The 55,008-nt window shown below is 61.1% G+C and carries 58 protein-coding genes, 2 tRNA genes and 1 pseudogene (2 of these 61 cut by a window edge); 35 read left to right on the top strand and 26 right to left on the bottom strand.

Features of this window, described 5'->3' with window-relative positions:
- Both ACRANW_RS00895 and ACRANW_RS00890 read left to right on the top strand, forming a co-directional pair.
- Positions 1–136 carry the 3' portion of a DUF418 domain-containing protein gene (locus ACRANW_RS00895; RefSeq protein ID WP_479432696.1) on the top strand. Its footprint begins 1,118 nt before the window's first position, so the window shows 136 of its 1,254 coding nt (coding positions 1,119–1,254); its start codon lies off the left edge, out of view; it ends in the stop codon at positions 134–136.
- A gap of 24 nt (positions 137–160) precedes the next feature.
- Complete coding sequence (locus tag ACRANW_RS00890) at positions 161–1,288, top strand: alpha/beta hydrolase (protein WP_479432695.1); 1,128 nt, start codon at positions 161–163, stop codon at positions 1,286–1,288.
- Between the two features lie 366 nt (positions 1,289–1,654).
- Here ACRANW_RS00890 and ACRANW_RS00885 read toward each other — a convergent pair whose 3' ends face one another.
- Positions 1,655–2,020, bottom strand: coding sequence for a DUF7668 domain-containing protein (locus ACRANW_RS00885; RefSeq protein ID WP_479432315.1), 366 nt, complete (start codon positions 2,018–2,020; stop codon positions 1,655–1,657).
- A gap of 278 nt (positions 2,021–2,298) precedes the next feature.
- On the opposite strand from ACRANW_RS00885, the gene ACRANW_RS00880 reads away from it, so the two are divergent.
- From ACRANW_RS00880 to ACRANW_RS00865, 4 genes are all read left to right on the top strand, one after another.
- Positions 2,299–3,297, top strand: coding sequence for a Vgb family protein (locus ACRANW_RS00880; RefSeq protein WP_479432694.1), 999 nt, complete (start codon positions 2,299–2,301; stop codon positions 3,295–3,297).
- Positions 3,294–3,695: a c-type cytochrome gene (locus tag ACRANW_RS00875; protein ID WP_479432693.1), complete on the top strand. Its 402-nt coding sequence runs from the start codon at positions 3,294–3,296 to the stop codon at positions 3,693–3,695. Before ACRANW_RS00880 ends, ACRANW_RS00875 begins: the two co-directional genes overlap by 4 nt.
- A gap of 429 nt (positions 3,696–4,124) precedes the next feature.
- Complete coding sequence (locus ACRANW_RS00870; protein ID WP_479432692.1) at positions 4,125–5,384, top strand: APC family permease; 1,260 nt, start codon at positions 4,125–4,127, stop codon at positions 5,382–5,384.
- Positions 5,385–5,882: a DoxX family protein gene (locus ACRANW_RS00865; RefSeq protein ID WP_479432691.1), complete on the top strand. Its 498-nt coding sequence runs from the start codon at positions 5,385–5,387 to the stop codon at positions 5,880–5,882.
- Positions 5,883–5,888: 6 nt separating this feature from the next.
- Here the strand turns inward: ACRANW_RS00865 and ACRANW_RS00860 are convergent, their stop codons facing one another.
- The 4 genes from ACRANW_RS00860 to ACRANW_RS00845 all read right to left on the bottom strand — a co-directional run bounded on the left by ACRANW_RS00860 (position 5,889) and on the right by ACRANW_RS00845 (position 9,792).
- Complete coding sequence (locus ACRANW_RS00860) at positions 5,889–6,194, bottom strand: PadR family transcriptional regulator (protein WP_479432690.1); 306 nt, start codon at positions 6,192–6,194, stop codon at positions 5,889–5,891.
- Between the two features lie 67 nt (positions 6,195–6,261).
- Positions 6,262–6,969, bottom strand: a complete 708-nt coding sequence (locus ACRANW_RS00855) for a DUF2490 domain-containing protein (RefSeq protein ID WP_479432689.1) — start codon at positions 6,967–6,969, stop codon at positions 6,262–6,264.
- 174 nt (positions 6,970–7,143) lie between these two features.
- A complete protein-coding gene (locus ACRANW_RS00850; protein ID WP_479432688.1) occupies positions 7,144–9,006 on the bottom strand; it encodes an HAD family acid phosphatase in 1,863 nt (620 codons plus the stop codon).
- A 345-nt stretch (positions 9,007–9,351) separates the two neighbouring features.
- Entirely contained in the window at positions 9,352–9,792 is a 441-nt protein-coding gene (locus ACRANW_RS00845) for an ImmA/IrrE family metallo-endopeptidase (RefSeq protein ID WP_479432687.1), read from the bottom strand.
- A 58-nt stretch (positions 9,793–9,850) separates the two neighbouring features.
- Between ACRANW_RS00845 and ACRANW_RS00840 the strand changes: the two genes are divergently transcribed.
- Complete coding sequence (locus ACRANW_RS00840; protein ID WP_479433977.1) at positions 9,851–11,269, top strand: recombinase family protein; 1,419 nt, start codon at positions 9,851–9,853, stop codon at positions 11,267–11,269.
- A gap of 305 nt (positions 11,270–11,574) precedes the next feature.
- Here ACRANW_RS00840 and ACRANW_RS00835 read toward each other — a convergent pair.
- Together ACRANW_RS00835 and ACRANW_RS00830 are read right to left on the bottom strand one after the other, a co-directional pair.
- Positions 11,575–11,661, bottom strand: a tRNA-Leu gene (locus ACRANW_RS00835).
- Between the two features lie 120 nt (positions 11,662–11,781).
- A complete protein-coding gene (locus tag ACRANW_RS00830) occupies positions 11,782–12,798 on the bottom strand; it encodes a zinc-ribbon domain-containing protein (protein ID WP_479432686.1) in 1,017 nt (338 codons plus the stop codon).
- A 164-nt stretch (positions 12,799–12,962) separates the two neighbouring features.
- Here ACRANW_RS00830 and ftsE point away from each other — a divergent pair, with 164 nt between their 5' ends.
- From ftsE to ACRANW_RS00800, 6 genes are all read left to right on the top strand, one after another.
- Complete coding sequence (gene ftsE / locus ACRANW_RS00825) at positions 12,963–13,703, top strand: cell division ATP-binding protein FtsE (RefSeq protein ID WP_479432685.1); 741 nt, start codon at positions 12,963–12,965, stop codon at positions 13,701–13,703.
- A complete protein-coding gene (locus ACRANW_RS00820; RefSeq protein WP_479432684.1) occupies positions 13,700–14,647 on the top strand; it encodes a cell division protein FtsX in 948 nt (315 codons plus the stop codon). The genes ftsE and ACRANW_RS00820 overlap by 4 nt, the downstream gene beginning before the upstream one ends.
- An 11-nt stretch (positions 14,648–14,658) precedes the next feature.
- Positions 14,659–15,192: a YdcF family protein gene (locus ACRANW_RS00815; RefSeq protein WP_479432683.1), complete on the top strand. Its 534-nt coding sequence runs from the start codon at positions 14,659–14,661 to the stop codon at positions 15,190–15,192.
- On the top strand, positions 15,189–15,881 hold the full coding sequence (locus tag ACRANW_RS00810) for a lysophospholipid acyltransferase family protein (RefSeq protein ID WP_479432682.1): 693 nt from the start codon (positions 15,189–15,191) through the stop codon (positions 15,879–15,881). Before ACRANW_RS00815 ends, ACRANW_RS00810 begins: the two co-directional genes overlap by 4 nt.
- Before the next feature lie 543 nt (positions 15,882–16,424).
- Positions 16,425–17,485, top strand: a protein-coding gene (locus ACRANW_RS00805; protein WP_479431320.1) for an IS630 family transposase whose coding sequence is annotated in 2 segments (ribosomal slippage) — positions 16,425–16,917 and positions 16,917–17,485 — 1,062 coding nt in all. Because the reading frame shifts where the segments join, the coding sequence is not laid out codon by codon here.
- Positions 17,486–17,488: 3 nt separating this feature from the next.
- Positions 17,489–18,280: an energy transducer TonB gene (locus ACRANW_RS00800; RefSeq protein WP_479432681.1), complete on the top strand. Its 792-nt coding sequence runs from the start codon at positions 17,489–17,491 to the stop codon at positions 18,278–18,280.
- Between the two features lie 422 nt (positions 18,281–18,702).
- Here ACRANW_RS00800 and ACRANW_RS00795 read toward each other — a convergent pair whose 3' ends face one another.
- Positions 18,703–19,611 carry a prephenate/arogenate dehydrogenase family protein gene (locus tag ACRANW_RS00795; protein ID WP_479432680.1) on the bottom strand — a complete coding sequence of 303 codons (909 nt, stop codon included), beginning with the start codon at positions 19,609–19,611 and terminating at the stop codon, positions 18,703–18,705.
- On the bottom strand, positions 19,608–20,717 hold the full coding sequence (locus tag ACRANW_RS00790; protein WP_479433976.1) for a pyridoxal phosphate-dependent aminotransferase: 1,110 nt from the start codon (positions 20,715–20,717) through the stop codon (positions 19,608–19,610). The genes ACRANW_RS00795 and ACRANW_RS00790 overlap by 4 nt, the downstream gene beginning before the upstream one ends.
- A gap of 107 nt (positions 20,718–20,824) precedes the next feature.
- Between ACRANW_RS00790 and metX the strand changes: the two genes are divergently transcribed.
- Entirely contained in the window at positions 20,825–21,922 is a 1,098-nt protein-coding gene (metX, locus tag ACRANW_RS00785; RefSeq protein ID WP_479432679.1) for a homoserine O-acetyltransferase MetX, read from the top strand.
- The gene (gene metW, locus ACRANW_RS00780; protein WP_479432678.1) at positions 21,919–22,506 is read left to right on the top strand and encodes a methionine biosynthesis protein MetW; all 588 of its coding nucleotides are present in this window, start codon (positions 21,919–21,921) and stop codon (positions 22,504–22,506) included. Before metX ends, metW begins: the two co-directional genes overlap by 4 nt.
- A 121-nt stretch (positions 22,507–22,627) precedes the next feature.
- Here metW and ACRANW_RS00775 read toward each other — a convergent pair whose 3' ends face one another.
- A complete protein-coding gene (locus ACRANW_RS00775; RefSeq protein ID WP_479432677.1) occupies positions 22,628–23,020 on the bottom strand; it encodes a VOC family protein in 393 nt (130 codons plus the stop codon).
- 110 nt (positions 23,021–23,130) lie between these two features.
- Here ACRANW_RS00775 and ACRANW_RS00770 point away from each other — a divergent pair, with 110 nt between their 5' ends.
- From ACRANW_RS00770 to ACRANW_RS00755, 4 genes are all read left to right on the top strand, one after another.
- Positions 23,131–23,490 (top strand): hypothetical protein, encoded by a 360-nt coding sequence (locus ACRANW_RS00770; RefSeq protein ID WP_479432676.1) that lies wholly within the window; start codon positions 23,131–23,133, stop codon positions 23,488–23,490.
- A gap of 67 nt (positions 23,491–23,557) precedes the next feature.
- Positions 23,558–24,226 (top strand): glutathione S-transferase family protein, encoded by a 669-nt coding sequence (locus ACRANW_RS00765; protein ID WP_479432675.1) that lies wholly within the window; start codon positions 23,558–23,560, stop codon positions 24,224–24,226.
- Between the two features lie 72 nt (positions 24,227–24,298).
- Entirely contained in the window at positions 24,299–24,709 is a 411-nt protein-coding gene (gene msrB / locus ACRANW_RS00760; RefSeq protein WP_479432674.1) for a peptide-methionine (R)-S-oxide reductase MsrB, read from the top strand.
- Positions 24,710–24,954: 245 nt separating this feature from the next.
- On the top strand, positions 24,955–27,033 hold the full coding sequence (locus ACRANW_RS00755) for a transglycosylase domain-containing protein (RefSeq protein ID WP_479432673.1): 2,079 nt from the start codon (positions 24,955–24,957) through the stop codon (positions 27,031–27,033).
- 77 nt (positions 27,034–27,110) lie between these two features.
- Here ACRANW_RS00755 and ACRANW_RS00750 read toward each other — a convergent pair whose 3' ends face one another.
- From ACRANW_RS00750 to hflK, 3 genes are all read right to left on the bottom strand, one after another.
- Complete coding sequence (locus tag ACRANW_RS00750; protein ID WP_479432672.1) at positions 27,111–28,649, bottom strand: Do family serine endopeptidase; 1,539 nt, start codon at positions 28,647–28,649, stop codon at positions 27,111–27,113.
- A 176-nt stretch (positions 28,650–28,825) separates the two neighbouring features.
- Positions 28,826–29,671, bottom strand: a complete 846-nt coding sequence (gene hflC / locus ACRANW_RS00745) for a protease modulator HflC (RefSeq protein WP_479432671.1) — start codon at positions 29,669–29,671, stop codon at positions 28,826–28,828.
- Between the two features lie 4 nt (positions 29,672–29,675).
- Positions 29,676–30,779, bottom strand: coding sequence for a protease modulator HflK (hflK, locus tag ACRANW_RS00740; protein ID WP_479432670.1), 1,104 nt, complete (start codon positions 30,777–30,779; stop codon positions 29,676–29,678).
- Between the two features lie 132 nt (positions 30,780–30,911).
- Between hflK and ACRANW_RS00735 the strand changes: the two genes are divergently transcribed.
- The 4 genes from ACRANW_RS00735 to ACRANW_RS00720 all read left to right on the top strand — a co-directional run bounded on the left by ACRANW_RS00735 (position 30,912) and on the right by ACRANW_RS00720 (position 36,803).
- Positions 30,912–31,931 carry an Mrp/NBP35 family ATP-binding protein gene (locus ACRANW_RS00735; RefSeq protein WP_479432669.1) on the top strand — a complete coding sequence of 340 codons (1,020 nt, stop codon included), beginning with the start codon at positions 30,912–30,914 and terminating at the stop codon, positions 31,929–31,931.
- A 4-nt stretch (positions 31,932–31,935) separates the two neighbouring features.
- Positions 31,936–34,221 carry a xanthine dehydrogenase family protein molybdopterin-binding subunit gene (locus tag ACRANW_RS00730; protein ID WP_479432668.1) on the top strand — a complete coding sequence of 762 codons (2,286 nt, stop codon included), beginning with the start codon at positions 31,936–31,938 and terminating at the stop codon, positions 34,219–34,221.
- Positions 34,222–34,300: 79 nt separating this feature from the next.
- A complete protein-coding gene (gene hemH / locus ACRANW_RS00725; RefSeq protein WP_479432667.1) occupies positions 34,301–35,335 on the top strand; it encodes a ferrochelatase in 1,035 nt (344 codons plus the stop codon).
- 64 nt (positions 35,336–35,399) lie between these two features.
- Positions 35,400–36,803 (top strand): cytochrome P450, encoded by a 1,404-nt coding sequence (locus ACRANW_RS00720; protein ID WP_479432666.1) that lies wholly within the window; start codon positions 35,400–35,402, stop codon positions 36,801–36,803.
- Between the two features lie 131 nt (positions 36,804–36,934).
- Here the strand turns inward: ACRANW_RS00720 and ACRANW_RS00715 are convergent, their stop codons facing one another.
- Positions 36,935–37,105, bottom strand: a complete 171-nt coding sequence (locus tag ACRANW_RS00715; protein WP_479432665.1) for a DUF1674 domain-containing protein — start codon at positions 37,103–37,105, stop codon at positions 36,935–36,937.
- A 113-nt stretch (positions 37,106–37,218) separates the two neighbouring features.
- Between ACRANW_RS00715 and ACRANW_RS00710 the strand changes: the two genes are divergently transcribed.
- Positions 37,219–38,475 (top strand): RsmB/NOP family class I SAM-dependent RNA methyltransferase, encoded by a 1,257-nt coding sequence (locus tag ACRANW_RS00710; protein ID WP_479432664.1) that lies wholly within the window; start codon positions 37,219–37,221, stop codon positions 38,473–38,475.
- A gap of 21 nt (positions 38,476–38,496) precedes the next feature.
- Positions 38,497–39,012, top strand: coding sequence for a hypothetical protein (locus ACRANW_RS00705; protein ID WP_479432663.1), 516 nt, complete (start codon positions 38,497–38,499; stop codon positions 39,010–39,012).
- Here ACRANW_RS00705 and msrA read toward each other — a convergent pair.
- On the bottom strand, positions 39,009–39,563 hold the full coding sequence (msrA, locus tag ACRANW_RS00700; protein WP_479432662.1) for a peptide-methionine (S)-S-oxide reductase MsrA: 555 nt from the start codon (positions 39,561–39,563) through the stop codon (positions 39,009–39,011). The two genes, ACRANW_RS00705 and msrA, sit on opposite strands and share 4 nt — an antisense overlap.
- 93 nt (positions 39,564–39,656) lie before the next feature.
- Here msrA and ACRANW_RS00695 point away from each other — a divergent pair, with 93 nt between their 5' ends.
- The 5 genes from ACRANW_RS00695 to ACRANW_RS00675 all read left to right on the top strand — a co-directional run bounded on the left by ACRANW_RS00695 (position 39,657) and on the right by ACRANW_RS00675 (position 42,741).
- On the top strand, positions 39,657–40,535 hold the full coding sequence (locus tag ACRANW_RS00695) for a class I SAM-dependent methyltransferase (RefSeq protein WP_479432661.1): 879 nt from the start codon (positions 39,657–39,659) through the stop codon (positions 40,533–40,535).
- Positions 40,536–40,609: 74 nt separating this feature from the next.
- On the top strand, positions 40,610–41,488 hold the full coding sequence (aguB, locus tag ACRANW_RS00690; RefSeq protein WP_479432660.1) for an N-carbamoylputrescine amidase: 879 nt from the start codon (positions 40,610–40,612) through the stop codon (positions 41,486–41,488).
- A gap of 19 nt (positions 41,489–41,507) precedes the next feature.
- On the top strand, positions 41,508–42,026 hold the full coding sequence (gene folK / locus ACRANW_RS00685; RefSeq protein ID WP_479432659.1) for a 2-amino-4-hydroxy-6-hydroxymethyldihydropteridine diphosphokinase: 519 nt from the start codon (positions 41,508–41,510) through the stop codon (positions 42,024–42,026).
- 31 nt (positions 42,027–42,057) lie between these two features.
- Positions 42,058–42,133: transfer RNA gene (locus tag ACRANW_RS00680), tRNA-Lys, on the top strand.
- Between the two features lie 401 nt (positions 42,134–42,534).
- Positions 42,535–42,741, top strand: a complete 207-nt coding sequence (locus ACRANW_RS00675) for a hypothetical protein (protein ID WP_479432658.1) — start codon at positions 42,535–42,537, stop codon at positions 42,739–42,741.
- On the opposite strand, the pseudogene ACRANW_RS00670 reads toward ACRANW_RS00675, so the two are convergent.
- Positions 42,662–42,880 (bottom strand): annotated as a pseudogene (locus ACRANW_RS00670) (hypothetical protein); the annotation flags it as partial. The gene ACRANW_RS00675 and the pseudogene ACRANW_RS00670 overlap by 80 nt on opposite strands.
- Here ACRANW_RS00670 and ACRANW_RS00665 point away from each other — a divergent pair.
- Positions 42,868–43,593 (top strand): hypothetical protein, encoded by a 726-nt coding sequence (locus ACRANW_RS00665; RefSeq protein WP_479432657.1) that lies wholly within the window; start codon positions 42,868–42,870, stop codon positions 43,591–43,593. The pseudogene ACRANW_RS00670 and the gene ACRANW_RS00665 sit on opposite strands and share 13 nt — an antisense overlap.
- Here the strand turns inward: ACRANW_RS00665 and ACRANW_RS00660 are convergent.
- The 4 genes from ACRANW_RS00660 to ACRANW_RS00645 form a co-directional block, all read right to left on the bottom strand.
- Positions 43,577–44,959: a DUF6538 domain-containing protein gene (locus ACRANW_RS00660; RefSeq protein ID WP_479432656.1), complete on the bottom strand. Its 1,383-nt coding sequence runs from the start codon at positions 44,957–44,959 to the stop codon at positions 43,577–43,579. The genes ACRANW_RS00665 and ACRANW_RS00660 overlap by 17 nt on opposite strands.
- A 488-nt stretch (positions 44,960–45,447) precedes the next feature.
- On the bottom strand, positions 45,448–45,918 hold the full coding sequence (locus tag ACRANW_RS00655) for a hypothetical protein (RefSeq protein ID WP_479432655.1): 471 nt from the start codon (positions 45,916–45,918) through the stop codon (positions 45,448–45,450).
- Positions 45,908–47,236 carry an APC family permease gene (locus ACRANW_RS00650; protein ID WP_479433975.1) on the bottom strand — a complete coding sequence of 443 codons (1,329 nt, stop codon included), beginning with the start codon at positions 47,234–47,236 and terminating at the stop codon, positions 45,908–45,910. The genes ACRANW_RS00655 and ACRANW_RS00650 overlap by 11 nt, the downstream gene beginning before the upstream one ends.
- A 65-nt stretch (positions 47,237–47,301) precedes the next feature.
- Complete coding sequence (locus ACRANW_RS00645) at positions 47,302–49,578, bottom strand: copper-transporting P-type ATPase (RefSeq protein WP_479433974.1); 2,277 nt, start codon at positions 49,576–49,578, stop codon at positions 47,302–47,304.
- Between ACRANW_RS00645 and tnpA the strand changes: the two genes are divergently transcribed.
- Genes tnpA through tnpC form a run of 3 tightly spaced genes read left to right on the top strand, consistent with a single transcriptional unit; the run spans position 49,537 to position 51,894 of the window.
- Positions 49,537–49,971: an IS66-like element accessory protein TnpA gene (tnpA, locus tag ACRANW_RS00640; protein ID WP_479431268.1), complete on the top strand. Its 435-nt coding sequence runs from the start codon at positions 49,537–49,539 to the stop codon at positions 49,969–49,971. The genes ACRANW_RS00645 and tnpA overlap by 42 nt on opposite strands.
- A complete protein-coding gene (tnpB, locus tag ACRANW_RS00635) occupies positions 49,968–50,324 on the top strand; it encodes an IS66 family insertion sequence element accessory protein TnpB (RefSeq protein WP_479431269.1) in 357 nt (118 codons plus the stop codon). The genes tnpA and tnpB overlap by 4 nt, the downstream gene beginning before the upstream one ends.
- Positions 50,325–50,355: 31 nt before the next feature.
- Positions 50,356–51,894: an IS66 family transposase gene (gene tnpC / locus ACRANW_RS00630; protein ID WP_479431270.1), complete on the top strand. Its 1,539-nt coding sequence runs from the start codon at positions 50,356–50,358 to the stop codon at positions 51,892–51,894.
- Here tnpC and ACRANW_RS00625 read toward each other — a convergent pair.
- The 6 genes from ACRANW_RS00625 to ACRANW_RS00600 all read right to left on the bottom strand — a co-directional run bounded on the left by ACRANW_RS00625 (position 51,794) and on the right by ACRANW_RS00600 (position 54,344).
- Entirely contained in the window at positions 51,794–52,060 is a 267-nt protein-coding gene (locus ACRANW_RS00625; protein ID WP_479433973.1) for a heavy metal-binding domain-containing protein, read from the bottom strand. The two genes, tnpC and ACRANW_RS00625, sit on opposite strands and share 101 nt — an antisense overlap.
- A gap of 74 nt (positions 52,061–52,134) precedes the next feature.
- On the bottom strand, positions 52,135–52,353 hold the full coding sequence (locus tag ACRANW_RS00620; protein WP_479432654.1) for a hypothetical protein: 219 nt from the start codon (positions 52,351–52,353) through the stop codon (positions 52,135–52,137).
- A gap of 80 nt (positions 52,354–52,433) precedes the next feature.
- Positions 52,434–52,814 (bottom strand): hypothetical protein, encoded by a 381-nt coding sequence (locus tag ACRANW_RS00615; RefSeq protein WP_479432653.1) that lies wholly within the window; start codon positions 52,812–52,814, stop codon positions 52,434–52,436.
- Positions 52,814–53,323, bottom strand: coding sequence for a DUF305 domain-containing protein (locus ACRANW_RS00610; protein WP_479432652.1), 510 nt, complete (start codon positions 53,321–53,323; stop codon positions 52,814–52,816). Before ACRANW_RS00610 ends, ACRANW_RS00615 begins: the two co-directional genes overlap by 1 nt.
- Positions 53,320–54,075, bottom strand: a complete 756-nt coding sequence (locus tag ACRANW_RS00605) for a MauE/DoxX family redox-associated membrane protein (RefSeq protein ID WP_479432651.1) — start codon at positions 54,073–54,075, stop codon at positions 53,320–53,322. Before ACRANW_RS00605 ends, ACRANW_RS00610 begins: the two co-directional genes overlap by 4 nt.
- On the bottom strand, positions 54,072–54,344 hold the full coding sequence (locus ACRANW_RS00600) for a metal-sensitive transcriptional regulator (RefSeq protein ID WP_479432650.1): 273 nt from the start codon (positions 54,342–54,344) through the stop codon (positions 54,072–54,074). The genes ACRANW_RS00605 and ACRANW_RS00600 overlap by 4 nt, the downstream gene beginning before the upstream one ends.
- Before the next feature lie 70 nt (positions 54,345–54,414).
- Between ACRANW_RS00600 and ACRANW_RS00595 the strand changes: the two genes are divergently transcribed.
- On the top strand, positions 54,415–55,008 hold the 5' portion of the coding sequence (locus ACRANW_RS00595; protein ID WP_479432649.1) for a copper resistance system multicopper oxidase. The gene runs 1,284 nt beyond the window's last position; the window shows 594 of its 1,878 coding nt (coding positions 1–594); its start codon is at positions 54,415–54,417; the stop codon falls past the right edge of the window.

The raw sequence follows: 55,008 nt of genomic DNA, 5'->3' as shown, positions 1-55,008 counted from the left end.
GTTCAGCATGATCTGGCTCAGGTTTCGCGAGATGGGACCGATGGAATGGCTGCTCCGGGCATTTGCCTACGGCACCTTCAGCCCGACTCGCAACCGCACTGCAGCCGAAACGCTTGCCCGCTCACCTCCTATCTGACTTCTGACGAGGGAACTTTTGGCCATGCTGCGTTTCGCTATTCTAATTATCTGTTTGATGGTAGGTCAGCCGCAGCCAGTATCGGGCCAGGAGACGGCCGCACACGCGCAGCTTGCTGATCCGCAGGGCGAGCCAATCGTTGTGGGATCGGTTCATCGCATCATTTCGAGCGTCTATGACAATGAGCAGGTGCTGACGGTGCGGCTGCCGCGCGGTTATGCCGATAACCCCGACAAACGCTATCCTGTGCTTTTTTCGATCGATGGAGGGCCAGAGCAGGATTTTGAACTGCTTGCGGGAATCGCGGCCGAGGCTGAGTTTTCGACGAGCTTTGAGCCCTTCATCCTTATTGGCGTGCAGACTGAGGATCGGTACAAGCAACTGACCCCGGCGATGACCCGGCTACCGCTCCAGCGTCTGAAGGAGAATTTCGGGGAACGGATGGTGCCCGGCGGCGCGACCAAGTTCCGCGAATATCTGGCTCGCGACGTAGTTCCCTGGGCGACAAAGCAGTACCGTACCGAACGCAAGATCGTTGGGGCAGCTTCGCTGGGCGGCCTGTTCGTGCTCGACACCTTTCTTGAACGACCGGAGATGTTTGACGATTATATAGCGCTGACGCCCAGTGTCTGGTGGGATGACGGCAGGATTGTAGACGAAGCGGCTCAGCAACTCGATCGCCACGCATTATCAGATCGTCGCCTGTATTTGGCCATGGGCGATGAAGGTGTAGGAAATCGTATGGGCGACTGGCTGATGAAGCTTGTCGCCACGCTCGAGACGCAAGCTCCTGAGGGCTTGAAATGGGCGTATGTGGACCGGTCAGGCAGCGAAGAGCATAGGACGATGGCGCTGATCAGCTGGCTCGACGCGATGCGGACGCTTTACCTGACGCCGGCCCGCAGCGGCAGCCCGCTGACGCTTCTGTATGACGGGTTCGAGAAGCGTGAATATGCCGCCGCCGCCAGCGCAAGTCTCAAAGCAGGAAAGTGCACACGCGCGATTGCAACAGCGGTCACGTTCGAGGAGAAAAACGGCCGGGAACGGGAACTTTACGGTATGTGCGTGCTAATGAAGCCCGGTTCGCACATCACTGCCGGCAACATGGGGCCAAGCGATTTTGGGCGCGCCGTAGAGCCGACAGTTGATTAAATTTCACGGTTCGGTCCCTTCAGCCTGATCGCAAAACGGCAGAGCTAATGAAAATAATCGTTCCGCCCCCCCTCATACTTGGCAGGCTAGGGTGCGGTTGCTCTGACGGCGCTGACCACTTTCATATGGTCGCACCCGTCGGCGATTTCTCATAGCGGGCGAGCTGCCTTTAGCAGGTCCGCGAAAGTTGCTGCATGACACGAAACGACCCGATACCCTTGCCAACGGAGAGCCGTTCACACAGGGGTCGATTCCTGAATGGCAGGAATTTTCAGAAGCTAGGCAAAACTGCCATGCCGCTTTTGGGATCGAGCCAGGCCGCCGCTCATGACTGCTGATGGGTGGATTCCTGCCGCTGCACACCTCTCAGGGAACGTGAACGGAACCAATCTTCAAGCGCGAGCAATCTGCCTCGTAGACTTCGGCGTGCAGAGTGAGGTCGCTGACCGGCTCACTTACTGTCGAGAGGTCCACCAGCACCTCCCAATAACCGCCCGCCCAGCGATAGATGGAATGATGCCACGTGGCTTCATCGAGCGGTGCAAGGCGATCTCCATACGCGGCAACGTTCGCAGCTATATGATCGGCAGTATCCTGATCGACCGGCTCAACCCCTTCGACGTGCGACTTGCAGAGTTGGAAGTCGCCAGCGGCTAAAGCAGCAGCAATCTCTGCGAACTTGGCGCGCCATAGCTTTGGCACCGAATGTTCAGCATCATCGATCAGCGCCATCGGCTTACCTCCAAAAAAAGGTTTTGTATGATGCGGCCAATGGCAGCAATGGGGTCGCTTGCTGAAGGGCAGGAATTTTCAGAAGCGGGGCAAAGCCGCAAGACCGCTTTCAAGATCGATCCCGGTCGTCGCTTATGACCGCTAATGGGTGCTAATTTGAATGGCAGCTTTTCAAGCTGGCCCAGCAGTAAGGGTCACCCTGATGACTCCGCCACCCCACATGGTTCAATTCGAACCGAAACGTCGCTATGGTTCAAACTCACCAAGAGGAGAGTTCCATGCGCCGCCTGCTTGCCGTTCTAGCTTTTGCGCTGTCATCATCAATCGCTGCTGCAAATGATGCTGCCGAGCCTGCGAAGTCGAGCGAAAGCCGATATGCCGTCGATACGCGAGTGATCCAGCTGCCCGAAGGCGCGCGGCCCCATGACGCCGCTCCGGGCCGGCCCGGAGAGATCTGGTATACGGCGCAGCGGCAGGGCGCGCTGGGGATTATCGACATTGCCAGCGGGACATACCGGCAAGTGCAACTCGGCGAGGATTCCGCCCCGCATGGCGTCGTTCTCGGCCCGGACGGCAGGGCGTGGATTACCGATGGCGGGCAAAATGCGATTGTGCGTTACGATCCGGCCAGCGAAGCCATCGACGTTTGGAAGCTGCCCGAGGAGACTGGCTACACAAACCTCAACACGGGTGCCTTTGATGCGGATGGCGTTCACTGGTTTACGGGACAAAACGGCATATATGGCAAGGTCGATGCCAGCGGAGCGATGCAGGTATTCAAGGACCCCGAGGGCCGCGGCCCTTATGGAATTGACGCCACGCCCGATGGCGACATCTGGTATGTCTCATTGGCTGGAAGCCACCTTGCCAAGGTCAACCGCAGGGACGGTAGCGTAACTCTGTTCGAGCCGCCGCATGAAGGTGCGGGTCTGCGCCGCGTATGGTCGGATTCCGCAGGCGACCTGTGGATCAGCGGCTGGAACAGCGGCAAGCTATATCGCTACCGGCCTGTCAGCGACGAATGGGCCAGTTTCGATTTGCCGGGCGAAGCGCCCAAAGCCTATGCGGTTTATGTCGATGCGCGCGACGATGTGTGGGTAACCGACTTTGCCAGCAACAATACGCTGGTATTCGATCCGCAAACCGAAAACTGGGTCGCCACCATCCCGGGCAGCGGCCCCAATGCACAGGTGCGCCAGATCCTCGGCCGCGACGACGAGATTTACCTACCCGAATCCGGCACGAACAGACTGATGTTGGTGACCGTCGGAAAATGAGGCTCGCAGCTTTGGCGCAGATGGCAGCAGCTGGTTCATTGCTTCTCGCAGCGCCCGGCATAACCGGCGCGCAAAGCCCGCGCATCGCGCCAATCTTAGCCGGTGAGCGGGCCTTTCAAAAATGCTACTCTTGTCATTCGCTCAGCGATGACGAGGAAGGGGCGCAAGGCCCATCGCTGAAGGGTATCGTCGGGCGCGAGGTCGCTGGCTTGCCCGGTTATGATTATTCCCCTGCGATGCGCGCTCATTCCCAAAGACAACCACGTTGGACCCGGGAGGCGCTCGATGCCTTTCTTGCTGATCCGCAAGGCACGGTGCCCGACAATGAGATGGGCTTTTTCGGGCTACGCGACCCTGCCGAGCGCGCCGTTCTGATCGATTATCTGGCGACGCGCTGAAGGGGCTTCATTTAAACAGTCGCTCCGAGGGCAGCGACGAGTGGCGGTCGCAATCGACAGCCATATTGCCTTCAAGAATTGATGGATGAAAGCTTGTAAGCCTGAGGCGCCTTGCTGTTTCTACGAGCACCCGACCGCGAAGAGCACAACGAAAAGGCTGAGGCTCGACTTTCGATATCGAATTGGCTAATCGTTACTTTGCCGCTGCGAAGGAACCTTCGATATGAACCCGAGACGACATCGTGTCGCAGACTTTGCGCTCCGAAATCGGCACAGTGACAAAGTCACACCGCACTGTGGAGATGCGCAGGACGCAGGTAAGATGAGCAGCCTGCGTCATTTTCATGAAATGGTGCCGGAAAGTGCTGCCTCATGAGAACGGCACCACCACAGCAGCTAAAGCGAGAACTCGGCATAGGCGGCGCCGTCATGATGGGCCTCGGCTCCATGATAGGCACTGGGGTATTCGTCAGTATCGGTATCGCGGCGGGTGTTGCTGGACCGGCTGTGATCCTTGCGATCGTGGTCGCTGCGGCCGTGGCGACCTGCAATGCCCTGTCGAGCGCGCAGCTTGCTGCCAGCCATGCGGTCAGCGGCGGGACTTACGAGTATGGCTATCGCTACCTCAACCCGACATTGGGCTTCACGGCAGGATGGATGTTCCTGTGCGCCAAGACAGCTTCTGCAGCGACGGCGGCGCTTGGCTTCGGGGGTTACCTGCTTCGCCTTCTGAACATCGATCTGGGCTTCATGCCATGGCTGGCAATCGGCGCAATCGCATTGTTCACGCTGATTGTGCTCAGCGGTATTCAGCGATCGAGCTGGCTCAATGTGATCATCGTGGCGATCACGCTGCTCGCCTTGGGCGCGTTTATTCTGTTGGGCCTGCCTAGTGCGCTGGAAGATGGTGCAGACAATCTCACGCCCATATTGCCAACGCTCGAAGGCGGCGGCGGAGAGGCGTTCCTCTATGGCTGTGCCCTGATGTTCGTCGCCTATACCGGCTATGGCCGGATCGCCACGCTTGGTGAGGAGGTGAAAGACCCCAAGCACACCATCCCACGGGCCATCATAGTAACGCTCATCATCACCGCTGTTCTCTACATACTGGTAGCCTTGGTTGCGATCGGCAGCGTTGGTGCTGACCGCTTCGCAAACACTCCTGGCGCGCAGACGACGCCGCTGGAGTTGGCAGCAAGGTCCATGGATAGGCCGCTATTGGCAAGTCTCATTGCAGTCGGTGCAGTGACGGCCATGCTTGGTGTTCTGCTGAACCTCATCATCGGCCTTTCCCGGGTTGTGCTGGCAATGGGCCGCCAAGGCGATCTGCCACCGATATTTGCAAGATTGAGCAGCGGAGGCTCAGCGCCGCCGGCAGCGGTGATCGCCGTTGGTGTCCTTGTCGCATTGCTTGCTTCCATCGGTAGTGTGGAAACCACTTGGGCTTTCAGCGCTTTCACGGTGCTGATCTATTATGCGATCACCAACCTGGCCGCACTGCGGTTGCCGCGCGAGGATCGACTGTTTCCAGCCTGGGTTTCAGTTGCAGGGCTAGTTGCCTGCCTGTTTCTCGCTTTCTGGGTTCCGGTAACAATCTGGGTGATCGGGCTGGGCCTCATTGCCGTTGGCCTTGTGTTCAAGGCATCGGCTCCCCGCCTCTGGACAAAATCAGACAGAAACGGAAAGTAGATGAAAGAAAGTTGGTGGTTGTCGCCAGGCGAAGCGACCTGGTCGATCTTCATTCGCCTCAGCCTTGCAGGAGTGTTCATACTTGAGGGGCTTCAGAAGCTCACGCACGCAGACATTCTGGGCGCTGGGCGCTTTCTCAAGATCGGTATTCCATGGCCTGAATTGACAGGGCCGCTTGTAGGCTGGGTGGAACTGATCACAGGGATCATGTTCCTGGTTGGCTACGCATCGCGTGTCGCCGCGATACCGATCATCGTCATCATGGTGGTCGCGATTGTCTCCACCAAGATACCAATCCTGCTGGGGCGGGAATGGGCGATCTTCAGCTTGCGCGGCCTCGACCGTTACGGCTTCCTGAGCTTTACCCACGAGACCCGCACCGACTGGGCAATGTTGATGGGTGCGATTTTTGTTCTACTGTCAGGCTCGGGACGCTGGTCTGTCGATAACCGGCGCTGGCGTGGAGGGAGCACAGCGACGCCGCGATCGGAACCGTGAACCTTGTTAGTCCTGGTCCGGCGATTTGTCTGGAACAGCCACTTCGTGGAATAGCTCGCGCAACTTTTCCCGGCCGACCTCAAGCGCTTCTCGGCCAAGCGGCGTAGCATTGTAAATCCGGCGGAAAGTGCGACCATCGCGTTCTTTCCGCGAGGTCAGATAGCCCTTTTTCTCGAGCGAATGCAGCATCGGATAGAGCGTGCCAGCGCTCACCTTGTAACCGTGATGGGCAAGCTCGTCGATCATCCATTGACCGTATAGGTCGCCGTCTGCCGCATGATGGAGGACGTGCAACCGGATAAAGCCTGCCAAGATGTCGTGATGATCCATCGGACGATTACCATAGAGCAAATTCAGCGGTGTGGCAGGGCCGAAAGAGCTAAAAGCGGTAGAACATCGTCAGGCTTGCAATATGGTCTAGACGATCCTCGCCTGGTCGGAAGACCGCCTGATTGAGATAGCCCGGTTCAAGCATAATGCCTTTCGCGACCGGCACCGAAACACCCACGAAATTGCGCCAACGGTCCATCCCCTCGTTTGGCCCCCAATCGGCGTCATTGAGGTTGTAGAAGGCTTCGCTCCATACGACCAGAAGCGGTCCTTGTTGTTCTGTCAGCGGCATTTGCGCTCTCACCTGCTGGCGGAAACGCCACGCCAAGTCCTCCGCACCTACGACCGTGCGTGCCTCAATCCGCGTTCGTGCCATGATCGAAACATCACCGACCGTGCCGATCGGGAAAACGATGTGCTGGTAGATACGATTTTCGTCGAAAGCTGGGCGGTCAACCGGATCAGTGTGGACGAACATATAGCCTATATACACTGAGGCTTTCTTGCTTAAGCGATAGCCAATAGCGGGACTGATCTGAAATTGCCCTAACCGGCTTGCGTCATCCGTCAGACGCGGCTGAATTTCAGCCTGCACCAATATGTCGTCTTTGATTGGGCCTTGCGCAACCAGCAGAGTCCACTGCTGAAGATCATGATCCTGAGCAGCCAAGGGGCTGACGGGGGTGGACAGCAATAAAGCAACTTGGGCTAATCGGATTAAAGGTGAGCGGATCCCAGAAGTTGCTGCTCGGTTCATTGCTATTCCCACTGTGCAAACCCATTCCAACGTCTTGGTGCCTATTTTGTGGCAGCGGTTTCTACCGCAACACGGCCCATCATGTGACCAAGAATTTGACCGTTGAATTAATCCAGTGAAAACTGGCTTCGGCGCGCGATACCCTGTTTTTTGTCGATCAAATGCCCTGTGCAGTTATCCGCCGCGCTCACCCGGCCAAGCCCACAGATCAGCGCCGAGCAGGCAATGATCGGACAGAACCGCATCGGCCGGCGCATCCGCCATCGTCACATGAACAAGATCGCGGCGCAGTTCGACCAGCGCTCCGCCCAGCACGATGTTGTCAATAAACGCGGTGTAGCGTTCACCAGCGCGGCAAGGACGATAGGCCTCGCCTTCGCTGATCCGCGCCAGTGGAGCTACGGTGGCAAGTGCAGCCCACAAGCTGTCTGATGGCGGCAAACCTGCATCGATCTCGAGCCGGCGATTGAAATCGCCCATGATAGCAAAGGCCTCCCCTGCGGCCTGACGATCGGCAACCCATTCAGCCAGCACCGGCACCTGATTTTGTAGGCGAGCACAGACGACATTCTGACGATCAGATAGCGGGCGATCAAAGCAACCGCTCTTGAGATGAATGGACAAGAGGCGCACCGCATGCGGGGTATTTGGCCACAGTGTCATATCGGCCCCGGCGCGCGAGGCACCATCATCGTCGAGCGCCGTTAGGTCCCCGTTGCACTGGAACGGTATGCCGGTGCGAATGGCGAAGCCTGTCTTCTGGGGATGCGCACGATTTACGAAACAGGCAAGCGTGTAGCCGGGGAAGACGGCCTGAGCCGCTTCGGGCCCATCCACTTCCTGCACGGCTACAACGTCGGCTCCGGCACGCGCTGCATACTGCGCCATCAGGGCCGTGTCAGTTGCGTCATGCCGGGCCACAGGCGGATAGGGATCACGCGGGCACGGCAGCGCGCGCACATTGCTGGATGGTTGGCCTTCCACGCAGCGAGCCGAAAGGTCATCGCGCACTTCTGGAAGCATCAACCATTCCATGTTCCAGGTGGCTAGCCGCAGGCGCTGCGTGTCACCGGGGAGCAAGAGCCGCCCCTGCTTGGTTGCCAGCGCCGCCGAAGCGCAGGCTTCACCAGACAGTTTGGGATCAGCGCAGGCGATCCGGCTGCCCTGCCCGCGCTCCCAGCTGCCATAGGTGGGATTGGGCAGCACGAACCAATCGCGTCCGGTATGGCTGGAAATGGCGGCGAGAGTCGAGTCAGGCTCAGCCATGCGCATCGCGGCTGTGCCGTTGCGGCCAATGCTATCGATCAGGCTCTCTGCCTCATCGCGGGGCAGGAAGTCGGCGATGTCGTCACCCACCAGCGCCGCCACGCGGTATGCGCGGGCAACATGCTGGCGCCGCCCGGTCTTCTCGGCCCAGCCCTGCTGGTCATTGCGCAGCAGCAGCGCCGTGGGATCGTCTGCATAAGGCAGCCCCAGACGCTTCAACACCGCCATCGTGTTTTTCCGCGCTGGGCAATCTATATGCGGAAAGACTTGCGGCGCAGTAGCCGCCGGGCATTCACGGTTGGAAATGTAGAACACCCGAAAGCCGAGCTTGGCAGCACGGTTAAGTGCCTCGACCGCGCCCGGCACTGCATATTGCTCGTCCACCCGGGCGAGCCAAGCCTGCCAGCGCGCTTCCTCAAACGGCAGACCAGTGGCAGCTTCGGCATTGGCCGGGCTGTTATCAATTACCGTTTCATCAAGATCGACGATGATCGCTGGGGGGCGGCGGCGCACGCGATCGGCGGGGATTTCGCTAGCCACTAAGGCTTCGCCGCTGCGCTTCAGGCGCGGCAGCTGCTCAGCCAAAGCCCGCCACTGGCTCGCAGATACCATTGCATATTCGGGCGATTTCTGGATCCACAGCACGGCATCGAGATTGGCCGTGCTGGAAGCCGGTGGCTCTGCCCCAAGAGGTGCGGATTGTGCGCCGAGAACGCCAGCGAAGAGCAAAGCCGCGGCGCCTGAAAGGCGCATCTTGAGATGTGATTTCATCCGAGCCGGGTCGCACATCACCGGTGGTGAGACAAGAGTAACGAAATCTTGGAGGCTCCTCAGCAGCCAGGGCGTCATGGGTGAAGCAGCACAGTGGCGTGGCTAATGACCGGATTGGGGTCGGTTGCGGAACGGCAGTTTTTGCGATCGAGGGGCGATTTGCGGACATTCGAGGCCTAACTCATTGGGCTTTTGCGAATTGTGATAGCGTCCGTTTTGGGACCGTTTGGTCCGACCGCTTCGTCTGGTAGGGCGCGACGCTGGTCGGAGAGGTTGACAAGTGATCTTATGTTAAACGGGGTTTGGGCCTGAGGGTGCTCGTCCTGTTCACTCTGCGCGATGGATTTATGCGCGCGAACGGAAGGCCAATCGCCTTTCGACCCCCGTCATACGACATCGCCAATTGCAGAGTTCTTCGCTCACACCGAAGTGCAGCGCAATATCGGAAACGGAACGGCCTCCACTACGATGATGATAGAGCGCTGCTTGTGGGAGCAGAAGCGCGCCTCCGAGCCAGTCTGCCTCCTCCTCTTGCTCATCGGAATAGTCTGAGAGCAACAGCAATCCGGCTGGCGAAACTTGAACGCTTGCCGGCGTGTGGTCGAGGATCGAATGAGCAAGCTCATGCATCAACGTTGATGCTTGGCGGCGCTTGCTTTGCGCCGAATTGAGCACGATCACTAGTAGCCCGTCTTCAGCAAGCGTCATGCCTGACCAGCTGTCGGGGTCGTGCTCCAGGAGTTGTGCGGCATGCTCAGGAGGCAGATCGAGCTCGTCTGCACCCATTACGTGTGCACCTAGAAAGTCAGCATAGGCCCAAGGATCAAGCTTCTCCAGCAGGCCTATCGATGCGGGTCTGGTCGATGTGATCGTGGTCTACAAGGTTGATCGTCTGACCCGCAGCCTTGCCGACTTCGCCAAGATCGTCGAGCGGCTCGATGCGAAGCAGGCCAGCTTCGTCAGCGTCACGCAGGCCTTCAATACTACCACCAGCATGGGAAGGTTGACCCTCAACGTGCTGCTCAGCTTCGCGCAGTTCGAGCGCGAGGTCACTGGCGAACGCATCCGCGACAAGATAGCAGCTTCGAAGAAGAAGGGGCTGTGGATGGGTGGGCCGGTCCCGCTCGGCTATCAGGTGATCGACCGCAAACTGGTTCCGGTCCCGGAGGAAGCCGAACGGGTGCGTACCATCATGCGGCGCTACATCGCCTCGACCTCTGCCAATCAGCTGATTGGGCAACTTGAGGCGGAAGGCATCAGGACGAAAGTTCAGCAGCGCACCAGCGGACCGCACAAGGGTGGGATCCCGCTCAAACGTGGGAGCCTGTTCCACCTGCTCGCCAACCCGATCTATCGCGGCATGATCGTGCACAAAGGCAATATCTACGACGGTGAGCACGAACCCATCGTCGACGAGGAGCTGTGGAACGCGGTGCAGGCGCGGCTGCAGGAAAAGGCGCCGCCTCGCGAGCGCCAGAGCAACGATGCACAGGAGGCGATGCTCCGCGGTCTGCTGACCGATCCGGAAGGCCGGCCGATGGTCCCGACCTATACAAAGAAGAAGACGCGCCGCTACGCCTACTACGAGACACGCAAGGACATCGCCGCGAAGCATGGGGCAGCGCCCGCCACCCGCATTGCCCAGTCGAGCATCGAACGGCATATCGTTACCAATCTCACGACCCTGCTGGACGATGAGCATGCGCTACGCCGACTGACCAATCTGGACGAGGCAAGGCAGCTCACTGCGCTGTTCGATGCGGCAAGGCTTCGCAGGTTGGAACTGGAGCATCCCGCGACCCGCGACAATACGGTCCGGTCGCTGATCGCAGGCATTACTCCCGGCGCGAGCGGCATACACATAAGCATAAATTTGCATGCTCTCGAACTGCAAGGTGAGGCGACGCTCGAACTGCCGCTCGTCGAGCGCAAGCCGTTCCGTGAGGCCAAGCTGCGGATCGATAACACTGCCGTCGCGGGCCGGACGGACCGGAAGCTGGTCAATTTGATCGCCGAGGCAATGGAGGTTAGGGAATTGGTGCTGGCCTCGCCGGAACTCAGCCTCAATCAGCTCGGTAAGCGCAAGGGGCGCTGCCGTACCCAGCTTGGCAAGCTGTTCCGGATATCGTGGTTGAGCCCGCACATCGTCGAATCGATCATCGATGGTCGTCACCCGGCGCGGCTTAATCGCAGAAGCCTGCTCGAGACGGACCTGCCGCTATGCTGGAAAAACCAGGAACGGATGCTTGGGTTCGCTATCTGACGCGCCGACCATTCGGACTGTTTGACGCGGAGCCAGTTCGGCTCCGCGTTTGTCGTTCGACAACTCCATGCCCATGCTTAGAGTCGTGCGCGATTTCGGAGACATGCTCTGGCCACACGCTACAGCGACTTGCGGTCAGTTTTTCAGGCGCAGAGAACCGGCCGAGATTTCGGTATGATAAAGAGCTCGTAGAGCCGTCTCTGACACACTTGTGGGTGTTTCGAGGGCCGGAAGGGCGCAGAACTGCGCGCTTTCTCGGCATCGCCCGCGAAGGAAAAATACCTGCATAACAAGGACTTACTGTCTGGTGCGGTCGAGAAGACTCGAACTTCCACGGGCTTTCGCCCACAACGACCTCAACGTTGCGCGTCTACCAATTCCGCCACGACCGCACTCGGGTTTGCAGGGCCGGCCATCAAGCCAGCCCTTCGGTAGGAGCGGGCCCCTAGCAAGGGGTTTGGGGCTGCGCAAGCTCTTTGAAGATGGCGCACAATGCCCAAGCCCACAGGGCGTCAGTTAGGGGCCCAACCGATTGCTGCCTTGGCTGCGCCCGGCGGGATATTGGTGATGGCTTGCGTCACGGTGACAGTCTCACCAGGAGCGAGGCGGCGTTTGGCAGGTGTGACGGGCCAATCGCCAATATCGCGATCGCGGCGGTCGCTGAATACCACCAGCAGGTTGGGCACATCCATGCTCTCGCGCGCATTATTGGTGATCGTCCCGCGAACCCCGAAGATTTCTTCACCGGTTTCGAGAACCTGCTTTTTCTGCTCTGCCGCTGGGAAATCGAGTTCAAGGCCCGGGCGGCTGACGCCGAAGGTCGGCCGGCTGATCGGAACCCAGTCAGGCAAACCGTAGTAATTGACCGCCGCTACGGTGCCCAGCGCCAGTGCGGCAAAGAGGGCCGCTGCCAGGGTCCACATCCGCGGCGCGTTGCGCCGCCGGGTAAAGGGTGCGCGATAATCGAATTGCGAGCCGCCGTTGCCGTTCTCATCATCCGGGGGATCGGTAATGTCTTCGCCAATGGCAGACTGCTGCGCAACGGCCGGCTCCGGCGTAACTTCCGTTTCTCCGCGCGCGTTCAGGCCACGGCGAAGCGCCCGTGCCGCGACCGGGGCAGACGTTTCGTTAAAGGGGACGACGGGCGGTGCTTCGGGTGAGCGCCAGTGGCTGACCGATGGACCATCGCTCTGGGGCTCGGGTGCCGGCGAGGGTTGCGGCGGTGGGGATTGCGGCTGAGTTGGCGATGGCCGCGCTGGTTCCCGGGCGGGCGCCGGGCCGGATGCCGGGGCCGGTGGCGGCGCAGTGACCGACGCAGGGCCTTGCGTCTGCGGCTGCGCAACGGAGGTCGCAGGCTCGGCCTGTGGCAATGGGACGGGTGCCTGAGGCGCAACGCCCTCGGTCGCTTCGAGAGGCTCCTGAAACCAACTATGCTTGCACTTGGCACAGCGCACGGTGCGCCCTTCGCTGCCGATGGCAGTATCGGGAACCGCGTAACGGGTGCCGCAGGCTGGGCAAGCGATGATCATGTCACAAACTGCATAGTCACCGCGCACCCGCGCACAAGGGCAACAGCGCTTATGCCCCCTATTTACGCGCTGTTTTCCACATTGCGGGGCGTAAATCGTCTGATCTTGACCAGGATTGCGATCTCCCGCTTCCTTCGTGCCTGCGCCACTGATAGGTGCGCAGCATGACCAAGCGCCCTGCCGAGATCGTGAAATTCGACAATGTCGGACTTCGATACGGCACGGATCCTGAGGTGCTGAGCAATCTCAGCTTCACGCTCTATCCCGGAAGTTTCTACTTTCTGACCGGTGCCAGCGGTGCGGGCAAGACCAGTCTGCTGAAACTGCTGTACCTGGCCCAGCGGCCTTCGCGCGGCGGGATCCGGATGTTCGGGCAGGATCTCATCACCATGCCGCGCGGTCGCCTGCCGGATTTGCGGCGGCGACTTGGTGTCGTCTTCCAGAACTTCCGGCTGGTGCCTTACTTGACCGCCTTCGACAATGTCGCGCTGCCTCTGCGGCTGGCGGGTACGGATGAAAAGAAGGTCGTCAAGGCGGTCACCGATATGCTCGAATGGGTGGGCTTGTCGCACCGCGCCCATGCCGTGCCGGCGACGATGTCGGGTGGCGAGCAGCAGCGGGTCGCCATCGCACGCGCGGTGATCGGGCGGCCCAAAATGCTGATTGCCGATGAGCCGACCGGCAATGTCGACCCGGACATGGCGTTGAAACTGCTGCGTTTGTTCGAATCCCTCAACAACCGTGTGGGGACAACAGTGGTGGTCGCGACTCACGATGTTCACCTGCTCAAGAAAGTCCCGGATTCGCTGATTATGCGGCTGCATAAAGGCCAGCTGTCTGATCCGACCGGCGCGTTGCGCTACCCGCCGCGGGCGGTGACGCCGGGTGGAGGCGGGCCCGTTTGAGCACGCAGCCACCGCTCCCCGCTGCGCCTGAAAGCGACACGGCCGAGGCCGTGCCTGCGCGTCCACGCGGGCGGGCGGCGGCGCGGCTGCTGCCTCCGGCGCGTCTGACGGGGCCGATCCCCTGGGTCATCGCGATCCTGATCGCACTGGTGGTGATGGCGGCAGCGGGAGGCCTCGCCCTGCGCAACCTCGCTGCCAACGCAAAGGGAGACCTCTCCAGCGCAGTCAGCGTGCAGGTGATTGAGGCCAACCCTGATGTGCGCAACCAGCGCGCTGCGGCGGCAGTCACGGTGCTGACCCGGATCGAGGGCGTGCAGGCTGTCAGGCTGGTGCCCGAGGCCGAGCTTGCCGCGCTGCTCGAACCCTGGCTTGGCCAGGGCGTGACGAGCGCCGATGTCCCGATTCCGGCGCTGATTGATGTCGAGTTGACCGGGAACGTGGGGCCTGCAGACATCGTACAGATCGAAGCCGCGCTGGCTGCCGAAGTGCCGGGCGTCCGCGTCGATGCGCAAGGCGATTGGCTGCGCCCCGTGTATGACGCGCTGGCGGCGCTGCAATATCTGGCGCTCGGCCTGATTGCGCTGGTCGCGCTGGCGACGGCAGCGGCGGTGTGGCTGGCGGCGCGCAATGCCTTTGCCAGCGCGCGCGAGACAGTTGAGATCATGCACCTTCTGGGGGCAAGTGAGCGGCAGATGTCGGCGGTGTTCCTGCGTGATGTGCTGCGCGAAGCGGTGTTCGGCGCGGCTGTGGGCACGGCGCTGGGTGTGGGCGCGGTATGGCTGCTCGGCCAGCAATTTGCGGCGCTCGATAGCGGAATGGTGGGCGGCGGGGGCCTGGCGCTGGCCGACTGGCTCGCAATCGCAGCAATTCCCCTGGCTGGTGTGCTGTTGGCCTTGGTGACAGCGCGGATCACCATTGCCTTTGCCTTGCGCGACATGCTTTAGGCCACGGCGCAATGATCCGGCGTATTGTCTCTTTGATGTTTCTGGTCTGGGTGATCGGTTTCCTGTGGTTTGTTGTGGCTTTGCCGCAACCGGCGGGCGAAGCCGTGACAACCGATGCCGTGATCGTACCCACAGGCGGGCCGGGGCGGATCGCCCGCGGGCTTGAGGTCCTGGACAAGGCCCTTGCCAAAAAGATGCTGGTCAGCGGTGTCGATCCCGAGGTCAAGCCGGGCGAATTCGCGGCCGAGTTCAGTGTTTCGGAAACGCAAATGGCCTGCTGTGTGACGCTTGGCTTTGCGGCGGTCGATACCCGTTCCAACGCGGCTGAAACTGCCAAATGGGTTGCGCAGAACGAAGTGCGCTCGCTGAGGCTGGTGACGACCGACTGGCACATGCGCCGCGCTGCGGGCGAGCTTGACCGGACATTGCCCGCGTCTGTCACAGTGATCCGCGATTCAGTGCCCTCGCGGCCCGATCTGGGCACGCTGTTTCTCGAATATCACAAGCTGATCGCGAGCCGTGCGGCGGGTCTGGTGGACCTTTGAACTGGCTTGGGGCCGCGCTGCGTTCGCTCGTCTTTTACGTGCTGTTCTATGGCGGTTCGATCCTGCTGGTGATCGCTTCGGTGATGGCCATCATCATGCGCAGGGACGGGTTGCGGAGCGTGGTGGCGACGTGGGGCCAGTGGCATCTGTGGTGCGTCGAGAACCTGCTCGGTATCAAGGTGGTGCTGGATGGCGCGCTGCCGCACGGGCCGGTGCTGATCGCGGTGAAGCATGAAAGCTTCTTCGAGGCGATCGATACTCCGCGCCTGTTTGAACATCCGGCGGTGTTTGCCAAGCAGGAACTGTTCAGCATTCCGGGCTGGGGCCACTCGGCGCTGACCTATGGCCTGATCCCGGTGGCGCGCGGCGAAGGGGCCAAGACCTTGCGCGCCATGCTGGCGCTGGCCAAGCAGCGCGTGGGCGAGGGCCGTCCGCTGGTGATCTTTCCCGAAGGCACGCGGGTCGCGCCGGGCCAGCGCCAGCCGTTGCAGGCAGGCTTTGCCGGGCTGTACAAGCTGCTGCGCCTGCCGGTTGTGCCGATCGCGGTGGATAGCGCGCGGACCTACCATCATCTCGTGAAACGCCCAGGCCAGATCACCTACAAGGTGGGCGAGGCAATCCCGGCGGGCCTGCCGCGCGCGGATGTCGAGGCGCGGGTCCATGCGGCGATCAATGCGTTGAACGGATAGGCTCGCATCCGTGATGTCCGCTATCAGGCGAACGCGGCGGCGGCGTGAATGACCGGAAGCGGGTGGATTACTGAACGGCGGCTTGTGATCTAGCTTGACCTGTGATCGAGGAGCTGGGAGCCATGGGTAAGCAACGCTACGTCTTTGCTACGGGACCCCCAAAAACCGCTATTAATCAACGATACACGAACGGTTTCCTATCCATTGAACAGCTTAAACTACAAGGCTGAGGTGGGTTTCAAGCTTGTCTTGTCGCAGTCGGGAAGGTTTGAGCCAACGTAAACGGATAATCCAACGCGGGAGCCCATAAGCGCCATGTTTCCGGCCGCTGTGACTTCAAATCTTGCACCACCCCAGCAACGATTGGTGGCTTCGCCCCCTGAAAGGGGTTTAGCATTGGTGCTTTCCTGCTTAGCGACTTGCGCAATGTTCAGCCTGTTCGTTGTCAGCTCTGTTATACCAAATCCCGATGAGGCTGACTCATGGGGGATTTCCAAGGCGCTGATTTTCTGATTCACCGGAGCAAGCACGAGGAGGCTTGCGATGGCGACGGCGATTGGTGTTCGATCAGATTTCACTTCGCGGGATTTGAGCCGATTTTCCCGACGATGTGACGATCCGGATCAGGTACGGCGGTTGTTGGCGTTGGGCTTGATCCTGGACGGCAGCAGCCGGAGCGAAGCGGCCAAAGCGGCTGGCGTGACGCTGCAGGTCGTGCGGGATTGGGTGATCCGCTTCAATGCTGATGGCCCGGACGGGCTGATGTCACGCAAGGCCCCCGGCAAAGTCTCGATTCTGAGCGATGAGCAGCGCCGCGCTCTTGCGCAGCAAGTTGAAGCAGGCCCGATTCCTGCGGCGCACGGGGTTGTCCGCTGGCGTCTCATCGATCTGGCGCAGTGGGTGTGGGATGAGTTTGGCCTGTCGATTACCAAACAGACGCTGAGCCGTGAGATGCGCGCGCTGGGCTTCCGCAAGCTCTCGGCCCGCCCTCGTCATCGTGGCCAGAAAGCGGATGACATTGCCGATTTTAAAAAAACTTCGCAGGCCAGTTGGCAAAAATCCGACTATCCTTGCCGCACGGCACCGCGATAGAACTGTGGTGGCAAGATGAGGCGCGCATAGGCCAACAGACCAAGCTCACCCGCCGCTGGGCCAAGCGCGGAACCCGGCCCTGTGCGCCCAAAGACCAGCGCCGGGCCTCAGCCTGGATCTTCGGGGCCATCTGTCCCGCCGAGGGCAAGGGTGCTGGCATCGTCATGCCCCGTTGCAACAGCGAGGCCATGAGCATGCACCTCGAAGAGATCGCCTTCCACGTCGCGCCGGGGGCGCATGCCGTCTTGATCCTCGATCAGGCCGGATGGCATGGCTCGGCGGAACTGGTCGTGCCCGCCAACATCACTCTCATGCCGCTGCCGCCCAGGTGCCCGGAGCTCAACCCCGTCGAAAACGTCTGGCAGTTCATGCGCGACAACTGGCTCTCCAACCGCATCTTCTCATCCTACGACGACATCGTCGACCATTGCTGCTTCGCTTGGAACAAGCTCGTCGATCAGCCCTGGCGCATCATGTCCATCGGCATGCGCCAATGGGCGCATGGGTTCTGATCAATGGGACTTGGTATTAGCGAGTTGAGTGAACTTGGGGGCAAAGATCAGGGGGTTGTCTTCACCTCTATTCGTTTGACGAAAGAAGTTCATACTGAACTGGCTGCCGAAGCTAATAGCACTCTGACCGACTCAGAAAGCAGTCCCGGCGATACCGCTCAAGCAAAAGCGCGGGATGCAATCGCTCCGATTTCCGATCCGCCATCTGTAGTTGAACCCGTCCGCCTGGCGCCGCTTGACCAGTCCAACCCTCCACTTCCCGGTTACCTTGTCACACCGAGTGAAAGCAAAGAATCTCAGAGTGTTCAGGCACATTTCGCCAAGTCATCGACCGGCTCGAATGATAGCTCGGAAGTAGGGATCAACGATCGTATAGGCAGCAGACGAGGAGCGGGAGACAGCCCAGAAGCCGGTGTCGGAGCAGAGTGGCCACGAGGCACCAATTTCGTGGTGTCATGGGCGCCCAGCATGGATTTTTCCAAAGGCAGGGAGTTCTATCCCTCCGAAGCCGTCAAGAATGGGATCAGCGGAGTCGCGGTGCTTCGGTGCTTTGTGCTGCGACGGGACCGCGTTCGTGACTGCAAACTGGTTGATGAAAACCCTAGGAACCAGGGATTTGGCGAGGCCGCTTTGAAAACCGGACCATATCTTCGACTGCGACTGCATGATCAGAATGGAAGACGTGTTTACAACGAATGGGTAACAGTTTCGAACTGGTTTGATTTGTCTGAAGAAACGCGGCAGCAATTGACTGTCAGGAGCGACGAACAAGAATCACGATCGACCACACCTTGACCCGGCTGAACATCCGGCTCGTTAGCGCTAGATCGACAGACCGGTAGCCATCCTGTTACGGTAAGACGGGTTGGCGTGCGATACTTTTGTTGTTGGTAGCCAAGGCAGAAAAGCGGGTCGCGAAATAGGCAACCGCCATATCTTAAAGGTGCTGAATGACCGAAACGGGGTCGCTTCCCGAACGGCAGGTTTTTCTCGACAGCCCACAAAGCCGACCATCTTTCCTAAACTGTCGCGACCTGTCAGCGCGGCGCGGATGATGCGCGCAAAATCCGATTTTGCCACAAGGCAAGGCTGCCCGGCGGGGGTCTGTGCAAGGTGCTGGGCTTTTTCCGGTTCAGGACAGTGTCTCATGTGTCTCCAACAGCAGCAGAAGCACAGTCCGGGGGTGGCGGGGGACGCGGGGAGCGGCGCGGGCGCGGTCAGGTTCCGTGTTCGCGCCCGAAATCGGGACGTTCGTCGTCCTGCCCCTGTTCGATCACCTGCCGCCGGATCGCGCGGGTGCGGGTGAAGAGGTCGAACAGCGCATCGCCATCGGCGGAACGGATCGCGCGCTGCATCGCGGTGAGGTCTTCGCTGAAGCGCCCCAGCATCTCCAGCACCGCGCCTCGGTTGGTAAGGAACACATCGCGCCACATCACCGGGTCCGAAGCGGCGATGCGGGTGAAATCGCGGAAACCCCCGGCGGAATACTTGATCACTTCGCTTTGCGTCACATCCTCCAGATCGCTGGCGGTGCCCACAATGGTGTAGGCGATCAGATGCGGGATGTGGCTGGTCACGGCGAGGACGAGATCATGGTGCGCGGCGTCCATCAACTCGACCTTGGAGCCGAGCGCGGTCCAGAAGTCGGACAGGGCTTCGAGCGCCGCTGGATCGCAGCCCTCGGGCGGGGTGACGATGCACCAGCGGCCGGCGAACAGCGTGGCAAAGCCCGCGTCGGGCCCGCTCTGTTCGGTGCCTGCGACAGGGTGGGCGGGGATGATGCAGGCGCCCGGCAACGCGGCCGTGAGCGCGGCGGCAACGGCGGCCTTGGAGGAGCCGACATCGCTGATGATCGCGGTTGGCTTGAGGCCCGGCGCAATCGCTGTAGCCGCCTCGCCCATCGCGCCGACGGGGACGCACAGGATCACCAGATCGGCATCGGCCACGGCATCCTCGGCCCGGTCGAACACCTGCCCCACCAGCCCGCGCTCGCCTGCGCGTGCGCGCACAGCGGCGTCGCGGTCCCAGCCGGTGGTGACGATGGCGAGGCCGCGAGCCTTGACCGCCAACCCGATCGAGCCGCCCAGCAGCCCGAGGCCGATGATCGCGACCCGCGCAATGGTCACGCGGCCTCCCCGCACAGCGTGCGAAGGGTCGCGATCACGCGGGTCATGTCCTCGGTCTTGCCGATGGTGATGCGCAAGGCATTGGGCAGGCCCTGTGAGGGCAGATGGCGGACGGCGTATCCCGCTTCTGACAGCGCCTCGACCGCCTGCGTTGCAGTCACCTCGCCCTCGAAATGCACCAGCAGGAAATTGGCTTCGCTGGGCGAGGCGCTGAGGCCATGATTGCCGAGCGCCGCGATGGCACCTTCCAGCCGCTCACGTTCGGCGCTGTTGTGCTCGCGGCTGGCGGCCACAAACGTCTGATCGCCCATCGCCGCAAGCGCCGCCTTCTGTCCGCTGACCGAGACATTGAACGCGCCGCGCAGCCGGTTGACGAGGTCGATCAGATGCGGCGCACCCGTGACCCAGCCGACCCGCTCCGACGCTAGGCCGTAAGCCTTGGAAAAGGTACGGCTGACCAGCACGTTCCCGTGCTGCGCGGCGAGTTCAAACGCGGCGTGCTGATGCGCCGGGTCGATATACTCGCCGTAAGCCTCGTCGACGATCAGCAGAACGTCAGACGGCAGACCCGCGTGCAGGCGCGCGACCTCGTGCGGCGGCAGGTAACTGCCGACCGGATTGTTCGGATTGTCGAGCAGCACCACCCTCGTCGCAGGCGTGACCGCCGCCAGCAGATTGTCGACGCTCGCCCCATAGCCTTCGTCATCGGCAAACACCGCGGTCGCCCCGACCTTTTGGGCCAGCAATGGATAGAGCGAGAACGAGTAACGCGAAGCCAGCACCTCGTCTCCGACACTCGCCAGCGCTTGGACCGCGCAATGCAGCAATTCGCCAGAGCCTGTACCGCAGACGATCCGGTCCGCGTCTAACCCGTGCACGACGGCGATCGCCTCGCGCAGGGCCCGTGCGTCGGGATCGGGGTAGTCAGACGGGTTGTGGCCTTCCGACAACGCAGCGAGCGCCGCCGGGCTGGCGCCGAGCGGGTTCTCGTTTGCGGAAAGCTTGGTCAGTGGGCTGCCGCTCGCCGACTTGGACTTGCCCGGGACATAAGCGTGGATCGCACTGATCCAGGGTTTTGGCCGGGGTATGGTTTGAGGCTTGGACATAAGGCTGGCGCGATAGCCAGTTTGCGTCCGCGAATACAGCGCGAAAACGGCAAGGCCGGTGGCGATGATTGACACAGGCAAGGCGGTCCCCCAATTCGCTGCCTCAAATGAACACCGCTCCCGTCTCTCAGGCTTATGCGATCCCCCAGCCCCTGCCGCTGGATTGCGGACAGGCGCTCGAAGGCGCGCAGATCGCCTACGAGACGTATGGCACGCTGGCGTCGGACAAGGGCAACGCGGTGCTGGTCTGCCATGCGCTGACCGGCGACCAGTACCTCGCCAGCCCGCACCCGATCACCGGCAAGCCGGGTTGGTGGGAGCGGATGGTGGGGCCGGGCAAGCCGATCGACACAGACCGCCATTTCGTGATCTGCGCCAATGTCATCGGCAGTTGTATGGGATCGACTGGCCCGGCGAGCCTTGCACCCGATGGCCAACCCTATGCGATGCGGTTCCCCGTCATCACCATCCGCGACATGGTGCGCGCAGCTGTCGCGTTGCTGGACGGGTTGGGCATTGCGCAATTGCACGCCGTGGTGGGCGGGTCGATGGGCGGGATGCAGGCGCTCAGCCTCGCCGCCAACTGGCCGGAGCGGGCGGCGCGGGTGCTGGTGATCGCCTCGACGGCGCGGCACTCAGCGCAGAACATTGCCTTTCACGAAGTCGGGCGGCAGGCGATCATGGCTGATCCGGCCTGGGCGGGCGGCGATTACTACGCCACCGACGCGCGGCCCGACAATGGCCTCGCCGTGGCGCGCATGGCGGCGCACATCACCTATCTGTCCGAAGCGGGCCTGACTGAGAAGTTTGGCCGCCGCTTGCAGGACCGGGAGGCCAAGGGCTTCGGCTTCGATGCCGAATTTCAGGTGGAAAGCTATCTGAGGTATCAGGGCAGCGGCTTCACCCGGCGGTTCGATGCCAACTCCTACCTCTACATCACCCGCGCGATGGATTACCTCGATATTGCCGAGGAACATGGCGGCAAGCTGGCGAACGCCTTTGCCGGCACGCAGGCGCGGTTCTGCATTGTCAGCTTCGATACCGATTGGCTCTACCCTTCTGCGGAAAGCCGGCACGTGGTCCACGCGCTGAACGCGGCGGGCGCCAAGGTGAGCTTCGTGGAATTGTCCGCGCCCAATGGGCATGACAGCTTCCTGCTGGAGCACGACCAGCTTGACCGGGTGGTGAGGGGGTTTGTCGAATGACGCTGCGGCCTGATCTCGCGGCGATCGCGGCCCATGTCACGCCCGGCAGCCGGGTGCTGGATATCGGCTGCGGTGACGGGGCGCTGATGGCAGCGCTGGAAAGCAACAGCGGCTGCGATGCGCGGGGGATGGAACTCGATGGCGCACTCGTTGAACGCTGCGTGTCGCGGGGCTTGAGCGTCGTGCAGGGTGACGCCAATCACGACCTTGCGAACTATCCTGACAAGGCATTTGATTACGCGATCCTCAGCCAAACCATGCAGACAGCGACGCGGCCCGATCTGATGCTTGATGAGTTGCTGCGGGTGGGGCGGCGTGCGTTTGTGTCGTTTCCCAATTTCGCGCACTGGCGCACCCGCTTGGCGCTGATGTTTGGCGGGCGGATGCCGGTGACCCGCGCCCTGCCGGTGAGCTGGTTCGAAACCGAAAATATCCACCACGTCACGGTGGAGGACTTCCGCGATCTTGCGCGTATCAAGGGCGCGCGGATTGAGCGGGCGTGGTTTTTTGCCAATGAACTGCAAATCGGCGCGCCAGCCGCAAACTGGCGCGCCGAATTCGCGGTGTTTGAACTTAGTCGTTAAGCCACCTTCGGTGGCGCAGACCCCCCGCCCCACCCGGCCACCAACAGTACCACTATGTTATGGTGGCCGGGTGGGGAGGTGGGGCGGGGGGTCTGCCGTTCACGTCAGTGAACGTGGAAGGTTAGCCGACGCGGTGCAGCATGCACAACTTGTGACCATCGGGATCGAGCACATAGCCAAGGTTCAACGTGCCCATCGCGCCGGTGCGCGGGCCGGGTGCGTCTTCGATCGAGGTGCCGCCAGCGGCCACGGCCGCATCGTGGAAGGCCTGCACCTGCTCCAACGAGTCGCACGCAAAGCCGACAGTCGCGCCATTGGCGCAAGCCGCCGTTTCGTTGTTGATCGGCTGACTGATGGCGAAAATCCCGCCATTGTGGAACCAGAACGCACGCTTGTGGCCTGTGCCCGCTTCATTGATGTTGCCGGGGCCAGCGCCCAGCGTGGCAAGCACGGTATCGTAAAACGCCTTGGACCGGTCGAAATCGTTTGTGCCGACCATGATGTGACTGAACATGAAAATAGGTCTCCTCTCATAAGACAGGTTGCGGATTAGGACGGAATTGGCGCGCCCGCAATGTCGTTTCCGGTAGCGCCGGGTTCATCTGGCAGGGCATAGGAGGGGGCATGATTACAACGCTCCTTGCCGCCGCACTGGCGCTGCAGCCCGCTCCAGCCCCGGCCACCCCAGACCCGGCGCCGCTCTCTCAGGAAAACCGGGCGCTGCTGCGCTGCGCGGCCGCTTTTGCACTAGTGTCGCAGGGTCAGGCGGCCGGCGATCGCCAAGCGAAGCAATGGCCTGATATGACGGTGCGAGGACGGGAATTCTTTGTCCGGGCGCTGGCGCAATTGATGGACGCAACCGGGGCCGACCGGGCTGGTATCGCCGCGCTTGCCAATGCGGAAGCGCAGGCGCTTTCCGCCAGTGGCGAGGTGCAAACGATCATGCCGACCTGTCTGTTGATGCTAGAAGCCGCCAAGCTCTGAATACTCCCCCGTTGCGCACGCGGCGCGCTGGATTTGCCCGTCAAAATACGCCACAGCTCTGCGACTTATGTGGCTCCTCTATCAATTCCCGTTGTGTCCCTTCAGCCGCAAGATCCGCTTGCTGCTAAGCGAAAAGAATGTGCCGTTCGATCTGGTGCGTGAGGACCCATGGTCGGCGTCGGATGCGTTCTTCAATCTTAATCCGGCCGGACGCACTCCGGTGATCGTCAATCCGGAAAAGAACATCACCATTCCCGATAGCCGCGCCATCGCGGAATATTTCGAGGAAACGGTCGATCGCAATCCGATGATCAATGGCACTGCGGCCCAGCGCGCTGAAATCCGCCGGCTGGTCGCGCTGTTTGACGAGAACTTCTACACCGATGTTACCGCCCCCTTGCTTTCCGAACGCATGAAAAAGCGGATTATGCGCCAGCCGCCCGACAGCGGCGCGCTGCGCAATGCGATGAAGATGGCGCACGGCCATCTCGACTATCTCGACTGGCTGATCGACAATCGGCCGTGGGTGGCCGGATCCACCATGAGTCTTGCCGATTTGGCCGCTGCGGCGCAGATTTCGGTGGCGGATTACCTTGGCGGGATCGACTGGTCAGGCCACGAACAATCGCGTGGGTGGTACGCCGTGTTCAAGAGCCGCCCGAGCTTTCGCCCGCTGCTCACCGAGCGGATGGAATCGATCAAGCCGCCGCCGCATTACGCGCAGGTGGATGGATAGCGCGCCAAGCTACCGGTGCTTGCGCATTGTCCCTGTTGCGCCAATATTAGGCGCGAGCAGAGAGGACATTTCATGGACAACCCAGACCCCCGCAGCCTGACGGACGCTGAATGGCGCGAAAAGCTGGAGCCGATGCAATATCACGTTTTGCGCGAGGCCGGCACCGAACGCGCTTTCACCGGCGAATATGACAAGTTCTATGACGAGGGTGAATACACTTGCGCGGCGTGTGGCACGCAGCTGTTCTATTCGACGGCCAAGTACAATTCCGGCTGTGGCTGGCCTGCTTTCACCAAGCCTGCCGACGCCGAAGTGGTCGAGGAGCACCGCGATACCGCCTACGGCATGGTCCGCACCGAAGTGCGCTGCGGCAAGTGTGGCGGGCATCTGGGCCATGTCTTCCCCGACGGTCCGCCCGAGCAGGGAGGCCTGCGTTATTGCATCAATTCGGCCGCGCTGATCTTCACACCCGCCGACGATTAGGCTTCCCGCACCATTGTCCGTGGAGAGCGTGAGCAGGTCGGGTTCATTCCCGGTTACAACTTGCTTATGCAAGGCGCGCATCCCAGTGCGGTGTGGTGGGGTTCAGATAGGCTCAGACAATGTCGAAACGGGGTGACCGGTTGCAGAACAAAGGCGCGCGCGGACATAGGCGATCCGCGGGCGAGCGATCCGCCTCGTCCACAGCAACGAGCCAAGGCGCGCCGCGTTGGCGCGGTTGGGTCTGGATGAAGCGGTTCGTGGTCTGGGGTTCGGCGCTGGCTGTGCTGGCTATTGTGTTCCTTGCCTTTGCTGTTGGTTTTGCAGCGCAGTCGCTCCCTAGCTATTCGACCCTTCAGGCAACGCAGCCGGGGCAGACCATCGTGATCCGCGCCCGTGATGGGCGCGAGCTGGTCGAAATCGGGCCGAGCTTTGGCGAATGGCTCACTTACGATGAAATCCCGCGAAACATGACCAACGCGATGATCGCGGTGGAGGACAAGCGCTTTCATTCGCACTTTGGCGTCGATCCGGTCCGACTGACAGGGGCGCTGATCGAAGGGGTGACCGGTTCACGCGCGCGGCTTGGCGGCACGTCGACCATCACCCAGCAGCTGGCGCGCAACCTGTTTCTCAACAACAACCGCTCGCTGGATCGCAAGGCGCGTGAAGCGGTGTTGGCGATGGCGCTCGAATGGCAGTTCTCCAAGGAGGAGATCCTCGAACTCTACCTCAACAAGGTCTATTTCGGTGGCGGGGCCTATGGCATTGATAGTGCCAGCCGCAAATTCTTTAGCCACCCCGCGACCGAGCTGAGTATCGAAGAATCTGCGATCATCGCAGGCCTTGTCAAAGCGCCCAGCCAGTATTCGCCCACCGCCGATGTCCAGGCCGCTGTAGACCGCGCGCAGGTCGTGCTGCGCCTGATGCAGGAGCAGGGCTATGTGACGCCAGACCAAGCCCTGGTCGATGTCAGCGCCGTGCAGCTCAAAGAGCAGTCGGGGCAGAACTCGGTGCGGTATTTCACCGATTGGGTGCTGCCGCAGCTCGATATCATCCTGCCTGAAACCTACGAGCCGATCGAGGTGTGGACCACGCTCGATATCGGGATGCAGCGCGCCGCGACCGCCGCGATCGAAGCCAACACCCCCAATGGCGCACAAGGCGCGATGGTCAGTCTTGACCGTGACGGGGCGATTCTGGCGCTGGTGGGCGGCACGGATTATGTTGAAAGCAACTTCAACCGCGCCACCACTGCGATGCGTCAGCCCGGCTCCGCCTGGAAGCTGTTTGTTTATCTTGCCGCGCTGGAAGCGGGCTACAAGCCTGAAGATACCGTCAATGACACGCCAGTGACGATTGATGGATGGAGCCCGCGCAATTCGAACGGTCGTAATGTTGGCGCAACCGATTTGCGCACCGCCTTTGCCTATTCGATCAACACGGTGGCAGCTCAGCTTGGCAACGAAGTCGGCTTTGGCACGGTGGCTTCGATGGCACGCCGGTTCGGGATCAATTCGAAGGTCGATACCAATCCTTCGATGGTGCTGGGTGCCTCGGAAATGCGGGTCATGGAGATGACACAGGCCTTTGCCGGGATCGCTGCCAAAGGGATAAACGTGGCGCCCTATGGCATCACCAAGGTGACCGGCGCCAGTGGCGAGCTGTTGTTTCAGCGCGAAAGTGTCACAAACTCTCCGGTGATACCGGACTACGTCGTCGCCGGGATCACCGATTTGCTACAGGCTGCGGTGCAGACCGGCACGGGCCGTGCGGCACAGATCGGACGCCCGGTGGCAGGCAAGACGGGGACCACATCGTCGAACAAGGATGGTTGGTTCATCGGGTTTTCCAGCGGCATCACCACCGGCGTTTGGATGGGGCGTGACGATGCCAAGGCGGTGCCGGGCCTGCAGGGTGGACGCGCGCCGGCGCAGGCCTTTGCCGCCTATATGCGCTATGCCGTCAGGGGCCGCCCGGTGGAGGAATTTGATGTCACGCTCGAACTGCCCGAATGGCAGCTTGAGCCCGACGAGGAAGCGATGTTCGGCGAGCCCGAGGAGTATTACTATATCGACGAGCAGGGCAACATGATCGAGTCTGGCCGCCGCGAACCGGACATTGATACCTTCGGTCAGGAAGACGAGCGTGATCGCGAACGTGATCGTGAGCGAGGGCGCGGACGTGGGGCCAATGCCCCGCCGGCAGCGAGCCAGGATTTCCTTGAGGAGGCTACTGGTGGCGCGCTGCCGCCCCCGCAGATCCCGCGGCCGCAACGCGAACAGCGCCGCGTCCCGCCACAGCAGGTATTCCCACAGAGCGAATAACAGCGCCACAAACAAAAAAGGCGCCGGGAATTGCTCCAGGCGCCTTTTCCTTTTGTTCTATTCGGCGCTGATGCGGATCAGCGCATCCGCACGGCAATAAACGCTGGCGGCTGCGTGCGGCGCTGGACACGTAGCAACAGTGCTTCACGGTTCTCCGTGGCGGCAGCGTTGATCTGCGCCAGCAGTTCCTCAACCGACGTGACGGCTTGATAATTGGCCGACAAGATTATGTCACCGCGGCGCAGCCCCTTGCGGGCCGCATCGGCGTTGGCATCTACCGCAGCAACCACCACGCCCTTGAGGTCGGCCGGCACGCCGAGCGAGCGGGCAATCTGAGGGGTCAAAGGGGTGACCTGCAGGCCCAATTTCTGCTCAATCGTGCCGTCCGATGAACCGGGCGCCATAGGCTCTTCTGCTTCAGGATCGAAGGTTTGCGCCTGGGCTTGTAGTTCTGCTTCACTCGGACGCTTGCCGAGCGTGACGTTGATGGCCCTCCGGCTGCCGTCGCGCAGCACTTCGACCGGGATAGTCGTGCCAGGCTGAAGGTTGGCGACGAGGAATGACACCGTCTGATCGGCGGTCACATCTTGCCCGTTGACCTTGGTCAGGATGTCGCCTGACCGTAACCCAGCCTTACCGGCGGGGCTGTTTTCTTCAACCGTCTGGGCCAATTCGCCGCGGCGCTTGGGCAGGCCGAGTGATGCGGCAAGATCCTCGTCAATCGGCTGGAGCCGCACGCCGAGGTAGCCGCGCTCAATCTCACGGCCATCACGCAACTGCTCGACGATCGGTGCTGCGATTTCGGCAGGAATGGCGAAACCAATGCCGACGCTGCCGCCTGAAGGCGAGAAGATCGCATTGTTGATACCGATCACGTTCCCGCGCATATCGAACAGCGGCCCGCCGGAGTTGCCACGGTTGATGCTGGCATCGGTCTGGATGTAGCGATCATACGGCCCGCCTTGACCGGTGTTGCGGTAAACGGCCGAGATGATTCCGCTGGTGACAGTGCCACCAAGGCCAAACGGATTTCCGATCGCAACCACCCATTCCCCGACGCGTGACGCGCTCGAATCGCCAAAACGGACGAAGGGGAAGTTCCGGTTGGCACGGATCTTAAGGACCGCAAGATCAGACGCAGCGTCCGCGCCGACCAGATCGGCTTCATATTCGGTGCCATCGGGCAGGGTTACAGTGATCGATTCGAGCTTCGCACGCGTATCGGGCGGCGAAATCACGTGGTTGTTCGTGACCACATAGCCATCGGCCGAAATGATGAAGCCTGATCCCAGCGACTGCGCTTCGCGGGTTTGCGGTTGGCCATTGCCACCGCCGCCGCGCCGGTTGAACAGTTCGGCAAAGGGCGTGCCGGCAAAGGGATTATTGGCCACTTCCACCCGCTGGCGCGTGGCGATGTTGACCACGGCAGGTTGCAACTGCGCGGTGAGATCGGCGAAGCTCGCAGGGGCCCCAGCGATCGGTACCACCCGCTCCATGACGGCATCGTCATTTTGAGCAACCTGCGCGCCGACGGGGGATCCGGTTATAAGCGATATCGTGGCGCCGCCCACCAGCAACGCGCTTGTCAGTCCGTATACATAGCGCACTTTGTTCACGTCCTCATGGTCCTTGTTCTTGGCAAGAATGCGCAGGGTTACTGCCGCGTTCCTGAAAGCCTTTGTTGGGGCCAGCCTCACGGGCCGGTTGATGGCCCCAATTGCCCATTTTTCGGCTGAACGCTGATTGAACGCCCGCGCCATTCAGCGCGGTCGGTCAGCACTTGGTCGATTGCTCAGCGTTCACCCTTGAACTGGCGGAAATATTCGTTGTCTTCGGACAATACCATGCTGCTTTGGCCTTCACCCTGAAGGAAGGTTTTGCGGTAGCTCTGCATGGCGCGATAGAAGTCGTAAAACTGCGGATCTTTGCCGTAAGCATCGGCATAGATGCGCGCGGCCTCTGCCGAAGCTTCAGCCTGGATGATCTGCGCATCACGCTGACCTGCGGCACGAATGGTGGTCGCTTCTTCCTGGCGATCGGTTTCCATCCGGGTGAAAGCAGCGTCCAGCGGGCGGCCTTCAGGAAGATCGGCGGCCTTGATCCGCACATCAAGCACCTGCGCGCCATAGTTGCGGGCCTGCGCATCCAGCGTGCGGGTGATGTTGGTCATCGATGTGCCGCGTTCGGCATTGATCAGCGCTGCAAAGGGCACGCGGCCCAGTTCCTGCCGCAGCACCGAGGTGAGGATCGGCAGCAACTGTGCTTCAAGCCCGCTTTCTGTCCCGGCCTTCTCAACCAGTTTGACCGGATCGATAATGCGATAACGGGCATAGGCATCGACCTGGAGGCGCTGCTGATCGCGCGAGAGCACCTGGGTGCGCTCCATATCAAGATCGAGCACGCGGCGATCGATCATCCGCACTTCTTCCACGAAGGGAATGCGCGGGCTGATGCCCGCTCCGGTTGAGCCATAGGGCTCATCGGGGCGAAACTGGTTCATGACGCGGACCGGGTTACCAGTGCGGATAACCACGGCCTGATGCGTTTCCGGTACGATCACGAGGCTGGACAGAGCGACGATGAACACCACGATGCCGCCGATGAGCAGCGCCTTGTAGTTTTGGAACAGGCTGGTCATGGTCTTACTCCCCCTGCAACGGCGCGGGCGCCTGTGCACGGCGCTTGAGTTCGGGCAGCGGCAGATAGGGCGTTACATTGCCGCCTTCGACGATCGTCTTGTCAGTCTTGGCCAGAATCTGCTCCATGGTCTCATAATACAGGCGGCGACGCGTCACTTCGGGCGCCATCCGGTATTCTGCATAAATATCATCGAATTCCCTCGCATCGCCCTGTGCCCGGGCGAGGGTCTGCTGCGCCACCGCGCGCGAGCGGTTGATCGCGGCGTCGGCATCCTGCTGCGCGGAGGACACGTCCTTGAACGCTTCTTCGACCTGCGAGGGGGGATCGACCTTGTTGATTTCGATACCCTGCACGGTGATTCCGGAACGATAGGCATCAAGCCGGGCCTGCATCGCGGTGCGCACGTCCTGCTCAATCTCCGCACGGCCCGCACCGGTCAGCACTGCATCAAGGTTCTGCCGCGCCACAGCGGCGCGCATCGCCGCCTCGCCGATTTCCAGCAAGGCGTTGCGCGGGTCGTTGAGTTGATACTGGTACAGCGCAAGATCCGAGATATTCCACCGGATAAGATAAGACAGATCGACGAGGTTCTGGTCGCCCGTCAGGATCAGCTTTTCGGTCTTGGTGCCGGGCACTTCCTCCAGCCGTACCTGTGTCACGTTTTCCTTGGTGACCATGTTGATCGGCCAAGGCGCGGTGAATTCCGTTCCTGAGTTAAGGGTGTCCGAATACTTTCCGCCGAACCACGTCACCACGGCCTGCTCGCCTGGTTGGATGAAGTGTACGCTGCTGAAAGCAACCCAAACCAGCGCAGTGCCAGCAACGATCAAAGGAACCCAGCTTTTGCCGCCCGGACGCTCGGGCAGACGGAACGTCGGTCCGCCGCCGCCGCCAGCGCGGCGCGGTCCTTCGGGGCCGCGGTTTTTGAAAATATCCTCGATACTGGCAGAGCGCCGCTTTCCTTCGCCGCCATTGCCGCCAGGGAGCCACGGATTGCGCGGGCCGCCGCCATCGCTCCCGCCCGCTCCGCCGTCGCCCGAAGGCCCGCCATCGCCGGGTTCGCCGCCGCTTGCGCCGCCGCCCCAGGGGTTGTTTTTACCAGCCATGGCTAGACCCTTCAGGCCACCACCAAGACGTTCTCTCCAGCCGTCAAATCTTTGCATAAGGTGTTTATAGGCACGCGTTCTGGTGAAAAACAGGGGTCCCCTGCGTGAATTTGATGGTAGAGGCGTGGCGCAATGAACAAGTCCGACAATTCGCACCCTTCGCCCGCCCGCCAGCCCGGCGCTGAAGAGACGTTGATCCGGGCCGTTCTGACGCCTGAAATGAATCATCGGATCCGGTCGGCCCGGATCGTCGAGCGCCGCGCAGTCATCGTTGCCGAAGCAGGCGACATGTCCGAAATTGCCCGTGCCGAATTGCAGGCCGCGATCACTGAAAGCCTGATGCCCTTGGCCGAAATCGATGAGGTGCGTCTTGCATTGACGGGTGAACGGCGCCGCCGTCGGCTGATCGCGGTGGGGTCTGGCAAGGGTGGGGTCGGCAAATCGACGCTGACCACGAACCTTGCGGTGGCGCTGGCGCGGATGGGCCGCAAGGTCGGCGTAATTGATGGCGATATTTACGGACCCTCTCAGCCCAAGCTGCTCAAAACCGAAGGAATCAAGCCCAGCGCCACGCCGGACGGTAGCAAGCTGGTGGCGATTGACAGTCCTTATGGTGTCAAGGTGCTGTCGATGGGTCACATCGTCGCGCCGGGCAAGGCGCTGGCATGGCGCGGACCGATGACGGGCAAGGCCTTGACCCAGTTGGTCGATGCCGACTGGGGTGACGCCGATCTGCTGCTGGTCGATCTGCCGCCGGGAACGGGCGATGTGCAATTGTCCATGCTCTCGGCCCACAAACCCGATGGCGCGGTGTTGGTTTCGACGCCGCAGGGTCTTGCGCTTATTGACGCTGCCCGTGCCGGGCAATTGTTCGAACAAGGCGAGGTGCCGATCATCGGGCTGGTCGAGAACATGGCGGGCTATGCCTGCCCTCATTGTGGCGAGATCAGCGATCCCTTTGGTCAGGGCGGAGTGGAGAAATTCGCGGCTGCGCTGGAAATCCCGTTTCTGGGCCGAGTGCCCCTGACCCTCGCGACCCGAATCGCAGGGGACAAAGGGGAGCCCCCTGCCGCTGGCGATGACGAGACAGCCGCACCCTTCCGCGCCATTGCCGAACGGCTGGCGCGCTGGCTCGATACCGGGACGGTTTAGCGGAATGCCGATCTCGCGGCGCGGATTGCTGGTGGGCGCTGCAGCGGGCGGCGGGCTTGTGGTGGCATGGTGGTTGATGCCGCGCAGCTATCGCACCCCGCTGGTGGCGGCCAAAGGCGAACAGGTGTTCGGTGCCTGGCTCAAGATCGCCAATGACGGCGTGGTGACAGTCGCCGTGCCGCAGATCGAGATGGGGCAGGGTATTTCGACACTGCTGCCCCAGATCGTCGCCTATGAACTAGGCGCGGATTGGCGGCAGGTGGCGGTCGAGCCCGCACCGATTTCGGGCGCCTATGCCAATATTCCACTGGCGCGCAAATGGATGGCGCTGTGGGATCCGTTCGCTGCAGGCCTTTCTGATAGCGCCGATAGGCTGATGGCCACACGGTTTGCTCAGTCACAGCGGTTCAATGCCACAGCCGCTGGAACCGCGCTTGAGGCCTATGAGCAACCCTGCCGTGAAGCTGCTGCGGCGGCGCGGTCGATGCTGGCGCAAGAGGCGGCCTCACGCTGGGGTGTTGCGTGGGAAGAATGCCAGGTCGAAAACGGTTTCGTCAGCTTCAACGATCAGCGCGCCAGTTTTGGCGAGTTGGCACAGGCTGCCGCCGGATACACGCCGCCCGATCCTGCGTCGCTGCGTCCGGAGCCTCCGCGCGAACAGCCGCTGCCCGCCGATGTCGATGGCGCGCCTGCGTTTCCGCGCATCGATTTGCCGTCGAAGGTCGATGGCTCCTACCGCTTTGCCGGCGATGTGCGCCTGCCGGGCATGGTGTTCGCCTCAATCCGGCATGGGCCGACCGATGGTTCAGAGCTGACCGGTTTTGACCGCAATGCTGCCGGTGGCGTTCGGGGACTGGCTGGAATTGTCGAAAGCAACCGGTGGCTTGCGGTAGCGGCCGATACCTGGTGGACCGCTGAAAGCGCACTTGCCGCGATGAAGCCCCGTTTTTCAACCGCCACGCCGGTCAACAGCAATGAAATCGCCGCCCGGCTTGGAACTGTGCTGACGGGCGGCAAGGCCTTTGTGGTTGCTGAAACCGGCTTTGGCGCTGAGGCGCTGCGGCGGGTGGACATCGGGCGGCGTTACGAAGTGGAGGCTGCCTATCCTGCGCCGGTCGAAAACACGTGCGCTGCCGCGCGCTATGAAAATGGGCGGCTGGACCTGTGGATCGCATCGCAGGCGCCCGAGCAGGCGCGGATGGCGGCGGCCCGCGCGATCGGTATTTCGACTGAGGATGTCGCGCTTTACCCCATGCCGGCAGGCGGCAGTTTCGATGCGCGGCTGGAACATGACCAGGCGATCGAAATTGCTCTGATTGCCCGCGAACTTGGTCGCCCGGTCCAGCTGACGTGGCCGCGCCGCGACGCGTTGATCCGTTCGCGCCCGCGCGCGCCTGCGTGGATGCTGCTCGGCGCGCAGATTGCCAAGGGCGGGGCTGATGGCACCGGAGGCGCGATCGACGCCATGCGGATCCGCATCGCGACGCCGCCCGCGATGCTGGAATTCGGCAAGCGGTTGTTTGGCAATCTCACCAGCATGGCCGCAATCCGCGAAACGACGGGCAAGCCCGATCCGCTCGCCTGCGAGGGCGCGGTGCCGCCCTATCAATTGCCCGCCGTTCTGGTCGAGCACGTCCCGGTCGAGATCGGCCTGCCGGTCGGGCGGGTGCGCGGCAATTCTTACGGCCCGACGACCTTTGCGATCGAGAGTTTTATCGACGAGATCTCTGCCGAGAACGGGCGCGAACCGCTTTCCTTCCGAATGTCGATGCTGGGGAGTGATGTGCGTCTTGCCGCCTGTCTGCAGCGCGCGGCGCAACTGGCGGGGTGGGATGGCGGCGCGGACCAGAGCGGGCAGGGCCTCGCCTGCGCCCGCATCGGCGAAGGGCCGGAAGCTGCGCGCATAGCCTGTGTGGCGACTGCACGGCAGGGCGAAGGCGGGGTGCGGGTGATCCGGCTTTCGGCCGCAGCCGATATCGGCCGGATCGTCAATCATGACATCGCCAAACAGCAGATCGAAGGCGGCCTTGTGTTCGGCATCGGCATCGCATTGGGCAATGCCGTCAGGCTGCGTGGCGGCCTGCCCGAGGGCGGCGAGGATGCTCCGCTCGGCCTGCCGACTCTTGCAGATTGTCCCGAAATGCGAATCGAATTCATGGCCAGCGAAGCGCCGCCCGCCGACCCCGGCGAATTGGGCGCCGTCGTTGCACCGCCCGCGATTGCCAATGCGCTGTTTTCGGCTACAGGCTTGCGCCTTAGACGACTGCCCTTACTTTCGGACGGCATATGACCCGCACATTTTTGCAACACTCCGTTCGGACGATCGACTTTGTCCGGAAACGAAATGCCTGCCGACCGTTAGGCGGGCTATGACCTGGCAGACCCAGCGCCTTCCGGGCGATCACCCCCCTGTGTCCAGCGGCCTTATCGGCGTGCTGCTGATCAATCTTGGCACGCCGGATGGGCCTGATCCGGGATCGGTCAAAAAATATCTCAAGCAGTTCCTGTCCGATCGCCGCGTGGTGGAGATCCCGCCGATTGTGTGGCAACTGATCCTGCGCGGGATCATTCTCAACACGCGGCCCCGCAAAAGTTCGGAAGCCTACACCAAGATCTGGACCGAGCGGGGGTCCCCGCTGGCCGACATCACCGCCCGCCAGGCCGAGGCGATGGTCGGCAGGTTTGGCGACACGGTGAAGGTCGATTACGCCATGCGTTACGGCAACCCTTCGATTGAAAGCCGGCTCAACGCCATGATGAAAGCCGGCTGCGACCGGATCCTGATCGCGCCGATGTATCCGCAATATTGTGCAGCCACCACCGCGACTGTGTTCGACGAAGTCGCGCGCGTGCTCGCCAACAAGCGGTGGCAGCCCGCGTTGCGCTTTGTGCCGCCCTATCACGACAACCCGGTCTATCTGACCGCGCTTGCCGATGACCTGACGCGTCAGGTCCGTGACCTCACCTTCAAGCCTGAAGTGATGATGCTCAGTTTCCATGGGATGCCAAAGCAAACTCTTGAAAAGGGTGATCCGTACTTTTGCCATTGTTCGAAAACATCGCGCCTGCTGCGGGAAGAATTGGCGAAACGTCCCGACTTTGCCGGCGTGCGGTTTGAAACCACGTTCCAGTCCCGGTTTGGCCCGGCGGCGTGGCTTGAACCGTCCACCGATACGACCTTGATGGCTGAAGGCGACAAAGGCACAAAAAGGTTGGTCGTGGCCGCCCCAGGTTTTTCCGCCGATTGTGTCGAGACGCTGGAAGAACTGGCACTGGAGGGCCGCGACGAGTTCGTCGAACACGGCGGTGAAGATTACGCCGTGCTCGAATGCCTCAACACCTCGGATGACGGGCTGGCGATGATCGAAGCCTTGCTGAACCGCGAGCTTTCCGGCTGGATTTGACGCCTTCGATTATTTACACCAGAGTCAGTTGCGAATCCGAACTTTCACCGGAGCATAATCTGACATGGCCACCCTTGCCGCGCCGAAAACGACCGAAACCGCGCCGTTCCGGCACTGGGGCGAGGGCAACCTGACCGAAGCCGATCTGGCGCATATCCCCGGTGAGGGTGGTTGGCCGCTGGTGGGCAACACCCTCAAGATGCTGGCCGATCCGCATGGCTTTGTCGCCAAACGGATCGCCAAATTCGGCAAGGTTTATCGCAACCGCGCCTTTGGCGGTTGGCAGATTGCGTTGCTGGGTGCCGAGGCCAACGAGCTGTTGTTATTCAACAAGGACAAGATTTTTTCGTCCCAGCAGGGCTGGGGACCGGTGCTCGACCAGTTGTTCCCGCGCGGGCTGATGCTGCTGGATTTCGACCATCACCGGATTGATCGCCGCGCGCTGTCAATCGCGTTCAAGCCGGAACCGATGCGCCATTATTCGGGCGCACTAAACCGCGGGATCGCCCGCGAAGTGGCGGGCTGGGCGGGGCCAAGGCTGTTCTATCCGGACATCAAGAAGCTGACCCTCGATCTCGCGGCAGAGAGCTTCATCGGGCTGCCTTGGGGGCCGGAGGCTGACAGGATCAACGAAGCCTTCGTTGACATGGTGCAAGCCTCGGTCGCGCCGGTGCGCAAGCCCTTGCCTTTCACCCGGATGAAGAAAGGCGTCGACGGCCGGGCGTTTCTGGTCGACTTTTTCACCAAGGAAACCCTGCGGCGGCGCGCCGAGGGCGGCGGGCAGGACATGTTCAGCCAATTCGCCACCGCGACCCGCGAGGACGGCAGCTTGCTGCCGGCGGACGAAGTGGTCGATCACATGAATTTCCTGATGATGGCCGCGCATGATACGATTACGTCGTCGGCCACATCGTTGATCTATCACCTCGCCACCAACCCGCAATGGCAGGAGAAACTGCGCGCGGAGATCATGGCGGTCACCGGCGGTCCGGATGGTTCGGGTGAGCCGCGGGCACTGGATTACGATGACCTCGGCAAATTCATCCTGACCGAAATGGCCTTCAAGGAATCGCTGCGGATGATCCCGCCTGTTCCTTCGATGCCGCGGCGGGCTTTGCGCGAATTCGAATATGGCGGCTATCGCATCCCGGCAGGCGCGATGGTGGGGATCAATATCTACTGGACCCACCATTCGGAGGAGTACTGGGACAATCCCTTCGCCTTTGATCCCATGCGCTTCACGCCGGATCAGGTGAAGGCCCGCCACAAATATGCCTGGGTGCCGTTCGGCGGCGGCGCGCATATGTGCCTTGGCCTGCACTTTGCCTATATGCAGATCAAGATCCTGCTGGCGCAATTGCTCCAGCGTTACCGGATCGAAGCAGCGGCAGGCTACAATCCCGATTGGCAGGATTGGCCGATCCCGCAGCCCAAGGACGGGCTGAAGGTGACCTTCACGCCGCTGTGACGTGTTTCATGCGAAATGTTTCATGTGAAACATCGGCTAACGGGGGTCTAGATAGGGTCTAAGCGGGGGCTAGCAGGGGTCTGGATTGATCTAACCCCGTGCAGGCTGGTGCCAGCGGAAACCCCGGGGGCTCAAAAATCCCAGGCAATCCCGTTCTTTTCCCAATCGCCATAGCGGGTGGGGGAGAGGTCCTTGGGTTCGCCCTTCATCGGATCGGTTTTCTTGGGCGCGGGCACGGGGTCGTTGGTCCAGTGCGTCGGCTTCTTGAATTGCTTGGCGGCTTCGCACTTCTGTTTGGTCATGGGTGTCAAATGCGCAAGCGGGCACTTGGTTTCAAGACAGCCTGCGATGGCCGTAGAAGCAGAGCGCGAAAAACCGGTTCCCACTTTTCCGTGCAATGCTTTAGAGGCGCCGAATGACAGCCACCCCCGGACTTCCCGTGCGCCGCGCTGCGCTCCGCCTGCTCGATGCCGTGTTCCGGCGGGGCGAGACGCTCGAACAGGCCGAGGGCGGCGCCTTGGGCGATGTCCGCAAGGCGCCCGACCGCGCCTTGGCCAAGGCGATTGCCGGCGAGACATTGCGCTGGCTGACGGATCTGGATGCGCTGATCGACAGCGCGACCCAGCAAAACCTGCCCGATGATGCCAAGGCGCGGATGGTGCTGCGGATCATGCTCGCGCAAGCCCTGCGTCTCGATACCCCGCCCCATGCGGTGATCGCGACCGGGCTGCCGCTGCTGGCGGGCGGCCCGCGCAGGCTGGCGCACGGGGTGTTTTCTGCCTTGGTGAAGCCCGGGCGCAGTGTGCTGCCCGACGTGCCGACCCTGCCGCAGCCGGTGGTGGAGCGCTGGGGCGCGGACAAGGCCACCGCCATCGCAGCGGGCCTCGCTTTCCCGCCGGAACTCGACCTCGCGCTGAAAGACGCGGCCGAGACCGAGACCCGCGCTGTGGCGATGGGCGGAGTGACATTCGCGCCCGGCCATGTCCGCCTGCCACGCGGCGCGGCGGTGGAAAGCCTTGCCGATTACAAGGCAGGCGACTGGTGGGTGCAGGATCTGGCTGCGTCGATCCCGGCGCGGTTGCTGGGGCCGGGAAATGGCAGGCACGCGCTCGATCTGTGCGCCGCGCCTGGTGGCAAGACGATGCAACTGGCCGCAGGCGGGTGGAACGTCACCGCGCTCGATAGTTCGAAACGGCGGCTTGAACTCCTCAAAGACAACCTCAAGCGCACCGGGTTGAAGGCCTCGCCCGTGCGCGCCGATGCGTTGACGTGGGAGCCCAAGCACCGCTTTGACGCGATTCTGATCGACGCGCCGTGCACCGCAACCGGCACCTGCCGCCGCCACCCCGATGTGCTGCACCGGATCGGCGCGCGGCAGATCCCCGAACTGGTGGAATTGCAGCGCGGCCTGATTGCGTGCGCCGCCGAATGGCTGAACCCCGGCGGGGTGCTGGTTTACGGCGTATGCTCGCTGGAGGCCGAGGAAGGCGAGGCGCAAGCGGCGTGGATCGACGCCGAACTGGGCCTAATCCCCAAGCCAATCACGCCGGAGGAACTTCCCGCAGGCCTCGCGTCAACGCCCGAGGGCTGGCTGCGCACCCATCCGGGGATGCTGCCCGACCAAGGCGGGCTGGACGGGTTTTTCGTGGGCCGCTGGAATAAACCGCTTTAGTATCAGGCCATGAGATTAATCGTGGTCAGCTTTGCATTCGCCCTTGGATCGTGCGGCCCAGAGCTTGGCAATCATGAGTTCGTGTCTGCCCATTATGCAAGCGAGCTGCCCGTTGACTACAGCCATTCGCGAAATGATCCGGGGTATGTCGTCCTGACATTCCGCGCGAACGCCGATCTGAACCATGAGAACGTCAATGCCCTCTATGCCAAGGCCGAACCTTGCAAGGCTCCTGGCGACGGTAAGATGACGGCGTTCGGCCCGTTTACTGTTTCCGATGTCCCGCAAAAGCTGCCATTGCTCGACAGCCGTGAATCGGTGGAGGGATACCTAGTCTATGTTCCCGTCACGGGCGAGATATGGGGCGACCTAGGGAAGGATGGGAGAACACCCGTGGTCGGGACATTCGACCTAAAGACCGTAGGAGATGTCTGCTTACACCTCCAGCACACCGGTTATCCTACGGCCACGCAAAGCAACGTCGTTCGCGTGGCCGCACCAGTCCTTAAGCGAGCTATAGACTCGCTGGCCCCTTAGTCCTTCACATATTTCTGGAAAGACTTGCGCAGTTTCATCAGCTTGGGCGGGATCGTCGCCTGGCAATAGGGATTGCGCTGGCCTTCGCCGTCCCAGTATTCCTGATGGTAGTCCTCGGCCGGATACCACGCCATCGCCTGCGCGCCGTCGGACAGGCCCTCGATCGTGGTGACGGCCATCTTGCCATTTTCGGCGTTCCAGCGCCCGATGGCGGCTTCGGCCTCGGCGCCCTGCTCGGCAGAAAGCGGGAAGATCGCGCTGCGATATTGTGTGCCGACATCGCCGCCCTGGCGGTTCAGCTGCGTCGGATCATGCGTGCCGAGGAACACGTCATAGATCTGCGGCAGGCCGATCACATCGGTATCGAAGGTCACGCGGATACCCTCGGCATGGCCGGTGGTGCCGGTGCAGACCTCCTTGTAGGTCGGGTCCGCCTTGGTGCCGCCGATATAGCCACTTTCCACCAGGGTCACGCCCACCACATCGCGGAACACCGCTTCGGTGCACCAGAAGCAGCCGCCGGCTATGATTGCTGTGTCGAGGTTGCTCATCGAATTCTCCGTTGGTATTCATCAGAGATAGGCTAGCAACGCGTGATTGCCACACATAGCGGCCCCAAAATTCACCTTTCGGAGAGCGACCCCATGAAAAAACTGATCCTGATTGCCGCCGCCAGCGGCTTTGCGCTTGCCGCCCCGCTGTTGGCCCATCAGCACGCCGATCACGGCGCGCACAGCCAAGATCATGTCCTCGACACGGCGACCTTCAACAAAATGCACGCAGAGGCGGTGTCGGGTGCGATCAATCACCCGACCCGCGCCGAAGACAAGGCCCGCGATCAATATCGTAACCCGGCGGACGTGCTCGCGTTCTTCCATGTTGGCCCGCACATGAAGGTGGGTGAATATTCGCCCGGTGGCGGCTGGTATTCGCGGTTGCTCGGCCATTATCTCGGCGGAGAGGGTCAGCTTGTCGGCCTCTACAACAACCCGATAACCGCCACGGCTGACCCTGCCCGCCAGCAGCGCCTGCGTGATCAGGCAGCCGGCTTCGGCGCGGAAGTTGCAGGCTATACTGGCCTGGCGGCGGAGAAGTTCAGCGGCATGACGCTGGACACCATTCCCGCTGAACAGAAGGGCACGTTTGATCGCATTCTGGTGGTCCGCGCGCTGCACGGCATTACCCGCGCCGGGATTGCCGACACCGAAATCCGGGCGATGCGCGAACTGCTGAAAGACGATGGCTACCTCGGCGTGATCCAGCACCGCGCCAAGGCGGATGCCCCGTGGTCCTACACCAACGGCTCTAAAGGCTATCTGAAGCAGCAGGACGTGATCGACTTCATGCGCCTGAATGGCTTTGAACTGGTCGCGCAAAGCGAAATCAACGCCAATGCCAAGGATCCCGCCAACCACCCCGAAGGCGTGTGGGAAATGCCCCCGGTCCAGGCCACCAAGCGCGCCGATCTGGCGAACCTGGGCGAAAGCGACCGGATGACTCTGCTGTTCAAGAAGGCGATGTAATCCGCCTTCGTTGACCGCGATTTCCAAGCCGTTCGGTGTTCCACCGGACGCGAAACCGCTGTAGGGGCGGCGGCATGAGTGCAATCACTGTCGCCGCCCTTCAGCTTGCCTTGGCTTCGGAGGATGAAGCCACCAATATCGCCGCCGTTGCGGCGCTGGTCGAGGACGCTGCTGCGCAAGGCGCGCAGCTGATCCTCCCGCCCGAGCTGTTCTCCGGCCCCTATTTCTGCCGCGAAGAGGACGAGGCACTGTTTGCGCTCGCCCGGCCCACTGCGCAGCACCCCAGCGTGATCGCAATGCAGGCGCTCGCGGCGCGGTTGAAGGTGACGATCCCGACCAGCTTTTTTGAGCGCGACGGGCATCACTATTACAATACGCTCGCGATGATCGGCCCGAGCGGTGCTGTGCAAGGCACCTATCGCAAAAGCCACATTCCCGATGGGCCGGGGTATGAGGAAAAGTACTATTTCCGCCCCGGCAATGATGGCTTCAAGGTGTGGGATGTTCCGGGCGAGGGCGGCGCACTCGTTCGTGTCGGCGTCGGCATCTGCTGGGACCAGTGGTATCCTGAATGTGCGCGGGTGATGGCGCTGATGGGGGCAGAGCTGCTGCTGTATCCCACCGCGATCGGTTCCGAGCCCTATGACGCTGATCTCGATACCAGCCGGATGTGGCGGCGCGCCATGCTGGGCCATGCGGTGTCGAATTGTATGCCGGTGGTGGCCGCGAATCGCATCGGTCACGAAGGTCCGGCGGACCGCGCACAATCCTTCTACGGCCATTCCTTCATCACCGACGAGTGGGGCGATTATCTGGCCGAATACGGCGCGGGGGAGACAGGCGTGCTGACCGCGCGGCTCGATCTCGCGCAGGCGGCCAGGCACCGCGCCGGGATGGGTTTTTTCCGTGACCGTCGCCCGCAGCTTTATGGCCGGATCGCCCAAGACATCTAATGGGGCATATCTGACGCACGTGAGCAGCACCTATCTTATCGCGGTGGGCAGCAATCGGCGGCACCATCTCTATGGCCCACCGCAAGACGTGGTGCTGGCGGCAATGGAGGAATGCGCCGCTTTTGGCACGGTCACGGCCCGCGCGCCTGTGATCGCGACTCCGCCCATGGGCGCGGCGCGGCGGCGCTTTGCCAATGCGGCGCTGGTGCTGGATAGCGAACTTTCGCCCACGGCTCTGCTGGCCGCGCTCAAGCACACTGAGCGCGCCTTCGGGCGGCGGCGAGGCCAGCGCTGGGGTGACCGCGTGCTCGATCTCGATGTGGTGCTGTGGAGCGGCGGTGCGTGGCGCAGCCGGGGCCGGGGCCCGAGCCGGGGCCGTTCGGGTGACCTCACAATTCCGCATCCGGCCTTCGCGCAGCGGCGCTTTGTTCTGGCCCCGGCTGTGGTCATCGCCCCCGATTGGCGTGCAGGGCCACACGGATTGACGATTTCGCAAGCGTATGCCCGCTTGACCCGCAGCCGCCCCCTGCCTAGGTGAGCGCCCTTCGCGCTGCGGCGCGACATCCGGTGGACCCGTAGCTCAGTTGGTAGAGCAACGGACTTTTAATCTGTAGGTCTCGGGTTCGAGCCCCGACGGGTCCACCACTTTCGATGCTTCAGCGCTAGCAAACCCTTGCACCTGCATAAATTCCCGTAAATTCCTGCACAATTGTCATCTATCGTCGGCATGGCCCGATTGGGATGTGCATCAATAAGGGTGTAATCTCCCCGCGAGGCCGGAGGAGCATCGCTGCTCGCACGGCTTTTTGAGCGGAGTCGCTTGCCTACATCGTAAAACCGAAGCCGCTTGAGTCGGAAAGGCTTGTGAGGGCGCGAGCACATATCCCCTTACCGCAAGGCACCTGAATCTTTGGTCATTGTGAATTTGGCCAGCAGGTTAATCTTTGGTCCCGTACAGCGCCGGATTGCGTTGCTGCGTTCCTCGTCAGGCGAATCGCAGCGATCCTACTGAGTGCGGGATCCGAAACCGCGTTGCCTTTGCATTCATGACGGAGGCACGCCTCGACGATCTGCATGATCTTGTCGCGATCAGTGTAGTGTGCGCCAAGCTGGCTGCGCTTGTCCGGGTCCAGCCCGCGCTCGAACAGCGTTCCGAGGATCGAAGGGTCAATCTCAGACCAGTCGAGCGCCGCAGCCGCGATCAGATTGTCGATGTCTGCGCGGTCGAGCGGCAGGGCGCTGCGCCATCTTGACCCGCTCATCCCAGTACTGGCCCCGGTTGTAGGTGCCGCGAATGGCGTTGCTGTCGCCATGTGCTAGCGCACGTTCAATGGCATCCGGATGCCATAGTCCGCATTCGTTGAGCAGGGTCGAAGCCGTTGAACGGAATCCGCAGTTACGAACTGGACATAAACGAGTCCAAGACGCTCATAACATCCGAGCAATTCCAATTCTCAGACGTATGGCCGAGCGACATTTCGACGCGCATCGAGTTCGCGGTTAATTCGCCATCGAAACGGGTGCCTGACCGTTTGCGTGCAGCACTTGAATACGCCTTCTCATTAGCGACGAAAGATGGTGACGATGGCATTCTGAAATACACGCTGCGATATCTCGATCGCTCAGAGCTTGCGGATGAGCACTGGGAACATATCGAGCCCTTCTTGAAAAGGGCTGCCGTGCATTTCGGCCACACAGTGGACTATGTGGCGCGCATTGTTGTGTGGCGTCATCTTGCTCGTCGCGATCTAGAAATCGCCGAGTGGACTCCGATCATGGTCAATCTCCTGCTACGGCATGGAAGACTCGGAAATGACGGGGAGGTTTGCTGGGCGCTCTATGTCGCCCTCCGACTTAGAATCCCTGTTCCATTAGAAGTTGCCCAGTCCATTGTTACGAACTGCGGCGCACTTTCAACGGTTTCATTGCTATCAATGGCCGAGTTCGGACTCGTGGACGCTTCGATCTTTTCGTTCGCGGAAAACGCTATCATCACAGAAACAGCGTCTGGTGCCTACCCAACCTTGAGAAGGCTCTCCTTCAACGTCAACGCTCTACTCCACGGCTTTGCCGACACGTTCGAGACCATCAGCCCTTATCAATGATATGGGACAGATCGATCTTCGCAAAGCTCAACTTAGTGATCGCATTGTAAAGGGAACCCACTCGATGACCGCCCCCGTAGTTCTCGGAAGCGATGCTTGAGTTTCTACCGGTCGCCCATCCGCCAAGGACCATCGCAATGTCGTGGTCAATCTGCGCTGCGCGCAACTCGTCGCGAAAATTGTGTCGGAAGGAGTGAAAGCTCGTTCGTGGCTGGTAGGCGTCACACGATCTTATGAACTGCGTGAACCACTTAGAAAATGCGACTGCCCGCTTTCCCCGGGGACCGGGGTCGATGTCAGGAAAAAGCTTCACCCGTTTTGCCCGTCGATGAGCCTCAACATAGGCTAAAATGCCGCATGCGAGGAGGGACGGATGCAAGGGAATTAGCCTCTCACTTGCGCCTGTCTTCAAGCTCTTATCCGTTTCTCCAACGAGCGATGTCTCACTGACGACGAAACACAGGACACCCTCAATTTCGCGTATGTCAGTGGTGTCCAATTGGCAAATTTCATTCAATCTCATGCCAGTATGCAAGGCAATCAGTGGAACCCAAAAGCGGGCATTTCTCGGATGCTCTCTTCCGGGCTTCGCATATCCTCGCTCTCCGTCTTGGCAGCCCCGATAGAGCGGCGCGTTGAAGATTGCCTGCAACTGCTCAGCGCTGAATGGATGGCGCTTGTCCTTCTTCGCTACCATGTCGGGGAGGCGGAGCCCTCGGATCGGATTGCGAGCGATCAGTTCCTCATTGATCGCCCAGTTCAGGAAGCTTGAGAAGTTCGCGAGGTGAGCGTTCGCATTGGCGGCGCTGATCAATTCGATATCCTTCCCCTGCCGCCCCAGTTCTGAGGCAGCCCTGAGGCTGAGCTTCGGGAAGCGCTTGGACACATTGCGAGGCATGAAGCGGAGCGCGTCGAGGTAATCGCGGCATTGCGCGCGCGACAGCGCCTCCATCTCGATTTCGCCCCCGATGATGCCGACCGCGAACTTGCGCGTAGTGTCGTAGGCTTGTCGGGTGCTGGGCGACCAATGGTGGGTCGGATCGTCCATGTAGCGGGCGTATGCCTGCTCAAGCGAAAGAGGTGGAGGCGCGGCGCTCCCGTGAGCCTCAAGTCTGGAAGGCAGCAATGTTGCCCTCAGATCGTCCCCAGACGGTCTCAAGATCGTCTCATCGACGGTCAAACCTGCATCATGCCGAACGCGTTCAAACTCAGATTCCAGCGCAGCAGTCATCAGCGGCAGACGCCGCAGCGCCATCTGCAAACTGTCGGTCTTGAGAGATCGCCACACTTCCGCTCGTCCAATGATCGGCTGAACATCGGTCGGGACATGGCGTCGCAGGTAGAAGCGGTTGCCCCGAAGCATCATACCTCTGGGTAGCAAACCGTGACTGAAACCGTAGCAGCCGCGCGGACTGTTTCTGTCAATATCTCTGAGACTTATGTCCGAACTCTGGGCACCAAACCGTAGCAGTGAACCGTAGCAAACACGATCCGAAGACCGTGCTTGAGACGATTTTGTGTTTGTTTTGAGTGCGTTGGTGCCCAGAAGAGGCATCGAATTGAACTATTTTCTAGTCTATATATCAACAGGTTACGTGATGTGGAATTTGATCAAGCCCGCAGGAAGGCCCAAAATAGCATTTAACGCATTGGTTTGATGCCTTTTTAGGGACTCGAAACTTCGAAAAGGTCTGTGACAACAATCGCGAGATTCATACGAGTTGGTTGGCATTATCACCTCGCATCCACTTGTGCATGTTTGAGGATCAGACGGCAAACTCTGCAAGCAAAAGCCCGCAAATCTCTGGCCTTTAGGAAGTTGTCTGAAATTGAGAGATTTAGGTCGTCAATCTCCTAATCCGCTTGCGAGGCCGACCTGCTGTGCACCGCCGATCGCTCTGCTAGTTTCATCGTTACCAATGGCACAACGATCCACATGGCCAACGGCACCAGCCCTACGCCCAATATCAAGGGCATTGTGTCATCGTATTGCCAGCCCCAATCGCTGCGTAGCGCGAAGTGTTCCACGACTATCGTAATCGACAGCCCGGTGCCTAAATATGCTGTGAATGGTCGCGCGCGCGTATCTCGAAGCCACATCCGATCAGCGGTTGCAATTGCCGCGATCCAGTAGGCAAATACCATTATTCCGGCATCACCCACCGAATCAATGCCGCAGATTTTTGTAACTTTCCAAGCCGACAGTTGATCCATTGCATAGAACGGCATCTGGAACATTTCCCAAGCGAACGAAACAAGAAAGCCGTGAATAGCGATCCATGTTTCGGGTTTATCGAGTCGTTGGAACAGGGGCTCAGTGATCATGCGGCCCCTTCTTCGCTGAGCCATGGGCAGCAGTTTTCGCCCCTTGTTCTGAAGTACCTTCCTGACGCGAAAGGAATATCCATTCCCCCACGAACACGATCGCGATCCCGGCCACTGCGTAGAGCACGATCATCGGATCTGTGCGGAGCTTCATAGTTGTAAATGCAATCAGAATAACGCCGTCGGCGGCCAGTGCGGCGAGCAGGACGGATGCTCTTGCTCCAACTTCGCGCCGCAATGTCCGAAAGACGCCCCAGTGCACGAGCATATCCATAACCAGGTAAAAAAACGCACCAAGCGATGCGATACGCGACAAGTCGAACAGGACTGCAAGCGCCCCTGCAATGACGACTGTGTAGATCAGCATATGACTGCGGATGCCGCCGCTCATCCCGAAGTGGCTGTGCGGGATCATCTTCATCTCGGTCAGCATCGTCAGCATGCGCGAAACGGCGAAAACGCTGGCAATTATCCCGGAAGCCGTCGCCGCCAACGCGATGATAATGGTGAAGTAGAATCCGATCTGGCCGAGTGCGGGTTCGGCGGCGGCCGCCAATGAATAATCTCGCGCCTCTACGATCTGGCCGATGGACAAGCTTGAGCCAACTGCCAGCGCGACCAGCAGGTAAGTGACCACGCAAATGCCGATCGAGATGATGATCGTCCGCCCGACGTTGCGATGTGGATGGACGATCTCGCCGCCACTGTTGGTAATGGTCGTAAAGCCTTTGAAGGCGAGGATTGAGAAGGCCACTGAAGCAAGGAATGCCTCGCCGCTCGTCAGCGAGAGGTCTTCGGCAAACGCTCCGGAGGAAAAGCCGCTTGCCCAGATTGCAGCGACAGCAAAAAGGGCAATCCCGCCAATTTTGATCGCCGACATGATCAGGGAAAAACCGCTCACAGTCCGATTGCCCGAGGCATTCACGAAATAGGCGAATACAATGAGGGCCAGCGCTAGTGCGGATACCAGTAAACCATTCCCCTCCTGATCGAACGGGCGAAGCGCATAGGTTGCGAACGTTCTTGCCACCAGACTTTCGCTGATCACCATCGATAGGGCCATGAGCAGCGACGCAGACGCTGCGACAACTCCGGGCCCGTATGCCTTCTGCAAGATCATCGCGATGCCGCCAGAAGACGGCCAGGCATTCGACATCTTGATATAGCTATAGGCGGCCAACGAGGTGACCACCCCGCCGACAACAAACGAGAGCGGAAACAGTGGGCCTGCGAGTTCGGCAATCTGTCCCGTTAACGCAAAAATTCCCGCCCCGATCATCACGCCGGTACCCATCGCGAGGGCTCCGGTAAGACTTATCGTCGCCGCACCGTCATCCTTGCCATCATTCGCATGTTTGCTGTACTCGCCACCTTTCTGTTCGCTCACAGTTTTGCGGTCCGCAGCCGGAGCGAATTGAGCACGACGGAGATTGAGGACGCGCTCATAGCGAATGCCGCAAACATCGGGCTGATCAGGATGCCGAAAAACGGATAGAGAAAACCAGCTGCGACGGGGACCCCGGCCGCGTTATAGATTAGCGCGAAGAACAGGTTCTGACGGATGTTGCCCATGGTTGCCTGTGCTAGGCGGCGAGCGCGCACGATACCGTCAAGATTGCCACCTACCAGTGTAATTCCAGCGCTTTCGATTGCTACATCTGCCCCGGTGCCCATCGCGATCCCGACATCGGCTTGCGCAAGCGCTGGCGCATCGTTCACGCCGTCTCCAGCCATCGCAACTTTCGCGCCCGCTTCTTGAAGTTCGCGGATTATGCGGGCCTTGTCTTCGGGCAGAACATCGGCGCGAATTTCGTCGATGCCAAGCCGCGCTGCGACCGCTTTGGCCGTCCGTTCATTGTCACCGGTTGCCATGATGATGCGCAGGCCCAGAGCGTGCAGTTGGTTTAGCGCGGCAGGGGTGGTTTCTTTCACAGGATCTGCCACCGCGACGAGACCAGCGATGGCGCCATCGACGACCACGAACATCACCGTCTCGCCTTCGTCGCGTCTAGCGTTTGCCTTCTGCGTCAACGCAGTTGCTTCAAGGCCCATGTCATTGATCAGTGCAAGGTTACCTAGCGCAACGGACCTGCCTTCGACGGTGCCTTTCACCCCTTTGCCGGTTATGGCCTCGAAGTCGCTGGCACTCTCCATCGCCACACCGCGTTCCTCCGCACCGCGCACTATTGCTTCGGCCAGCGGGTGTTCCGAGCCGCGTTCGAGCGAGGCTGCAAGATGCAGTACCTCTGCTTCGTCATGCCCTTCCTCGGGCATCACGGCGACCAACCGGGGCTTGCCCTCGGTCAGCGTGCCGGTCTTGTCCACGATCAGCGTATCGATCGTCTCGAAGCGCTCGAGAGCCTCCGCGTTCTTGATCAGCACACCAGCCTGCGCGCCGCGCCCGGTAGCGGTCATGATCGACATCGGCGTGGCGAGGCCCAATGCGCAGGGACAGGCAATAATTAGCACTGACACTGCCGCGATCAGGGCATAGGCGAACGCAGGAGCAGGTCCCCAGATTGCCCAGGCGATAAAGGCCAGCACCGCGATGCCGATCACCGCCGGAACGAACCAGCCCGCAACCTTGTCGGCATATTTCTGAATCGGCGCGCGCGAGCGTTGAGCGTTCGCGACCATCTCGACGATTTGCGCCAGCATCGTGTCCGAACCGACGCGGGTTGCCTCCATCACCAGACTGCCGGTGCCGTTGATGGTGGCACCGGTAACGTGATCGCCAGCGACTTTCTCAACCGGGACGGGTTCACCCGAGACCATGCTTTCATCAATGGAAGACCGTCCATCAAGTACGGTGCCATCGACCGGAACCTTGTCACCGGGCCGGACGCGCAGGTGGTCGCCCACCTGGACGTCCTCCAGCTCAATTTCGTCTTCAGTGCCATCGGGCCGGATGACGCTCGCGGTCTTCGCCGCAAGGTCGAGCAGCGCGCGGATGGCCTTGCCGGTGCCTTCACGGGCGCGCAGCTCCATAACCTGGCCCAGCAGGACCAGTGTGACGATGACTGCAGCAGCTTCGAAATAGACTGCGACATTACCTTCTGCATCGCGAAAACCGTCAGGGAAGATGCCCGGAACCAGCACAGCGACAATGCTGAACAGCCACGCCGCCATGACCCCCATCCCGATGAGCGAGAACATGTTGAGGTTCATCGTCCGGAAGGAATTCCAGCCGCGGACGAGGAACGGCCAGCCGCACCACAGGACCACCGGCGTGCCCAGCGCGAACTCGATCCAAAGGGTCGCTCGTTCGCCGAATATTTCGCGCAGACCGCCAAGACCCAGCATCGGCCCCATGGTCAGAATCAGCAAAGGTATCGTGAGGATAGCGCCGACCCAGAACCGCCGGGTAAAGTCGACCAGCTCCGGATTGGGGCCATCCTCCACCATACTCGCGGATTCCAGCTCCAGCCCCATGCCGCAGATGGGGCATGATCCCATTTTGGTTTGGCGCACCTGTGGATGCATCGGGCAGGTATAGACCGTGCCAGTGAAGCCCTCAGGAACATGATCGTAGCGTAAGCGCTGTCCCGAGCCCACCTTGCGCGGTTGATGTGAAGCGCCGAGTTTCTGCACCCTGATATTGGGTGAGGCGCTGCTCCTATGATAATCTCTGGTGATGATCCTGTGAGCAAGGGCGCTCAGCGGTTCGAGGTATTCACTGGCGCCGGCAAGCGCCGCGACTGGTCCGACGCGGAGAAGGCTTCGATCATTGCGGAGTGCTGGCCTGGCGGCGAGCCGGTCACTGCAGTTGCTCGCAGGCACGCAGTGGATCCTTCCCAGATATACGGATGGCGCAAAGCGCTGATCAGGCGGTGCAGGGATCACGGTGTGGCTGTTTCAGTTGCCTTGGAACGGCAAGACCCTGCATTCGTGCCGGCGGTGATCGCGCCTGACCCTGTCAGACCACGTCGACGTCGGCGGGCCGAGCCCGCGGCGATCGAGCTGGAGATCGGCGGCGTGCTGGTCAGGGTCGGCAGCAGCGCTGATGCAGATACGATCGCCGCGGTAATCACCGCCCTTCGAGCATCACGATGATCGGCCCGGCGCCCGGCGCGAAGGTGATGGTGGCAACGCGTCCTGTGGATTTCCGCAAGGGAGCAGACTCGCTCGCCGCGCTGGTGGCAGCAGAGTATGGCGGCAAGCCCTATTCCGGCGTGATCTATGTCTTCCGCGCCAAGCGCGCGGACCGGATCAAGCTCGTCTGGTGGGACGGAACAGGCCTATGCCTGATGGCCAAGAGGCTAGAGCAAGGTGCTTTCAAGTGGCCCCGGATCCAGGAGGGCGTGATGCGGCTGACTGCGGCGCAACTGGGCGCATTACTCGAGGGTCTGGACTGGCGCAGAGTGCACGGCGGACGCCGCCCGATCGCACCCCAGATTGCTGCTTGACGGGGTGCACCGAGCCTGATTCAACCTGCATATGCTGATGGAAGCCGACCTTCCCGATGACGTTGATGCGCTGCGTGCGCTCGTCCTCGAACAGGCCCGCGCATTGGCCGATCTCAGCGATGCCAAGGGCAAGGCCGATGCCCGGATCGAACGGCTGCAGGCGATCATCGAAGCGTTCCAGCGGCACCGGTTCGGCCGCAAGTCTGAGCAGTTCGATCCTGATCAGTTCGAGCTGGCGCTGGAGGATATCGAGACCGCGCTGGGCAGCGCGCAGGCTGCGCGTGATGCCGCAGTGCCCAAGTCCAAGGGCGAACGCCCGCGCAAGACCAACCGCGGATCGCTGCCCGCCCATCTTGAGCGGATCGAGCATATCGTCGATGTCGAAGATAAGGCTTGCCCGTGCTGCGGCGGCGCGCTCCACCAGATCGGCGAGGATGTGGTTGAACGCCTCGATGTCGTCCCCACCACCTTCCGCGTGCTGGTCACCCGCCGTCCGCGCTATGGCTGCCGTTCGTGCGAGAGCGCGGTCGTGCAGGCTCCAGCGCCAGCACGGATCGTCGAAGGCGGCATCCCCACCGAAGCGTTGATCGCGCAAGTGCTGGTGTCCAAGTATGCCGATCACCTGCCGCTCTACCGGCAGGCGCAGATCTATGCCCGGCAGGGCATCCAGCTAGACCGTTCCACCCTTGCAGACTGGACCGGACGGGCGGCGTGGTATTTGCGGCCCATCCGCGATCACATCCTTGAGCGATTGCGACGATCCGAGCGATTATTCGCCGACGAGACCACCGCGCCCGTGCTCGAGCCGGGGCGCAAGAAGACCAAGACCGGCCAGATCTGGGCCTATGCCTGCGATGATCGGCCATGGGGCGGCGCTGACCCGCCGATGGTTGCCTATGTCTATGCCGCCGATCGCAAGGCTGAGCGAGCGCAAGCGCATCTCCGGGGCTTCGCAGGCATCCTGCAGGTCGATGGCTATGGCGCCTACACCGCGCTTGCCCGGCGTCATCAACAGATCCGCCTCGCCTTCTGCTGGGCGCACGTGCGCCGCAAGTTCTATGAGCTGGCCGAGAGCTCGCCCGTGGCCGCCGACGTGCTGCGCCACATTGCTTCCCTCTACGCCATCGAAGACGATATCCGCGGGCTACCTGCTGACGAACGTCGCGACGTCCGCGATCAGCGCAGCCGTCCGATCATCGACGACCTGCACAGGTTCCTCGAAGCACGCGGTCGGCAGGTCAGCGCCAAGGCGAAGCTCGGCGAAGCGATCAGCTACGCCCTCAAACGCTGGGATGGGCTGACACGCTTCCTCGACGATGGCCGCATCGATCTCGACAACAACGTCGTCGAGCGCGCCATCCGCCCGCTGGCTCTCAACCGCAAGAACGCGCTGTTCGCCGGCTCCGACGAGGGCGGCGACAACTGGGCGGTGATCGCCACGCTGATCGAAAACTGCAAACTCACCGGCATCAACCCGCACACCTGGCTGACCGCAACGCTAACCAGCCTCGCCAATGGTCATCCCGCATCGCGCATCGAAGAGCTCCTGCCGCACGCTCACGTGGGCTGAAAACACCGCTTACATCGTAGCGGCCATCGCTTGGTTGGTGTTCATTCTGGCCATGCGAAGCGTGGCATTCGGTATGCGTGCCGCTTTGCTGGCCGTCGTCCGGTATCAGATGCATGCCGCATTCCGGGCAGTCACCCGGCTCGTCCTGTCGGACTTCCTGATGCATGGGGCAAATATAGCCACTCATGACGAATCTCCACGACCGAAGAAGCGATAGAGCGGAACGATCAATCCCGCGATTTACCAGCCATAGAGAAAGCTACCGACTGCGCCTGCGATGAAGCCGGGCCATGTCAGCCACTCAAACCCCGGCAGCAGAGGAGCCCATGCCTCATGCATGTGGAAGCGTTCGGGCATCAGCAGGCCGAACGCAATACAGACAAGAAAGCTGAGCAGAATGAAAACGCTGAGTGTCCATCCCCAGCGGATAATTTGGCGACCAATTGTTAGATTTTGCATGTCTTTCTCCCTTGGTGCAGCTGGTGTCTGGGTGCGACCACAGGGCTGCTCCTGCGGGGATGAGCACAGGCTCTGTGGTATCAGTCCGTGCGAAACCGTTCCGCGCGTTCAACCAAGTCAGTTATGTGATCGGCCGCATGAATGGTCAGCGGATGCTGGGTATAACCTGGCCGAGGTGCAATGAGAGCGGCCATGTCGCGCGCCATTTGGCGCTGCTGCTCCGATCCCTCTGCCAGAACAGCGATCATAAGATTTTCAAGCGCGATGACCCGGATATGCAGATGAACCAGTTCAGTGTTGGTCATTTCAGGGACGGCATCCGCAGCAACCTCAGCGATAGAGGCAATCGCGCCCCCTTCATTGTCCCATCTAGACAGCGCACGCTGGCGAATTTCGGACATTTCCTCAGACAAGTCCTTGTGCGGATCAGCCTCGGTCTGACTTTTGCTGCCCTTTGCCATCAATTTTCCGTTTCCATGCTTTGCACTGGCACTGCCGGCAAAATGGGGGCATCCGACGCAATCGGCTGTGCCTCAAGATCGGCGATCAGCCGCTTCATTTCCGAAATTTCCCTGACCTGCGCCTTGATGATGTCATCCGCCAAAGCACGGACGCGTGGATCGCGGATGTTCGCTCGCTCGCTGGTCATGATCGCGATCGAGTGATGCGGGATCATCGCGCGCATGTAGCTGACGTCGTCGACAGTCTCCTGGCTCCGCACGAGGTAGAGCGAGCCAGCGAAAACGAGAATCGATGCCCCGACAATTGTCAGCTTCGCCGATTTCCCGTCATACATCTTCCACATGAAGGCGAGCATGATAATCGCCATCACGGCGCCCATATAGATGGCCATCCAGGTGCGCGTCTGACTGTAGAAGATATGGTCGAGCGCATAAGTGTTGAGATACATCAGGCCGAACATCACGATTGTCGAGGTCGCGATCATCGCCAGAAAGCGGGTGTAAGTCATGGCATTTCTCCCATAGGTGCCAACAGCATCCACAGGGCCATCGCCACCATCATAACGTTTTCCGTCAACGAGATGACGCCGAGCGGCACGCGGCTGTTCCCGCCGACGCAGGCGCACTTGATCTCTCGCTTCTGCACATAGACCGCGTAGAACACGGACGCCGCGCCGATACCGCCGATGAACAGCGCGACCGGGATCGACAGCCAGTCGAACGCGCGCGCCAGCATGAGCACGCCCGCCAACCCTTCAGCGAAGGGGTAGATATAAGCATAGGGGAGCCAGCGCTGCGCGAGCAGATCGTAGCCGAGGAACATCGTAGCGAAGGATTCGACGTCTTGCAGTTTTTGGATCGCCAGGATGCACATTGATATCGCGATGAACCATTCGCCGCTGCGCACGGTCAGCAGCGCGCCCGTTGTCGCCCAGCTTCCGGCCAGCGCCATTAGCACCGCCATGGCGAAAATTGCCATCACCGGGCGGTAGCTGACAGCGTCGGGGTCACGCACCGGTTTGCCAAAATGGCGGCGCAGATCGTCATGACCGCCGATGCGCTTGCCATTGATGAAGGTCTGCGGAGTGGTCTTGACGCCATGCTCGGCTTTGAAGGCGTTGGTCTCTTCGCGCGTCGTCAGCATGTGATCGTCAACGCTGTAGCCTAAGCTTTCAAGCAGGTATTTGCTCTTCAGCCCATAGGGACAGACATGCTTGTCAGTCACCATGCGGTAGAGAGTTGCGGTCTTACCTGCGGTCATCGTTTGACCTTTTCGAACAGGTCGATCAACTCATTGAACTTCACACGCTGCTCTGTAGTATCACCCGATGCGATTGCTTCGGACACGCAGCAAGCCGCGTGATCCTTCAGAATCTCGCTCTCCGCTTTTGAGAGTGCAGCTTTCACGGCCTGCACCTGATGCAGGATATCGATGCAGTAACGCTCGTCGGTGACCATTTGGCTTACACCCCGAACCTGGCCTTCGATGCGCTTCAGTCGGTTGAGAATGGCAGTATTGTCTTTCGTCATCGTTTCCCTCTTATGCCTTGCAATACCCTAAGGGGGTATAGTATCAGCTTACCAAAGGATGAGCAAGACAATGACCAATCAAGTTTCGCGAAGGGCTCTTCTGGGCGGTTTGGGTGTGGGTGCGTCCATGATGGCAATTCCCGCTTGGGCGCAAGGCCATAGCGTCCACGGCGGTAGTCACGGACGCGGGGGTCCCTTGATCCCGGCTGGCTTCGGCGAGCTTAGAGGGGACGTCATCGATCTGATTGTTGGCAGCGGCCACCGGATTGTCGAGGGTCGGCGAGGCCCCGGCATTGCCGTGAACGGCAGCGTGCCGGGTCCTCTCATCCGCCTGCGTGAGGGTCAGAATGTCCGCCTGAACGTCACCAATCATCTTAGTGCGGACACTTCTATTCACTGGCACGGTCTGCTCTTGCCGTTTCAGATGGATGGTGTGCCGGGCATCAGCTTTCCGGGCATCAAACCAGCCGAGACATTCGTCTATGAGTTTCCAATCCGGCAGGCTGGCACCTACTGGTACCACAGCCATTCGGGTCTTCAGGAGCAGTCGGGTCATTATGGTCCGATGATCATCGATCCGGCGGGCGCGGAGCCTGTCGCCTATGACCGCGACTATATCCTGCTTTTGAGCGACTTCACCACACACGATCCGCATTTCATCATG

The sequence above is a fragment of the Erythrobacter sp. 'gip.4 top 5' genome (assembly GCF_056495765.1).
The sequence above is the reverse complement of the archived record's forward strand: the minus strand, read 5'-3'. Positions and strand labels throughout refer to the sequence as shown.

Coding starts and splice junctions, on each gene's coding strand:
- ACRANW_RS00885 (WP_479432315.1), bottom strand. CDS start 2,020: ATGGCGCTGATCGATGATGCTGAACATTCGGTGCCAAAGCTATGGCGC.
- ACRANW_RS00710 (WP_479432664.1), top strand. CDS start 37,219: ATGACAGCCACCCCCGGACTTCCCGTGCGCCGCGCTGCGCTCCGCCTG.
- ACRANW_RS00875 (WP_479432693.1), top strand. CDS start 3,294: ATGAGGCTCGCAGCTTTGGCGCAGATGGCAGCAGCTGGTTCATTGCTT.
- ACRANW_RS00715 (WP_479432665.1), bottom strand. CDS start 37,105: ATGACCAAACAGAAGTGCGAAGCCGCCAAGCAATTCAAGAAGCCGACG.
- ACRANW_RS00800 (WP_479432681.1), top strand. CDS start 17,489: ATGGGACTTGGTATTAGCGAGTTGAGTGAACTTGGGGGCAAAGATCAG.
- ACRANW_RS00865 (WP_479432691.1), top strand. CDS start 5,385: ATGAAAGAAAGTTGGTGGTTGTCGCCAGGCGAAGCGACCTGGTCGATC.
- ACRANW_RS00625 (WP_479433973.1), bottom strand. CDS start 52,060: ATGCATCAGGAAGTCCGACAGGACGAGCCGGGTGACTGCCCGGAATGC.
- ACRANW_RS00610 (WP_479432652.1), bottom strand. CDS start 53,323: ATGACTTACACCCGCTTTCTGGCGATGATCGCGACCTCGACAATCGTG.
- msrB (WP_479432674.1), top strand. CDS start 24,299: ATGGACAACCCAGACCCCCGCAGCCTGACGGACGCTGAATGGCGCGAA.
- hemH (WP_479432667.1), top strand. CDS start 34,301: ATGACCTGGCAGACCCAGCGCCTTCCGGGCGATCACCCCCCTGTGTCC.
- ACRANW_RS00655 (WP_479432655.1), bottom strand. CDS start 45,918: ATGATCACTGAGCCCCTGTTCCAACGACTCGATAAACCCGAAACATGG.
- ACRANW_RS00870 (WP_479432692.1), top strand. CDS start 4,125: ATGATGGGCCTCGGCTCCATGATAGGCACTGGGGTATTCGTCAGTATC.
- hflC (WP_479432671.1), bottom strand. CDS start 29,671: ATGACCAGCCTGTTCCAAAACTACAAGGCGCTGCTCATCGGCGGCATC.
- hflK (WP_479432670.1), bottom strand. CDS start 30,779: ATGGCTGGTAAAAACAACCCCTGGGGCGGCGGCGCAAGCGGCGGCGAA.
- ACRANW_RS00850 (WP_479432688.1), bottom strand. CDS start 9,006: ATGAAATCACATCTCAAGATGCGCCTTTCAGGCGCCGCGGCTTTGCTC.
- ACRANW_RS00775 (WP_479432677.1), bottom strand. CDS start 23,020: ATGTTCAGTCACATCATGGTCGGCACAAACGATTTCGACCGGTCCAAG.
- ACRANW_RS00770 (WP_479432676.1), top strand. CDS start 23,131: ATGATTACAACGCTCCTTGCCGCCGCACTGGCGCTGCAGCCCGCTCCA.
- ACRANW_RS00815 (WP_479432683.1), top strand. CDS start 14,659: ATGATCCGGCGTATTGTCTCTTTGATGTTTCTGGTCTGGGTGATCGGT.
- tnpC (WP_479431270.1), top strand. CDS start 50,356: ATGCTGATGGAAGCCGACCTTCCCGATGACGTTGATGCGCTGCGTGCG.
- ACRANW_RS00695 (WP_479432661.1), top strand. CDS start 39,657: ATGAAAAAACTGATCCTGATTGCCGCCGCCAGCGGCTTTGCGCTTGCC.
- ACRANW_RS00615 (WP_479432653.1), bottom strand. CDS start 52,814: ATGGCAAAGGGCAGCAAAAGTCAGACCGAGGCTGATCCGCACAAGGAC.
- ACRANW_RS00720 (WP_479432666.1), top strand. CDS start 35,400: ATGGCCACCCTTGCCGCGCCGAAAACGACCGAAACCGCGCCGTTCCGG.
- ACRANW_RS00735 (WP_479432669.1), top strand. CDS start 30,912: ATGAACAAGTCCGACAATTCGCACCCTTCGCCCGCCCGCCAGCCCGGC.
- ACRANW_RS00845 (WP_479432687.1), bottom strand. CDS start 9,792: ATGGGTGCAGACGAGCTCGATCTGCCTCCTGAGCATGCCGCACAACTC.
- ACRANW_RS00765 (WP_479432675.1), top strand. CDS start 23,558: ATGTGGCTCCTCTATCAATTCCCGTTGTGTCCCTTCAGCCGCAAGATC.
- tnpA (WP_479431268.1), top strand. CDS start 49,537: ATGATAATCTCTGGTGATGATCCTGTGAGCAAGGGCGCTCAGCGGTTC.
- ACRANW_RS00730 (WP_479432668.1), top strand. CDS start 31,936: ATGCCGATCTCGCGGCGCGGATTGCTGGTGGGCGCTGCAGCGGGCGGC.
- ftsE (WP_479432685.1), top strand. CDS start 12,963: ATGACCAAGCGCCCTGCCGAGATCGTGAAATTCGACAATGTCGGACTT.
- ACRANW_RS00855 (WP_479432689.1), bottom strand. CDS start 6,969: ATGAACCGAGCAGCAACTTCTGGGATCCGCTCACCTTTAATCCGATTA.
- msrA (WP_479432662.1), bottom strand. CDS start 39,563: ATGAGCAACCTCGACACAGCAATCATAGCCGGCGGCTGCTTCTGGTGC.
- ACRANW_RS00675 (WP_479432658.1), top strand. CDS start 42,535: ATGACGGAGGCACGCCTCGACGATCTGCATGATCTTGTCGCGATCAGT.
- metX (WP_479432679.1), top strand. CDS start 20,825: ATGAACACCGCTCCCGTCTCTCAGGCTTATGCGATCCCCCAGCCCCTG.
- aguB (WP_479432660.1), top strand. CDS start 40,610: ATGAGTGCAATCACTGTCGCCGCCCTTCAGCTTGCCTTGGCTTCGGAG.
- ACRANW_RS00620 (WP_479432654.1), bottom strand. CDS start 52,353: ATGCAAAATCTAACAATTGGTCGCCAAATTATCCGCTGGGGATGGACA.
- ACRANW_RS00880 (WP_479432694.1), top strand. CDS start 2,299: ATGCGCCGCCTGCTTGCCGTTCTAGCTTTTGCGCTGTCATCATCAATC.
- ACRANW_RS00600 (WP_479432650.1), bottom strand. CDS start 54,344: ATGACGAAAGACAATACTGCCATTCTCAACCGACTGAAGCGCATCGAA.
- ACRANW_RS00755 (WP_479432673.1), top strand. CDS start 24,955: ATGAAGCGGTTCGTGGTCTGGGGTTCGGCGCTGGCTGTGCTGGCTATT.
- ACRANW_RS00790 (WP_479433976.1), bottom strand. CDS start 20,717: ATGTCCAAGCCTCAAACCATACCCCGGCCAAAACCCTGGATCAGTGCG.
- metW (WP_479432678.1), top strand. CDS start 21,919: ATGACGCTGCGGCCTGATCTCGCGGCGATCGCGGCCCATGTCACGCCC.
- ACRANW_RS00605 (WP_479432651.1), bottom strand. CDS start 54,075: ATGACCGCAGGTAAGACCGCAACTCTCTACCGCATGGTGACTGACAAG.
- ACRANW_RS00890 (WP_479432695.1), top strand. CDS start 161: ATGCTGCGTTTCGCTATTCTAATTATCTGTTTGATGGTAGGTCAGCCG.
- ACRANW_RS00660 (WP_479432656.1), bottom strand. CDS start 44,959: ATGATGCTTCGGGGCAACCGCTTCTACCTGCGACGCCATGTCCCGACC.
- tnpB (WP_479431269.1), top strand. CDS start 49,968: ATGATCGGCCCGGCGCCCGGCGCGAAGGTGATGGTGGCAACGCGTCCT.
- ACRANW_RS00830 (WP_479432686.1), bottom strand. CDS start 12,798: ATGATCATCGCTTGCCCAGCCTGCGGCACCCGTTACGCGGTTCCCGAT.